This is a genomic window from Nonomuraea sp. LPB2021202275-12-8 (genome assembly GCF_037044575.1).
Classification (GTDB): domain Bacteria; phylum Actinomycetota; class Actinomycetes; order Streptosporangiales; family Streptosporangiaceae; genus Nonomuraea.
The window spans coordinates 1-54329 of sequence record NZ_JBAHWD010000024.1 but is presented as its reverse complement, the minus strand read 5'-3'; the positions used below and the strand labels follow the sequence as shown (position 1 = coordinate 54329).

The 54329-nt window shown below is 68.4% G+C and carries 67 protein-coding genes (1 of these 67 running past the window's edge); 11 read left to right on the top strand and 56 right to left on the bottom strand.

Translation table 11 applies throughout. The annotated features are described in order from the left end of the window. Positions 1–117: the beginning of a co-chaperone GroES gene (groES, locus tag V5E28_RS33525; protein WP_043623565.1), read on the bottom strand. It extends 195 nt beyond the left edge of the window; 117 of the gene's 312 nt are visible here — the first part of the coding sequence; its start codon is at positions 115–117; its stop codon lies beyond the left edge, outside the window. Between the two features lie 411 nt (positions 118–528). Here groES and V5E28_RS33520 point away from each other — a divergent pair, with 411 nt between their 5' ends. Further along, the gene (locus V5E28_RS33520; protein ID WP_336212954.1) at positions 529–1767 is read left to right on the top strand and encodes a class I SAM-dependent methyltransferase; all 1239 of its coding nucleotides are present in this window, start codon (positions 529–531) and stop codon (positions 1765–1767) included. A gap of 189 nt (positions 1768–1956) precedes the next feature. Then, complete coding sequence (locus tag V5E28_RS33515) at positions 1957–3546, top strand: hypothetical protein (protein WP_336212953.1); 1590 nt, start codon at positions 1957–1959, stop codon at positions 3544–3546. A 6-nt stretch (positions 3547–3552) separates the two neighbouring features. Here V5E28_RS33515 and tsaD read toward each other — a convergent pair whose 3' ends face one another. The 12 genes from tsaD to V5E28_RS33455 all read right to left on the bottom strand — a co-directional run bounded on the left by tsaD (position 3553) and on the right by V5E28_RS33455 (position 14006). Continuing rightward, entirely contained in the window at positions 3553–4584 is a 1032-nt protein-coding gene (tsaD, locus tag V5E28_RS33510) for a tRNA (adenosine(37)-N6)-threonylcarbamoyltransferase complex transferase subunit TsaD (RefSeq protein ID WP_336212952.1), read from the bottom strand. Further along, positions 4577–5008 carry a ribosomal protein S18-alanine N-acetyltransferase gene (rimI, locus tag V5E28_RS33505; RefSeq protein WP_336213086.1) on the bottom strand — a complete coding sequence of 144 codons (432 nt, stop codon included), beginning with the start codon at positions 5006–5008 and terminating at the stop codon, positions 4577–4579. Before rimI ends, tsaD begins: the two co-directional genes overlap by 8 nt. An 11-nt stretch (positions 5009–5019) precedes the next feature. Continuing rightward, the gene (tsaB, locus tag V5E28_RS33500) at positions 5020–5664 is read right to left on the bottom strand and encodes a tRNA (adenosine(37)-N6)-threonylcarbamoyltransferase complex dimerization subunit type 1 TsaB (protein WP_336212949.1); all 645 of its coding nucleotides are present in this window, start codon (positions 5662–5664) and stop codon (positions 5020–5022) included. A gap of 27 nt (positions 5665–5691) precedes the next feature. Further along, positions 5692–6621, bottom strand: a complete 930-nt coding sequence (locus V5E28_RS33495) for an aminoglycoside phosphotransferase family protein (RefSeq protein WP_336212947.1) — start codon at positions 6619–6621, stop codon at positions 5692–5694. 33 nt (positions 6622–6654) lie between these two features. Further along, positions 6655–7188, bottom strand: coding sequence for a class F sortase (locus V5E28_RS33490; protein WP_336212946.1), 534 nt, complete (start codon positions 7186–7188; stop codon positions 6655–6657). Between the two features lie 2 nt (positions 7189–7190). Further along, positions 7191–7853, bottom strand: coding sequence for a hypothetical protein (locus V5E28_RS33485; protein ID WP_336212945.1), 663 nt, complete (start codon positions 7851–7853; stop codon positions 7191–7193). 207 nt (positions 7854–8060) lie between these two features. Then, a complete protein-coding gene (gene tsaE, locus V5E28_RS33480; protein WP_336212943.1) occupies positions 8061–8540 on the bottom strand; it encodes a tRNA (adenosine(37)-N6)-threonylcarbamoyltransferase complex ATPase subunit type 1 TsaE in 480 nt (159 codons plus the stop codon). Then, the gene (locus V5E28_RS33475) at positions 8540–9589 is read right to left on the bottom strand and encodes an alpha/beta fold hydrolase (protein WP_336212942.1); all 1050 of its coding nucleotides are present in this window, start codon (positions 9587–9589) and stop codon (positions 8540–8542) included. Before V5E28_RS33475 ends, tsaE begins: the two co-directional genes overlap by 1 nt. After that, complete coding sequence (alr, locus tag V5E28_RS33470) at positions 9586–10716, bottom strand: alanine racemase (protein WP_336213084.1); 1131 nt, start codon at positions 10714–10716, stop codon at positions 9586–9588. Before alr ends, V5E28_RS33475 begins: the two co-directional genes overlap by 4 nt. 14 nt (positions 10717–10730) lie before the next feature. Then, entirely contained in the window at positions 10731–12212 is a 1482-nt protein-coding gene (locus V5E28_RS33465) for an NAD(P)H-hydrate dehydratase (protein ID WP_336213083.1), read from the bottom strand. 10 nt (positions 12213–12222) lie between these two features. Continuing rightward, the gene (locus V5E28_RS33460) at positions 12223–12573 is read right to left on the bottom strand and encodes a holo-ACP synthase (protein WP_336212941.1); all 351 of its coding nucleotides are present in this window, start codon (positions 12571–12573) and stop codon (positions 12223–12225) included. A 17-nt stretch (positions 12574–12590) separates the two neighbouring features. Further along, the gene (locus V5E28_RS33455; protein WP_336212939.1) at positions 12591–14006 is read right to left on the bottom strand and encodes a PhoX family protein; all 1416 of its coding nucleotides are present in this window, start codon (positions 14004–14006) and stop codon (positions 12591–12593) included. A gap of 189 nt (positions 14007–14195) precedes the next feature. On the opposite strand from V5E28_RS33455, the gene coaA reads away from it, so the two are divergent. Beyond that, positions 14196–15113 carry a type I pantothenate kinase gene (gene coaA / locus V5E28_RS33450; RefSeq protein ID WP_336212937.1) on the top strand — a complete coding sequence of 306 codons (918 nt, stop codon included), beginning with the start codon at positions 14196–14198 and terminating at the stop codon, positions 15111–15113. Here the strand turns inward: coaA and V5E28_RS33445 are convergent. Continuing rightward, on the bottom strand, positions 15085–15234 hold the full coding sequence (locus tag V5E28_RS33445) for a hypothetical protein (protein WP_336212936.1): 150 nt from the start codon (positions 15232–15234) through the stop codon (positions 15085–15087). The two genes, coaA and V5E28_RS33445, sit on opposite strands and share 29 nt — an antisense overlap. 61 nt (positions 15235–15295) lie before the next feature. Here V5E28_RS33445 and V5E28_RS33440 point away from each other — a divergent pair, with 61 nt between their 5' ends. Genes V5E28_RS33440 through V5E28_RS33420 form a run of 5 tightly spaced genes read left to right on the top strand, consistent with a single transcriptional unit; the run spans position 15296 to position 19644 of the window. Further along, a complete protein-coding gene (locus tag V5E28_RS33440) occupies positions 15296–16222 on the top strand; it encodes a DUF389 domain-containing protein (protein WP_336212935.1) in 927 nt (308 codons plus the stop codon). 39 nt (positions 16223–16261) lie between these two features. Next, on the top strand, positions 16262–17170 hold the full coding sequence (locus V5E28_RS33435) for an ABC transporter ATP-binding protein (protein ID WP_336212934.1): 909 nt from the start codon (positions 16262–16264) through the stop codon (positions 17168–17170). Then, positions 17163–18017: an ABC transporter permease gene (locus V5E28_RS33430; protein ID WP_336212932.1), complete on the top strand. Its 855-nt coding sequence runs from the start codon at positions 17163–17165 to the stop codon at positions 18015–18017. The genes V5E28_RS33435 and V5E28_RS33430 overlap by 8 nt, the downstream gene beginning before the upstream one ends. After that, a complete protein-coding gene (locus V5E28_RS33425; protein ID WP_336212931.1) occupies positions 18014–18928 on the top strand; it encodes an ABC transporter ATP-binding protein in 915 nt (304 codons plus the stop codon). The genes V5E28_RS33430 and V5E28_RS33425 overlap by 4 nt, the downstream gene beginning before the upstream one ends. Next, positions 18928–19644 (top strand): ABC transporter permease subunit, encoded by a 717-nt coding sequence (locus V5E28_RS33420; protein ID WP_336212929.1) that lies wholly within the window; start codon positions 18928–18930, stop codon positions 19642–19644. Before V5E28_RS33425 ends, V5E28_RS33420 begins: the two co-directional genes overlap by 1 nt. A 43-nt stretch (positions 19645–19687) precedes the next feature. Here the strand turns inward: V5E28_RS33420 and glmM are convergent, their stop codons facing one another. From glmM to rplM, 3 genes are read right to left on the bottom strand one after another with little or no spacing between them, the layout of a single operon-like run. Beyond that, a complete protein-coding gene (gene glmM / locus V5E28_RS33415; RefSeq protein WP_336212927.1) occupies positions 19688–21046 on the bottom strand; it encodes a phosphoglucosamine mutase in 1359 nt (452 codons plus the stop codon). A gap of 1 nt (position 21047) precedes the next feature. After that, positions 21048–21569, bottom strand: coding sequence for a 30S ribosomal protein S9 (rpsI, locus tag V5E28_RS33410; RefSeq protein WP_336212925.1), 522 nt, complete (start codon positions 21567–21569; stop codon positions 21048–21050). Between the two features lie 28 nt (positions 21570–21597). Further along, entirely contained in the window at positions 21598–22041 is a 444-nt protein-coding gene (gene rplM, locus V5E28_RS33405) for a 50S ribosomal protein L13 (protein WP_189126367.1), read from the bottom strand. A gap of 310 nt (positions 22042–22351) precedes the next feature. On the opposite strand from rplM, the gene V5E28_RS33400 reads away from it, so the two are divergent. From V5E28_RS33400 to V5E28_RS33390, 3 genes are all read left to right on the top strand, one after another. After that, the gene (locus tag V5E28_RS33400; RefSeq protein ID WP_336212922.1) at positions 22352–23098 is read left to right on the top strand and encodes a CAP domain-containing protein; all 747 of its coding nucleotides are present in this window, start codon (positions 22352–22354) and stop codon (positions 23096–23098) included. Between the two features lie 23 nt (positions 23099–23121). Then, complete coding sequence (locus V5E28_RS33395; protein WP_336212920.1) at positions 23122–24108, top strand: hypothetical protein; 987 nt, start codon at positions 23122–23124, stop codon at positions 24106–24108. A 102-nt stretch (positions 24109–24210) separates the two neighbouring features. Beyond that, entirely contained in the window at positions 24211–26232 is a 2022-nt protein-coding gene (locus V5E28_RS33390) for a hypothetical protein (RefSeq protein ID WP_336212918.1), read from the top strand. On the opposite strand, the gene truA is transcribed toward V5E28_RS33390, so the two are convergent. The 39 genes from truA to V5E28_RS33195 form a co-directional block, all read right to left on the bottom strand. After that, positions 26197–27084, bottom strand: a complete 888-nt coding sequence (gene truA / locus V5E28_RS33385) for a tRNA pseudouridine(38-40) synthase TruA (protein WP_336213080.1) — start codon at positions 27082–27084, stop codon at positions 26197–26199. The two genes, V5E28_RS33390 and truA, sit on opposite strands and share 36 nt — an antisense overlap. A 117-nt stretch (positions 27085–27201) precedes the next feature. After that, the gene (gene rplQ, locus V5E28_RS33380) at positions 27202–27765 is read right to left on the bottom strand and encodes a 50S ribosomal protein L17 (protein ID WP_336212916.1); all 564 of its coding nucleotides are present in this window, start codon (positions 27763–27765) and stop codon (positions 27202–27204) included. A gap of 147 nt (positions 27766–27912) precedes the next feature. After that, positions 27913–28929 carry a DNA-directed RNA polymerase subunit alpha gene (locus tag V5E28_RS33375; protein ID WP_138670590.1) on the bottom strand — a complete coding sequence of 339 codons (1017 nt, stop codon included), beginning with the start codon at positions 28927–28929 and terminating at the stop codon, positions 27913–27915. Between the two features lie 102 nt (positions 28930–29031). Next, a complete protein-coding gene (rpsD, locus tag V5E28_RS33370; protein WP_189126374.1) occupies positions 29032–29658 on the bottom strand; it encodes a 30S ribosomal protein S4 in 627 nt (208 codons plus the stop codon). Between the two features lie 20 nt (positions 29659–29678). After that, the gene (gene rpsK, locus V5E28_RS33365; RefSeq protein ID WP_020542285.1) at positions 29679–30083 is read right to left on the bottom strand and encodes a 30S ribosomal protein S11; all 405 of its coding nucleotides are present in this window, start codon (positions 30081–30083) and stop codon (positions 29679–29681) included. Between the two features lie 45 nt (positions 30084–30128). Beyond that, positions 30129–30509 carry a 30S ribosomal protein S13 gene (rpsM, locus tag V5E28_RS33360; protein WP_336212910.1) on the bottom strand — a complete coding sequence of 127 codons (381 nt, stop codon included), beginning with the start codon at positions 30507–30509 and terminating at the stop codon, positions 30129–30131. Between the two features lie 215 nt (positions 30510–30724). Continuing rightward, positions 30725–30838, bottom strand: coding sequence for a 50S ribosomal protein L36 (gene rpmJ / locus V5E28_RS33355; RefSeq protein ID WP_003956441.1), 114 nt, complete (start codon positions 30836–30838; stop codon positions 30725–30727). A gap of 24 nt (positions 30839–30862) precedes the next feature. After that, positions 30863–31084, bottom strand: coding sequence for a translation initiation factor IF-1 (gene infA / locus V5E28_RS33350; RefSeq protein ID WP_012887858.1), 222 nt, complete (start codon positions 31082–31084; stop codon positions 30863–30865). A gap of 339 nt (positions 31085–31423) precedes the next feature. Beyond that, on the bottom strand, positions 31424–31840 hold the full coding sequence (locus tag V5E28_RS33345; protein WP_336212902.1) for a hypothetical protein: 417 nt from the start codon (positions 31838–31840) through the stop codon (positions 31424–31426). Positions 31841–31947: 107 nt separating this feature from the next. Further along, positions 31948–32379 carry a DUF1707 SHOCT-like domain-containing protein gene (locus V5E28_RS33340; protein WP_336212900.1) on the bottom strand — a complete coding sequence of 144 codons (432 nt, stop codon included), beginning with the start codon at positions 32377–32379 and terminating at the stop codon, positions 31948–31950. 19 nt (positions 32380–32398) lie between these two features. After that, entirely contained in the window at positions 32399–33202 is an 804-nt protein-coding gene (gene map / locus V5E28_RS33335; RefSeq protein ID WP_336212898.1) for a type I methionyl aminopeptidase, read from the bottom strand. A gap of 109 nt (positions 33203–33311) precedes the next feature. Next, positions 33312–33962, bottom strand: a complete 651-nt coding sequence (locus V5E28_RS33330) for an adenylate kinase (protein ID WP_336212896.1) — start codon at positions 33960–33962, stop codon at positions 33312–33314. Then, positions 33962–35272, bottom strand: coding sequence for a preprotein translocase subunit SecY (secY, locus tag V5E28_RS33325; protein WP_336212895.1), 1311 nt, complete (start codon positions 35270–35272; stop codon positions 33962–33964). Before secY ends, V5E28_RS33330 begins: the two co-directional genes overlap by 1 nt. Before the next feature lie 168 nt (positions 35273–35440). Next, a complete protein-coding gene (gene rplO / locus V5E28_RS33320) occupies positions 35441–35896 on the bottom strand; it encodes a 50S ribosomal protein L15 (protein ID WP_336212893.1) in 456 nt (151 codons plus the stop codon). A 2-nt stretch (positions 35897–35898) separates the two neighbouring features. After that, the gene (gene rpmD / locus V5E28_RS33315; protein ID WP_080043226.1) at positions 35899–36081 is read right to left on the bottom strand and encodes a 50S ribosomal protein L30; all 183 of its coding nucleotides are present in this window, start codon (positions 36079–36081) and stop codon (positions 35899–35901) included. A 2-nt stretch (positions 36082–36083) separates the two neighbouring features. Then, on the bottom strand, positions 36084–36713 hold the full coding sequence (gene rpsE, locus V5E28_RS33310) for a 30S ribosomal protein S5 (RefSeq protein WP_336212892.1): 630 nt from the start codon (positions 36711–36713) through the stop codon (positions 36084–36086). A 27-nt stretch (positions 36714–36740) separates the two neighbouring features. After that, complete coding sequence (gene rplR / locus V5E28_RS33305) at positions 36741–37124, bottom strand: 50S ribosomal protein L18 (RefSeq protein ID WP_336212890.1); 384 nt, start codon at positions 37122–37124, stop codon at positions 36741–36743. 2 nt (positions 37125–37126) lie between these two features. Beyond that, the gene (gene rplF, locus V5E28_RS33300; protein WP_336212889.1) at positions 37127–37669 is read right to left on the bottom strand and encodes a 50S ribosomal protein L6; all 543 of its coding nucleotides are present in this window, start codon (positions 37667–37669) and stop codon (positions 37127–37129) included. Positions 37670–37685: 16 nt separating this feature from the next. Continuing rightward, the gene (gene rpsH, locus V5E28_RS33295) at positions 37686–38084 is read right to left on the bottom strand and encodes a 30S ribosomal protein S8 (RefSeq protein ID WP_336212887.1); all 399 of its coding nucleotides are present in this window, start codon (positions 38082–38084) and stop codon (positions 37686–37688) included. Positions 38085–38279: 195 nt separating this feature from the next. Beyond that, positions 38280–38465: a type Z 30S ribosomal protein S14 gene (locus V5E28_RS33290; protein ID WP_327108828.1), complete on the bottom strand. Its 186-nt coding sequence runs from the start codon at positions 38463–38465 to the stop codon at positions 38280–38282. 1 nt (position 38466) lies between these two features. Further along, the gene (rplE, locus tag V5E28_RS33285) at positions 38467–39042 is read right to left on the bottom strand and encodes a 50S ribosomal protein L5 (RefSeq protein ID WP_336212885.1); all 576 of its coding nucleotides are present in this window, start codon (positions 39040–39042) and stop codon (positions 38467–38469) included. Then, a complete protein-coding gene (gene rplX / locus V5E28_RS33280) occupies positions 39042–39350 on the bottom strand; it encodes a 50S ribosomal protein L24 (RefSeq protein ID WP_442945907.1) in 309 nt (102 codons plus the stop codon). Before rplX ends, rplE begins: the two co-directional genes overlap by 1 nt. Next, entirely contained in the window at positions 39350–39721 is a 372-nt protein-coding gene (rplN, locus tag V5E28_RS33275; RefSeq protein ID WP_026214151.1) for a 50S ribosomal protein L14, read from the bottom strand. The genes rplX and rplN overlap by 1 nt, the downstream gene beginning before the upstream one ends. Positions 39722–39959: 238 nt before the next feature. Then, complete coding sequence (gene rpsQ, locus V5E28_RS33270; protein ID WP_336212883.1) at positions 39960–40253, bottom strand: 30S ribosomal protein S17; 294 nt, start codon at positions 40251–40253, stop codon at positions 39960–39962. Further along, positions 40246–40482 (bottom strand): 50S ribosomal protein L29, encoded by a 237-nt coding sequence (rpmC, locus tag V5E28_RS33265; protein WP_336212882.1) that lies wholly within the window; start codon positions 40480–40482, stop codon positions 40246–40248. The genes rpsQ and rpmC overlap by 8 nt, the downstream gene beginning before the upstream one ends. After that, positions 40482–40901 (bottom strand): 50S ribosomal protein L16, encoded by a 420-nt coding sequence (gene rplP, locus V5E28_RS33260; protein ID WP_336212881.1) that lies wholly within the window; start codon positions 40899–40901, stop codon positions 40482–40484. The genes rpmC and rplP overlap by 1 nt, the downstream gene beginning before the upstream one ends. 2 nt (positions 40902–40903) lie before the next feature. Further along, positions 40904–41755, bottom strand: coding sequence for a 30S ribosomal protein S3 (gene rpsC / locus V5E28_RS33255; protein WP_336212879.1), 852 nt, complete (start codon positions 41753–41755; stop codon positions 40904–40906). Next, positions 41755–42108: a 50S ribosomal protein L22 gene (gene rplV, locus V5E28_RS33250; RefSeq protein ID WP_189141238.1), complete on the bottom strand. Its 354-nt coding sequence runs from the start codon at positions 42106–42108 to the stop codon at positions 41755–41757. Before rplV ends, rpsC begins: the two co-directional genes overlap by 1 nt. A 29-nt stretch (positions 42109–42137) precedes the next feature. Next, positions 42138–42416 (bottom strand): 30S ribosomal protein S19, encoded by a 279-nt coding sequence (rpsS, locus tag V5E28_RS33245; RefSeq protein WP_336212875.1) that lies wholly within the window; start codon positions 42414–42416, stop codon positions 42138–42140. 11 nt (positions 42417–42427) lie between these two features. Further along, the gene (gene rplB, locus V5E28_RS33240) at positions 42428–43264 is read right to left on the bottom strand and encodes a 50S ribosomal protein L2 (protein WP_336212874.1); all 837 of its coding nucleotides are present in this window, start codon (positions 43262–43264) and stop codon (positions 42428–42430) included. A gap of 104 nt (positions 43265–43368) precedes the next feature. Continuing rightward, positions 43369–43671: a 50S ribosomal protein L23 gene (rplW, locus tag V5E28_RS33235; protein WP_221519391.1), complete on the bottom strand. Its 303-nt coding sequence runs from the start codon at positions 43669–43671 to the stop codon at positions 43369–43371. Then, on the bottom strand, positions 43671–44333 hold the full coding sequence (gene rplD, locus V5E28_RS33230; RefSeq protein ID WP_336212872.1) for a 50S ribosomal protein L4: 663 nt from the start codon (positions 44331–44333) through the stop codon (positions 43671–43673). Before rplD ends, rplW begins: the two co-directional genes overlap by 1 nt. Then, positions 44330–44983 carry a 50S ribosomal protein L3 gene (rplC, locus tag V5E28_RS33225; RefSeq protein ID WP_336212870.1) on the bottom strand — a complete coding sequence of 218 codons (654 nt, stop codon included), beginning with the start codon at positions 44981–44983 and terminating at the stop codon, positions 44330–44332. Before rplC ends, rplD begins: the two co-directional genes overlap by 4 nt. Positions 44984–44997: 14 nt before the next feature. Beyond that, positions 44998–45306, bottom strand: a complete 309-nt coding sequence (rpsJ, locus tag V5E28_RS33220) for a 30S ribosomal protein S10 (RefSeq protein ID WP_012887830.1) — start codon at positions 45304–45306, stop codon at positions 44998–45000. Positions 45307–45581: 275 nt separating this feature from the next. Then, complete coding sequence (gene tuf / locus V5E28_RS33215; RefSeq protein ID WP_327108822.1) at positions 45582–46775, bottom strand: elongation factor Tu; 1194 nt, start codon at positions 46773–46775, stop codon at positions 45582–45584. 111 nt (positions 46776–46886) lie between these two features. Beyond that, positions 46887–48935, bottom strand: a complete 2049-nt coding sequence (gene fusA / locus V5E28_RS33210; RefSeq protein ID WP_442945909.1) for an elongation factor G — start codon at positions 48933–48935, stop codon at positions 46887–46889. Positions 48936–49024: 89 nt separating this feature from the next. Beyond that, complete coding sequence (gene rpsG / locus V5E28_RS33205; protein WP_138670613.1) at positions 49025–49495, bottom strand: 30S ribosomal protein S7; 471 nt, start codon at positions 49493–49495, stop codon at positions 49025–49027. Between the two features lie 2 nt (positions 49496–49497). Beyond that, complete coding sequence (rpsL, locus tag V5E28_RS33200; protein WP_336212852.1) at positions 49498–49872, bottom strand: 30S ribosomal protein S12; 375 nt, start codon at positions 49870–49872, stop codon at positions 49498–49500. Positions 49873–50424: 552 nt separating this feature from the next. Beyond that, the gene (locus V5E28_RS33195) at positions 50425–54300 is read right to left on the bottom strand and encodes a DNA-directed RNA polymerase subunit beta' (protein ID WP_336212851.1); all 3876 of its coding nucleotides are present in this window, start codon (positions 54298–54300) and stop codon (positions 50425–50427) included. Positions 54301–54329 lie beyond the last annotated feature (29 nt).

The following is a 54329-nucleotide window of genomic DNA, read 5'->3' as shown; positions in this document are numbered from 1 at the left end:
CTCCTTGGCGGTGTCTGGAATGACCAGGCCGGAAGCGGTGGTCTGCTCTGCCTCAAGCGGCTGAACCACAATGCGGTCGCCGAGCGGCTTAACGGGAACCTTGGTGGCGGTCGTCACGATCGGACCTCCCCTTCAGATTTGAATGATCTAGAAGAGGCGACCAGCGGGGCCTGCCGTCGCGGGTGCCAGACCTGCCTCGTCGCACGTTGGCACTCTCAAGGGGAGAGTGCCAACAGGAAACATATGCAAGAGGGGCTTGACAGTCAACACGAACGCGTCTGCTGTGAGCGATCAGGCAGTGATGAGACGTCCCCCGAGGTAGCCCCAGGATGCAGATGCACCTGGAGTCCCAGCCTAGGGCCATCGGCGCGGGGTCTCTCCGGCGGCCGCGCCAGCACGCCGCCGTAAGTGGGAAGAGCTTTCTTTACGGCGCGGCGGGAGCACCACGACCCGCCGTGCCGCGCCCCAGCCGGATGGCGGCCTACCACCTGGCCGGGCGATCGGCCAGGGGCGCTAACGTCGTACACCGTGGACCTGGACGCCTTCCTGGAGCTGTTGACGCCGCGCGGCCTGCGGGCGCTCGGCGAGGCCGAGGAGCTCGCGGGCGCCGACCCGGTGGCCGCCGCCACGAGGATGCGCAGGACCTACGACGCCGGCCTCACCTCGGCCGCGCTCACCCAGGCGGGACTCAGGGAACGGGCCCGGGCCAAGTTCGGCGCGGACGCCGGCCGGATGTACTTCACCCCACACGGGCTGGAGCAGGCGACCCGCGCCGAGGTCGCCGAGCACCGCGCCCGCCGCCTGGCAGCGCGGCCAGGCCTCCGGGTGGCCGATGCGTGCTGCGGCATCGGCGGTGACCTCGTGGCGCTGGCCCGCGCCGGCTGCACCGTGGACGCCGTGGACACCGATCCGCTGACCGTCGCCGTCGCCAGGGCCAACGCCGAGGCGCTCGGCCTCGCCGACCTGGTCACGGTCAGGCGGGCGGACGCCGCCACGGTGCGGCCACAGGACTACGACGTGCTGTTCGCCGACCCGGCGCGGCGCACGTCCAGGGGCAGGACGTTCGACCCCATGGCCTACTCCCCGCCGTGGCCGGTGGTGCTGGACCTGGTGTCCAGGGCGCGGCGGGCCTGCCTCAAGGTCGCCCCCGGGATCCCGTACGAGTTCATCCCCGAGGGCGCCGAGGCCGAGTGGGTCTCGTACAAGGGCGAGGTGAAGGAGGCCACCCTCTGGACCGGCCGGACACCACGGCAGGACGTCGGCGAAGCGGACGCGAGCGGGCCGGCGGGCGGCGGGACGGATGGCGACGGGCGGATCGGCAGGCGGGCCACGCTGCTGCCCGGCCCGCACACTCTCGCCGCCACCGGCGTGCGGGCGTCCACGGGCCCGGTCGGGCGCTACGTGTACGAGCCCGACGGGGCCGCCGTCAGGGCGCATCTCGTCGGCGAGGTGGCCGAGATGGTGCACGGCCGGCTGCCCGATCCGATGATCGCCTACATCTCCGGCGACGAGCCGGTCGACACCCCCTGGGCCGCGCGCTACGAGGTGGACGAGGTGCTGCCGTTCTCGCTCAAGCGGCTCCGCGCCGCACTCCGCGAGCGGCGAATCGGAAATGTCACCATTAAAAAGCGCGGCTCGGCAGTGGACATCGAACGCCTCCGCAGCGACCTCCGACTTTCCGGCGACAAATCCGCCGTAATAATCCTGACCAGGATTATGGACAAGCCGTCGATCCTCATCTGCCACCCACCCCACCTGCATGAATGACAAAGTCGGGCGATCCATCTATAAGCACGACGTTTTCCTTCGCCCCTGACGGACCTTGATCGAAAGGCTAAGGTGGCGGGCGGGAGTTCTCCCCCTATTGCGGTGAGCCGTGTTCTCCTTCTTCCATTTGCAAACCGGACCTATCCCACCGCTACGCGGCAGACCGTCGACGAGCGAAGGAGCCTTTCGGTGGATCATTCGAACCACACCACCCTTTTGCAGGCAGGCGGCCAGACCGCCATCTCCGACAGGATGCGGGAGCTGCTGGCGCGCGCCGCCCAGGATCACGTGTACGAGCAGCGCACGCAGGGAGCCGTCCTCGACGAGATCCGCCAGCGGCTTGAGGGCATGGAGTGGCTCCTTCGCGAGGTGCGCGAGCGCGAGCTCGGCGGCCTCAGCGGCACCCTTGAGACGGTGAGCGGGCGCCTCGACGACATCGCGGCCAAACCGCCGATGTGGGCCGAGGGGCTGGCCCAGCACGTGGAGGCGGTCCGCGACCACGTCGACGCCGTCGGCGAGCAGATCGGCGACGTGGACTCCCGGGTGGAGTCGGTCAACCAGCGCGTGCACCCGGTCCTGGAGCTGCCGAAGCTGCGTGCCGACCTCGGCACCGTGTGCGAGGGCGTCGAGGAGACGCTCAGCCGGCTGCAGTCAGTGCTCGACGTCACCGACGGCATGACCAAGCGGATGGGGGACTTCACCACCAAGCTGGCCCAGGTCAGCGCCGGCATGGAGGTCGCCGCCGGCCGTTTCAACCGGATCGACAAGTCGCTGGCCGAGCTCAACGCCCGCACCGACCGCGTCGAGGGGGTCGTGCTGGATCTGTCGGACGGCTTCGACGAGCGGCTGGCCGCCACCGCCCAGCAGCTCACCACCTCGATAGACCAGGTGAACGTCAAGGTCGACGCCGTCGAGCAGCGTCTCGGCGGCCGGCTGGACGACACCGAGAAGTCCCTCACCTCCAGGCTCGACGACTCCGAGCAGCGCCTCGCAGGCCGTGTGCACGACCTCACCGGCCGCTTCGACGGCGTCGACAGCCGGGCGGACCGGATCGACGGCCGGCTCGTCGCCATCGACTCGCGCCTGGCCAGCGTCGACAGCCGCTTCGAGACCGCCGGGGAGTCGCTGACCGGCATCGGCGCCCGCCTGGAGGACCTCGACGGCAGGGTGGGAGTCGTGGACTCGCGGCTGAACGGGTTCGACACCCGCCTCACGACCGTGGACGGCCGCCTCACCACCGTGCACGGCGAGCTGAGCGGCCACGACGGGCGCTTCGACACGCTCGACGAGCACCTGGTCGCCGCCGACCGCCGCCTGACGGAGGCCGCCGCCCGCGACGACGACCGCTTCAACGACCTCGACACCAACCTGAAGTCGCTCGACGAGCGGCTGGTGGCGGCCGAGGAGCACCTGATCACCCGCGTCGACGGCCTCGACGCCCATCTGACGGGCCTCACCACGCGCTCCGAGCAGGCCGGGGAGACTCTGGAGTCCGTCGGCCGCCACCTGAGCCGGCTCCCCGAGACGCTGGCCATCGACGAGCGCCTCGGCGAGCTGCTCGAGTCTCACCAGGCCGACCAGGTGGAGCGCCTGTCCTCGGCGGCGGCCGCGCTCACCGAGATCGTCAGCTCCCGTCCCGACCGCGAGGAACTGGCCGAGACGGTCTCGGGCATCGTCGAGCCCGCCACGGCCGACCTCAACAAGCGCCTCGGCGCCCTTGAGGAGACCATGCTGGCCCTGGCCGAGGCCCTCCTGCGCCCCACCCGCGGCAAGGAGTGACGACGCCTACACGTGGACGGTCGTGACCGGCAGGGAGGAATCTGCCGGGATCTCCAGCGTGGACGGGGTGACTCCGGCCGCCACCAGGTCGGAACCCAGCGCGGCGACCATGGCGCCGTTGTCGGTGCACAGCCCGGGACGGGGGACGCGCAGCCGTACGCCGGCCGCGTCGCACCGTTCCTGGGCCAGGGCGCGCAGCCGCGAGTTGGCCGCCACGCCGCCGCCGATCAGCAGGTCGCCCACCTCGTACTTGCGGCACGCCTGCAGCGCCTTGCGGGTCAGCACGTCCACCACGGCCTCCTGGAACGAGGCCGCCACGTCGGGCACGTGAATGCGCTCCCCCGCCGACTCGCGGGCCTCCACCCAGCGGGCGACGGCGGTCTTGAGCCCGGAGAAGGAGAAGTCGAGCGTGCCGTCGTCCATCTTGCCCCGGGGGAACGCGATGGCGGTGCCGGAGCCCGAGGTGGCAGCCCTGTCGATGTGCGGACCGCCGGGGAACGGCAGCCCGAGCACCCGTGCCACCTTGTCGAACGCCTCCCCCGCCGCGTCGTCCACGGTCGAGCCGAGCGAGATCACGTCCTCGGCCACATCGGGCACCAGCAGCAGCGAGGAGTGACCGCCGGACACCAGCATGGCGATGCACGGCTTGGGCAGCGGCCCGTGCTCCAGCTGGTCGACGGCGACGTGCGCGGCCAGGTGGTTGACGCCGTAGAGGGGGACGCCGAGGCCGAGCGCGTAGGACTTGGCCGCGGCCACGCCGACCAGCAGCGCTCCGGCCAGCCCCGGCCCGGCGGTCACCGCGATCGCGTCGATGTCGGAGAACTTCAGCCCGGCCGCGGTCAGCGCCGCCTCGACGGTGGGCGTCATCGCCTCCAGGTGGGCTCGCGAGGCCACCTCGGGCACCACGCCGCCGAAGCGGGCGTGCTCGTCCATGCTGGAGGCGATCGTGTTGGCCAGCAGGGTGTGCCCGCGGACGATGCCGATGCCGGTCTCGTCGCAGGACGTCTCGATGCCCAGGACCAGTGGTGCGTCAGCCATCCAGCTTCCTTCTCATCATGATCGCGTCGGTGCCGTCGTCGTAGTAGCGGCGGCGGGTGCCGATCTCCTCGAACCCGAAGTGCGCGTAGACGCCTCTGGCCACCGGGTTGTCCTCCCGCACCTCCAGGAAGATCTCCCGTGCGCCCCTCGTGTGCGCCTCCCGCAGCAGCTCGGTCAGCATGGCGCCGCCGATGCCGGTGCCGCGGTGGGACTCCAGCACGGCGATGGTCTGCACGTCGGCCTGGTCGGCCGCGACGGCGAGCCCGGCGTAGGCGATGATCTCGTCCTCGACGACCGCCACCACGTAGTGCCTGGTGCGTGGCTGGTCGGCGAGCTCGCCCCGCATCATGCCCTCGCTCCACGCGTCGTGCGGGAACGTCGCCCGCTCGATCGCCATGACCGCGGGCAGGTCGGCCCCGGTCATCTGCCGCAGCTTCACGCCGTCACCCTCTTGGGCGCACCCGGCGCCACGGCGTCGGGGCGGCGCAGGTAGATGGGCCGGGGCTGGTCGAGCGGCGTCCCCGCCGCGATGCGCTCGGCCGCGAGCGCGGCCAGGAAGCCCGCGTACGGGTAGGCCGGCGCGTGTGAACGCCCGAATGCCTCCGGGTAGAGCTCCGGCCCCGCGCCGGCCACCGGCAGGCCCTCGACGGGCACGTCGGCGGGCCGATCGACCGAGGGGCCGTCGAGCCTGGTGCGCCGGTCGGCGTAGCGGGCCCAGAACACCTCCTTGCGCCGCGCGTCGGTGGCGACCAGGAACGGCTCTTCCAGACCGCTGCCGTAGGCGACGGCGTCGAGGGTGCAGATGCCGTAGGCCGGCACGCCGAGCGTGGTGGCCAGGCCCTGCGCGGTCATCAGCCCGACACGCAGGCCGGTGTAGGGGCCGGGGCCGCTGCCGGCGACCACGGCTGTGACGTCGCGCAGCGACGCGCCCGCCTCCGCCAGCACGCGCTCGACGGTGGGCACCAGCAGCTCACCGTGGCGCCGGGCGTCGAGCGTGGTGGATTCGGAGAGCACTCGATCCCCGTCGTGGAGCGCGGCGGTGACGGCGGGAGTCGCGGTATCGAAAGCCAGGACCAGCACGACTGAATAGCCTACCCGCAGGGCAGGTCAGGCCCAGCCGGTCCGCTGTTTCAGCCACTCCAGCGCCACCACGCCCTGCGCCCGCTGGAACGCCCGGACCGTCGGCAGCCCAGGCGGGTCCGGCAGCCGGCCGTGCCTGACCAGATAGCCGGTGAAGGCGGCGACCACCTTCGTGACCCGCGGATCGGGGTCGGTGAAGAGCTCGTGCGGCGGCGGGCCGCCCTGCATGCCGACGGACGGCAGCATGGCCACCAGGTCGAACCACGCCGCGCCCACGCAGGCCCACGGCCAGTCCACGACGTGGACGCGGTCCCCGGCGAGCAGGACGTTGTCGGCCCGCACGTCGCCGTGGACGAGCGTGTCGCCCGCCGCCGCCTCGGCCCAGCCCGACTCCAGCCCGGCCAGCTCGTCGAGGTGGCGCAGTGCCCACGGGTCCAGGCCGGCGGTGTCCTCGCCGCGCAGGTCGTGCCAGCCGCGGAAGGAGGGGCCGAACACCTCGGCGATCGGCGGCGCGTCGACCGGGGACGGCGTGAGCTGGGTGGACATCCGCCCGACCGCCTCGATCACCAGGTCCAGCTCGTCGCGGCGCCACGGCATCGCCGGGTGGCGGCCCTCGATGTCCTCGAACGCCAGGACCACCCAGCCGTCGACCTCGAACGTGCTGAGCAGCCGGGGAGCCGGGACCGAGCCGGGAAGGGCCGCGGCGATCCTGGCCTCGGCGCGGTAGATGCGGACGGAGTCGGGGTTCGGCTCCGGGCCGACGGCCTTGACGAAGGCCCGGCTCCCGTTGGCGGCGCGCAGTCGCACGGCCGCCGCCGGGGAGAAGCCGCCCAGCTGTGTGACCGCCTCGGTCACGGGCGCGCCGAGGAGGTCCTCGATCGCGGCGCGCGCGCCAGGGTGCACCTCGGACCAGGGGACTCGGGCGCCGGACGCGGGCGGGTTGGTGTCCACGCTCATGCTCTCCATGATCCCGCGGGGCGCAAGCGCTTTTCAGGCGCGGGAGGCGTACACGATGATGTTGTCGAGATACTCGCCCGCGGCGTGGTCGAACCTGCCGCCGCACGTCACCAGCTTGAGGCCGTCGTCCACGTACACCCGCCTGAGCGGGAAATCGTCCTTGTGGACCTGCTCGACGGCGTCGACCTTGTACCGGACGACCTTGCCGTCGCTGCGCTCGACCTTGACGATCTCGCCCTTGCGCACGTGCCTGAGCTTGTAGAACACGGCGGGGGCGGTCTTGGTGTCGACATGCCCGACGATCACCGAGGCGCCCTTCTCGCCCGGCACGGCGCTGCCGGTGTACCAGCCGGCCACCTTGGGCTTCTCGTAGGGGGGCAGCTCGACCTCGCCGTCCTTGAGCCCGAGCTTCATCAGCGGCGCCTCGACCTCGATCGAGGGGATGTCGATGCTCTTGGGCACGACCGAGGCCGCCGGCTCGGGGGTGGACTGCATGCCCTTGCCGAAGGCGACCAGCAGCAGCCCGGTGACGGCTCCGGCGAGCACCACCCGCCCGGGACGCGCCATCGCTAGGACCGGCTGCGGCGCTTGACCGCCACCCCGATCCCGACGACCATCGCCAGGCCGAGCGCCAGGCCCACGCCGCCGAGCGGGATCGAGGAGCCCTCGTCGACGTCCTTGCCGAAGGTGCCGCCGCCGCCTGCCCTGGGCGCCCTGGTGGGCACGTCGCTGGGCAGCGGCTCGGCCCTGGTGACCCTCAGGGTCGCCTTGCCGATGTGGTTGGTGCCGTCGCACTTGACGTCCACGGCGTACGAGCCGCGCCTGACGGTGCCGGAGACCTGGGCCTGGCCGCGCACCCAGGGGCCGGTGGGCGAGCCGGTGGCGGTCGGGGTGGACGTCGCCGACGTGGCGGGGGTGAGCGCGACGCCGGCGATGAAGGCTCTGGAGGTGGCGGTGCCGGTGAGGGCGGGGCCGCCGGAGGGCTCGGGGCAGTTGGCCAGGATCCACACGGTCGAGGTCTCACCGGCGGTGACGCTGTCGGGGTTGAGCTGGACCGAGATGGCCTGCCGGGTGACGGTCGGCCGCGCCGTGGCCGTGGTGGTCGCCGTGGTGGTGGCCGTCGCCGTGGCGGTGGCCGTGGTGGTCGCCGTGGTGGTGGCCGTCCCTGTCGGCGTCTGGGAGGCTGTCGGTGGTGTCTGTGCCTCTGCTGTACATCCGACGAGACCGATCATGACGATGGCTCCCGCGTACGCGACTCGCCTGACCCTGAGCACCGCCGCACCCCACTCCGCCGTCTTTCACCAAGCATCCATCAAATCTGTGGATGCCGCCCCTCCTGATACCCAGAATTTCTGGGCCAACCCTTACCAATGATCATGTTTCATGGCATCGGCGAGTTACGTCAAGGGTGACAGGGTGACAGGGTGATGACCGCAGTTTTACTCTTCTGCCGTTTCAGACGGCGTGTCGCCCAGATTCACGCCGGACCATCGGGGACCGACGCCTCGCAGCGTCACCGTCCGCGCCTCGTCGCCGGCCTCGCGGTCGATGTGGATTTCCAGCCGCTCTTCGGACAGGCCCTCGACCAGACCCTCGCCCCACTCGACCACGGTCACCGAATCCTCCAGCGAGGCGTCGAGGTCGAGATCGTCCACCTCCAGGTCGCCGCCGAGCCGGTAGGCGTCGACGTGGACGAGCGGGGGGCCGCCGCACAGCGACGGATGCACCCTGGCGATCACGAAGGTGGGCGAGGTGATCGGGCCGCGCACCTTGAGCCCCTCGCCGACGCCCTGCACGAGCGTGGTCTTGCCGGCTCCGAGCGGTCCGGACAGGACCAGCAGGTCGCCCGGCCTGAGCAGGCCCGCCAGGCGGGTGCCGTAGGCGCGCATCTCCTCGGCGGTGGGCAGGTGCTCGGCCACTACAGGCCCACCCGCTTGATCAGGTCGCGCAACGCGTCGTTGACCATCCCCGGGCGCTCCAGCTGGATCAGGTGGGAGGTGTCGGGCACCTCGGTGAGCTGCGCCTTGGGCAGCGCCTCGGCCATCGCCCTGCTGTGCTCGGGCGGTGTCAGCCAGTCCTTGTCGCCCACCACGATGGCCGTCGGCACCGGGTCGAGCACGTGCAGCGCCGACAGCTTGTCGTGGTTCATCAGCGCCGGGTAGAAGTCGGCGACCACCTCGGTCGGCGTCGCTCTGATCATCGACTCGGCGAAGTCGACCAGGGTCGGGCTGATGTTGCGCGAGTCGCCGAAGCCCATGTGGCGGGTGATCAGGAAGGCGATGTCGCTGCCCACGTGGCGGGTGCGGTCGACCAGCGCACCCCTGCGGCCCAGCATCGACACCGTCGCCGGGGCCAGCTTGTGCACGACCTTCGAGGCCAGCGCCGGCAGTCCGAGGGTCAGCTCGGCCAGCTTGCCGGCCGAGGTCGCGATGAGCGCGACGCCGCGGATCTTGTCGCCGAACAGCTCGGGATGGCGGTCGGCGAGCGCCATGACGGTCATGCCGCCCATGGAGTGGCCGACGAGCACGCACGGCCCCGGCACGAACTGCTCGATCACCTCGGCCAGGTCTTCGCCGAGCCGGTCGATCGTGCTGTCGTCGGCCGCGCCGCGCTGCGAGCGGCCGTGGGAGCGCTGGTCCCACAGCACCATGCGGTAGTTGTCGCGCAGGTCCCTGCGCTGGTAGTGCCAGGACTCCAGGTTGAGGCAGTAGCCGTGGCAGAAGACGATCGTGAGCGGCGCGTCGTCGGGGCCGTCCACCTCGATGTGCAGGGCCTTGCCGTCGGAGGTGGTCAGCGTGTGCTCGCTGCCGCCCAGCTCGCCGAACGGCTCGTTCGCCTCCAGGTCGGGCCGCAGCCTGATCCTGCCCACCGCGTAGCGCTTGGCCAGCGCCGCCGCCGCCACTCCGGCGGAGGCGGCACCGACGATCGCGCCGGCGATCCCTACCTTGCGGCGTGTTGTGGTCGTCATGTCCCCCATCCTTCGTAAACCCGCGGCACCCGCGATCCGATCCTGGTCACGATCTCATGCGTGATCGTGCCGAGGGTATCGGCCCACTCCTGAGCGGTCGGCTCGCCCTGCGTGCCCGGTCCGAACAGGATGACCTCGTCGCCTGCGCGCAGTGGGTCGTCCCCCATGTCGATCATGAACTGGTCCATGCAGACCCGGCCCGTCACCGGCCTGCGGCGGCCGCCCGCCAGCACCTCGGCCCGCCCCGTCGCGTGCCTGAGAATGCCGTCCGCGTACCCGAGCGGAACGAGACCAAGCGTGGTTTCGCGATCTGTGACATGAAGGTGCCCATAGGACACGCCCGCGCCCTCGGGGATCCGCTTGGCCAGTGCGATCCGCGCCGCGAGGGTCATCGCCGGCCTGAGTCCGAAGTCGCCCAGCTCGGGAATCGGGCTGAGCCCGTAGGCGGCGATGCCGCACCTGACGAGGTCGTAGCGGGTCCTGGGCAGGCTCACGGTCGCGGCGGAGTTGGCCAGGTGCCTGATCACGTGGGATCCGGCCGCCCCGGCCTGCTCTGCCAGCTTCAGTGCCGTCTCGAACATGTCGATCTGCGAGTCGATCGACGGGTGCCCGGGGATGTCGGCGCAGGCGAAATGGGACCAGATGCCGGCGATCTCGACGGCCCCTTCGGCCTGCAGTTCCAGCGCCCGGCGCAGCAGGCCGGGCCAGGTGGCGAGCGGTGCGCCGCCCCTGCTCATGCCGGTGTCGGCCTCCAGGTGCGTGCGGGCGGTGCGCCCGGTGCGCCGCGCGGCGGCGGCGATCTCGTCGAGCAGCCGCTCGTCGGCGGCCGACAGCTCGATGTCCGCCTGGAGCGCCTCGTCGAGCGGCTCCTGCGGGGTGATGAGCCATGACAGCACCGGCGCGGTGATCCCGCTCGCGCGCAGCTCCAGGGCCTCCCTGATGAAGGCGGTGCCGAGCATGCCCGCGCCGCCGCTCAGCACGGCCTCGGACGCCGGCACCAGCCCGTGCCCGTAGGCGTCGGCCTTGACGGCGGCCATCAGCTCGGCGCCTCCGGCATGCTCCTTGAGCAGCGCCACGTTGTGCCTGATCGCGGCCAGGTCGACCCGCGCCTGCGCGGGCGTCGCCATCGGGTAGTCCATACCTACCAGTCTGTCAGCTCACTCAGATGGTCGAGCGCGATTTCGCCGCTCAGCGCCCGGATGGCAGCGGGGATCGCCTCGGCCACCTCGGCCGCGGTGAGCGGGGCGCCACTGGCCGCGATCCGCCCGGCCAGCCCGTGCAGGTAGGCGCCGCACGATCCGGCGTCGTAGCAGCTCAGCCCCTGGGCGAGCAGCGAGCCCGCGACCCCGGACAGCACGTCTCCGGTGCCGCCCGCCGCCAGCCACGCGGTGCCGGTCCCGTTGACCCGCACCGGCCTGCCCTCCTCGGCCACGACCGTGGTGGACCCCTTGAGCAGCACGGTGACGCCGAGCTCCGCCGCGGCCCCGCGGGCGTGCTCCAGCCTGCCCGCCTCGATCTCCTCGCGCCCGGCTCCGGTCAGCCGCGCCAGCTCGCCCGCGTGCGGGGTGATCAGGACCGGGCTGGTACGGCGCAGCAGCGCGGGATCCTTGGCCACCAGGTTGAGGCCGTCGGCGTCGACCAGGACGGGCACGTCCGTGGCCAGCACCCGGGCGACCAGCTCGCGGGCCCAGCGGCCGGTGCCGAGCCCGGGGCCCAGCACCCACGCCTGCACGCGGCCGACCCCGTCGATCGACGGCTCGTCCAGCTCGGTGATGACCGCCTCGGGCCAGCGCGCCCGCACCTGCGCCGCGGGACGGCCCGGACCGGCGTAACGCACCATGCCCGCCCCGGCGCGCAACGCGCCGCCCACGGAGAGCACGGCGGCACCGGTGTACTGATCGCTGCCGGCGGCGATGCCCACCACGCCCCTGCGGTACTTGTCCGACTCGCCGCCCGGCCGGGGCAGCCGCGCGGCGACGCCGGCCCTGGTCAGCGCGGTGACGTCCGGCTCGGGCAGGTGAGGCGCGAGCCCGATGTCCACCAGCTCGACCGTGCCCGCGAAGGCGGCGCCGGGATCGACGAGCAGGCCGGTCTTGCGCGCCCCCATCGTCACGGTGAGCTGAGCCCGCACCGCCGCGCCCGCCACCCGCCCGGTGCCTGCGTCGACTCCGCTGGGCACGTCCACGGCGACCACCGGGCCCGGCGCGGCGTTGGCGGCCTCGGCGAGCCGGGCGTGGGGCTCGCGCAGCGCGCCGGACGCGCCGATCCCGACCAGCCCGTCGACGACGAGGTCGGCGGTGGCGAGGGCGTCCTGGCCGGCGACCAGCCCGCCGGCGTCCTTGAGCGCGCGCAGCCCAGCCTGGTGCGTCTTCGACCCGGCGAGCACGGCCTCGACCCTGGCCCCGCGCCGGGCCAGCAGGGCTCCCGCGTAGAGGGCGTCGCCGCCGTTGTCGCCGCTGCCGACGAGGAGGACGACGCGGCTGCCGTACACCTTCCCGAGCAGGGCGGCGCAGGCGGCGGCGAGCCCGGAGGCGGCGCGTTGCATCAGCGTGCCCTCGGGCAGGCGTGCCATCAGCGCCTGTTCGGCGGCCCTGATCTGGTCGGCGGAGTAGGCGGTGAGCATCTTCGTCACGCTATCCCTCGGCGATCACGTAGGCCATCGCGACGCCGCCGTCATGGCTGAGTGAGACGTGCCACCGCTTCACCCCGAGCTCGTAGGCGACCTCGGCGACCTTGCCGGTGACGCGCAGCTCAGGCTTTCCGCTCTCGTCGCAGCGCACCTCGGCCTCCAGGTGCCCGAGCCCCTTCGGCGCGCCCAGGGCCTTGGCGACGGCCTCCTTGGCGGCGAACCTGGCGGCCAGCGAGTGCGTCGCGAGTGGCCGCTCGATCTCGGTGAACAGCCTCTCGCGCAGAGCCGGCGTCCGCTCCAGCGCGGCCCGGAACCGCGCGATGTCGACGACGTCCACGCCGATGCCCAGGATCATCTTCCCAGGCTAACCAGCTAGAAGGCGCCTCGCTGCCAGGGTCCCCAGATGGCGAAGGACCTGCCCTGCCGGGACTGGATGTTCACGTAGAGGGTGTGGCCGCCGGGGCCGAAGGTGGAGCCGGCGAACTCCGCTCCCGCGTCGCCCGGCAGCGGGGCCAGGCGGCAGAAGTCGAAGATGTCGCCGGAGCGCGTGAGTCCGCGCAGGTAGTTGTCGCCGTCGCCGTCCTCGCACAGCACCAGCGTCCCGCGGGCGCTGACGGTCACGTTGTCCGGCAGGTCCAGCGTGGCCGCGCGGGGCGACTGGTAGGCGAGCTTGAGCCGGCCGCTCCACGTCTCGTACGCCCACACCTGACCCCGGCCCTTGCCGAACCCGTCGGGCGCCGTTTCCCCTGACGCGGTGTCCCCGCCCTGGGTGGAGACGAAGTAGACGGTGCCCTGGTGATAGACGGCGCCTTCGAGCCTGGAGAAGATCGCGCCGCCCGCGGCCCGGCCCTGCTTGCCGACCGCCTGCACGGCCTCGTCGTTCGACGGCCTGCCGGTGAAGGACGGGTCGGGCTCGTCGATGTCCACCCATTCGGTGGCGAAGGCCGTGCCCACCGGATGGCCCACGGACAGGTCGGCGCGCTGCCTGCCCTTGACGGCCAGCATCTGGAGCTTGCCGCCGTCGAGCAGGCGTCCCGCCTTCATGGGGTGCTTCGGCGGGACGTAGCGGTAGAAACCAGAGGGGAAGGCGAAGTTGTCCTCGGTCAGGTAGAGGGTGCCCGTCGCCGGGTCGAAGGCCACGGACTCGTGCGCGAACCTGCCGGCGGACCTGATCGGCTTGGCGTTCGAGGCGCCCTTGAGCGGCACCTCGAAGATGTAGCCGTGCTTCTTGGTGAGCTTGGAGTTGTCGCCGCCGGAGAAGTCGTCGCCCACGTCGGGCCCGTTGACGGTCTCCTCGCAGCTCACCCAGGCGCCCCACGGCATGGGACCGCCCGAGCAGTTCATCATGGTCCCGTTCAGCGACGGCCGGCTCTTGATCACTTCGCCGTGGCGGCTCACCTGCAGCGTCGCGGTGCCGCCTCCGGCCATGGGGTCGTAGGCCCTGCCCTTGTCGCCGAACGCCCCGACCGGGCCGTTGACCTCGTGGTTGCGCACCAGGATCACGCTGCCGCGCGGCCCGGCGAACGCGGCCATCCCGTCGTGGCGTCCCGGGACGGCGCTGCCGTCGGAGAACTTCTCGCCCGCCGCGTTGAACGACCTGTACCTGAATCCCTCCGGCAGGTGCAGCCGGACCTCGCCGTCACGCTGGTCCCGCACCGGCAGCAGCCGCCCGTATCCGGGCACCGGCCTGGCGCCTCCCCGCGCTCCCGCGCAGGCGACCCCCGCGAACGGCCCGGCGACTCCGGCGGCCACCACGGCCGCGCGGGTGAGAAAGCGACGACGGTCCACGTGACCTCCAGGGGGCGCTGCCTACCGGAACAGTATCCGCAGTCATCCCGGCATACCGACGATTCGGGCAGACGCCCCCTGTTCCCCGAACTGAGTATCGGTAATCCCCCGTTTTTGTCCACAGCCTGTGGATATCTCCGTCCACCCCCGCCCGGCGCCCGGTTTGGGACCCGTCGCTACGCTGCCAAGGTGAACAACGGCTACGTTGAACTGAGCAGGGAGCAGTGGAGCGAACTCCGCAAGAACACGCCCTTGACTCTCACGGCGGAAGAGCTCGAAGAGCTGCGAGGCGTCGACGACCCCATCGACCTCACCGAGGTCACCGACATCTACCTGCCGCTGACGCGGCTGCTGAACCTGCACTTCACCGGTTCCAAGCAGCGCAGCAGCGTGCTCAGCGCGTTCCTCGGCCATCCCGAGCAGCGCGTTCCGTACATTCTGGGCATCGCGGGCAGCGTCGCGGTCGGCAAGTCCACGACCGCGCGACTGCTGCACACCCTGCTGGCCAGGTGGCCCGAGCATCCGCACGTGGAGCTGATCACGACCGACAGCTTCCTCTACCCCAACGCGGTGCTGGAGTCCAAGGGGATCATGCACCGGAAGGGCTTCCCGGAGAGCTATGACCGCAGGGCGCTGGTGAGGTTCGTGGCCGAGGCGAAGGCGGGCGCGCCCGAGGTGCGGGCGCCGGTCTACAGTCACCTCGAGTACGACATCGTCCCCGGCGCAGCACAGATCGTGAAAAGTCCGGACATTTTGATCATCGAAGGGCTCAACGTCCTCCAGCCGGCCCCGCCCACCTCGCTGGCGGTCAACGACTACTTCGACTTCTCGATCTACGTGGACGCCAAGGTCGAGAACATCCGCAACTGGTACGTGGACCGCTTCCACAAGCTCCGCCGCACCGCGTTCGAGGACCCCAAGTCCTACTTCCGCCACATCGCCGAGCTGTCCTACGAAGAGGCGACCGCCTTCGCGGTCAACATCTGGCGCGACATCAACGAGCGCAACCTGATCGACAACATCGCCCCCACCCGCGGCCGCGCCGCCCTCGTCATGCACAAGGGCTCCGACCACTCCGTCAGGCGGGTACGGCTTCGCCGAACCTGAAAACCTCTTCGAACAGGTAGGTCGCGAACCTGCCGGCACACCCCTGATCGTCGATGCCGGCGAACCAGCAGTCCTCACCGTCATCGTGGCACCTGTACATCTGCATGAACGGCAGCTTCACGGACCAGAGTCAATGAAGATTCAACGTCCGATCGACGGCCCCGTTCGGTGACAATGACCGGATGCTCCATCTGCGACTGATCAGCCCGAGCGACCGCACCGGCGAGGTGCTGGCGGTGCTGGACACCTGCCCAGGAGTCACCAACATCGCCGTCCTCGCCGGCGCGGCCCGCGAGCCACAGGGCGACCTGATCCTCTGCGACATCGCCAGGGAGTCGGCCAACGACGTCCTGGCGCGGCTCGAGTGGCTGGCGGAAGTGGGCTCGATCGCCGCCCAGGAGCTCGACCTGGCGCTGTCCAGGGTCGCGGAGAAGGCCGAGGAGGAGGTCTCCGGCGAGCCGGACGACGCGGTGGTCTGGGCGGAGCTCGCGCAGGACGCGCAGGCCGATTCCCGCGTCAGCTGGGCGTACCTGGTGTTCATGACGATCGCCACGCTGCTCGCCGGCATCGGCGTGTTGCAGAACTCGACCATCCTGACCATCGGCGGGATGGTGCTCGGCCCGGAGTTCGGCGCGGTCTCGGCCGTCTGCTTCGGCCTGCTGTTCGGCCCGCGGCACCTGGTCGTCGGCGCGATCAGGACCCTGGTCGTGGGATTCGCCCTGGCGATCGCGGTGACGTTCGCCGTCGCGCTGATCATGTACCGGCTCGGCTGGATCACCACCGCGAACCTGCGGACCCACGGTGAGCTGTCCTTCATCGTCACGCCCGACCGCTGGTCGTTCATCGTCGCCCTGCTGGCGGGCGTGGCGGGGGTGCTGTCGATCACGGCGGGCAAGTCCTCCGCCCTGATCGGGGTGTTCATCTCGGTCACCACGGTCCCCGCGGCCGGCTACGCCGGCGTCGCGCTGGCGCTCGGTGTGTGGCCACAGGTCGCGGGCGGTGTCTCCCAGCTCTTCCTGAACATCGCGGGGATGGTCATCTCCGGCACCCTCACCCTGTGGGTCCAGCGCAGATTCTGGCCTCAGGTAGGACACCGTTCATCCCTTTGACCGAGGCCGTGCCCACGTCCCTGCGGGTAGGGTCCGGGCATGCACATCCTCGCCACCGAGGGGCTGACCAAACGCTTCCCCACCGTCACGGCGCTCGACCGGCTCACGATCACCGTCGGATCCGGCGTCACCGGCCTCGTCGGGGCGAACGGCGCGGGCAAGTCGACGCTGATCAAGATCCTGCTCGGCCTGCTGCCGGCGTCCGAGGGCACCGCCAAGGTGCTCGACCTGGACGTGGCCACGCAGGGGTCGCAGATCCGCAGGTTCGTCGGCTACATGCCCGAGCACGAGTGCCTGCCCCCTGACGTGTCCGCCACCGAGCTCGTCGTCCACCTGGCCCGGATGTCCGGACTGCCGCGCACGGCGGCCCGCGAGCGCGCCGCCGACGTGCTGCGCCACGTCGGCCTGGCCGAGGAGCGCTACCGCGCGATCGGCGGCTACTCCACCGGCATGAAGCAGCGCGTCAAGCTGGCCCAGTCGCTCGTGCACGACCCCAAGCTGATCTTCCTCGACGAGCCGACCAACGGGCTCGACCCGCGCGGCCGCGACGAGATGCTGACGCTGATCAGGCGCATCGGCACCGAGTTCGGCATCAGCGTGCTCGTCACCTCGCACCTGCTCGGCGAGCTGGAGCGCGTCTGCGACCACGTCATCGTCATCGACGCCGGGCGGCTGCTGCGCTCCTCGGCCATCGCCGAGTTCACCCACGCCACGCAGACCGTCACGGTGGAGGTGGAGGAGGGTGCGCAGCCGCTCGCGGAGCGCCTGACCTCGCTCGGCCAGACCGTCACCCCGCACGGCCGCCTGCTGGTGGTCAAGGTCCTCGGTCCTGAGACGTTCGACGCCGTCCGCGATGCCGCCGCCGACCTGGACCTCGCCCTGATCCGCCTGGAGCAGGGCCGCCACCGCATCGAGGACGTCTTCAGGGAGGAGGCGGCCAATGTCTGAGATCTACGACATCGGCTACCGCCACTACGACGGCCCGCGCCTCGGCCGCGGCCAGGCGACACTGGCTCTGGCCGTGCACAGCCTGCGCGGGATCTTCGGCCTGGGCCGCACCGCGCGCAGCAAGATCATGCCGTTCGCCCTGGCGACCATCATGCTGCTGCCGGCCATCGTGTCGATCGCGCTGATGGCGCTGGTCCAGGAGCGCGGACTGCCCTACAGCGGTTTCGCCGTCATCATGCAGGCGGTCGTGGCGATCTTCCTGGCCTCCCAGGCGCCCACAGTCGTCGCCCCCGACCTGCGCTTCAAGGTGCTGCCGCTCTACCTGTCGCGGCCCATCGCGATCGGCGAGTACGTCGGCGCCAAGGTCGCGGCGATGACCGTGGCGCTGTTCCTGCTGGTCGCGGCGCCCCTCACGCTCATCTACGTGGGTGAGCTGCTGATCGACCTCGAAGGGCCGCCGCTGACCGGGGAGTTCTTCGGCGCGCTGGCCATGGCCCTGGTCCTGGCGCTGCTGCTGTCCACCTTCGGCCTGGCGATCGCCTCGCTCACGCCCAGGCGCGGCCTCGGCGTCGCCTCCGTCATCGCCGCCTACCTGCTGTGCTCCGCGGCGGTCCCGGTCATCTACGGCACGCTGTCGATGTCGGGCTACGACGCGGCGGCGCGGTGGGCGTGGCTCGCCAACCCGTTCTGGCTGGTCGACGCCGTTCAGGCCGCGCTGTTCGGCACCCCCTCGCACGCCGACGGCGACTATCCCGGGGGGCCCGTCCCCGCCGTCCTGGTGGTGGCGCTCATCGCCGCCGCCCTGGCAGTCCTGTCGCTGCGCTACCGAAAGGCTGCCTCGCGGTGAAGATCGAGCTCTCTCAGGTCTCGCGCTGGTACGGCAACGTCGTGGCGGTCAACGATGTCACGATGACGATCGGGCCCGGCGTCACCGGCCTGCTCGGTCCCAACGGCGCCGGCAAGTCGACGCTCCTGCACATGATGGCCGGCTTCCTGGCGCCCTCCGGCGGCACGGTCACGCTCGACGGCACCCAGGTGTGGAAGAACCATCAGATCTACCGAAATATCGGCTTAGTCCCGGAACGGGAGGGCGTGTATGGCTTCCTGACCGGCTGGCAGTTCGTCCTGTCGGCGGCCAGGCTCCACGGCCTGCCCGATCCGGTCGAGGCCGCCCGCAAGGCTCTGGCGACGGTCGAGATGGAAGAGCCCAAGGACCGGCGCGTCGAGACCTACTCCAAGGGCATGCGCCAGCGCGTCAAGGTCGCCGCCGCGCTCGTCCACGACCCGCCGGTGCTCCTGCTGGACGAGCCCTTCAACGGCATGGACCCCCGCCAGCGCATGCACCTGATGGACCTGATCCGCGCCATGGGCACCGGGGGCAAGACGATCCTGTTCAGCTCGCACATCCTCGAAGAGGTCGAGCGCGTCGCCCAGCAGATCGAGGTCCTGGTGGCCGGCAGGCACGCGGCCTCGGGCAACTTCCGCGAGATCCGCCGCCTGATGACGGACCGGCCGCACCTGTTCAAGATCCGGTCCAGCGACGACCGCAAGCTGGCCGCCGCCCTCATCCTCGACAGCTCGGCAGGTGGCGTCACGCTGGGTCCCGACGGCCTTGAGGTCCAGGCCGCCGAGTTCCGCCGGTTCGCCCAGCTACTCCCCCGCGTCGCCCGGGCCGAGGGCGTCCGGCTGCACCAGGTGTCCCCCGCCGACGAGGACCTGGAGAGCGTCTTCGCCTACCTGATAACCAGGAGCACCTGATGAACACCGTGGTCGCCGGCATCACCTACCGGGCGCTGCTGGGCAGGCGCAGGATCATCCTGCTGCTCCTGCTGCCGCTCGGCCTGATCGGCCTGGCCATCCTGCTCCGCCTCGTGGGCAGCACCGATCAGCGTTCGGCCCTGCTGCTGATGGAGAACTTCGCCATCGCCACCATGCTCCCGCTGCTCGGGCTCATCGCGGGCACCGGCGTCATCGCCCCCGAGATCGACGACGGCACCATCATCCACCTGCTGTCCAAGCCGATCTCCCGGCCGGTCATCGCCGGGACTAAGTTCCTGGTGGCGGCGTCGGTCCTGGCCCTGTTCGCCGCCGTTCCCACCTACGTCGCGGCCTGGCTTCTGGTCCGCAACGAGGACGGCATCGCCGCGGGCTTCACCGTCGGGGTCCTGGTGGCGGGCATCGCCTACGCTGCCGTCTTCCTGCTGCTCGGCGTCATCACCCGGCACGCCGTCGCCATCGGCGTCATCTACGCCCTGGTCTGGGAGACCCTCGTCGGCGGCTTCATCAAGGGCGCCCAGAAGTTCTCCATCCAGCAGTGGGGGCAGGCGATCGCCGACCAGATCTCCGATTCGCCGTTCCTGACGACGGAGGTCACCCTCGGCTTCGCCGTACCGGCACTGATCATCGTCACGGTCGGCTCGCTCTTCTGGGCCGGCCTGCGGCTACGCGCCTTCTCCCTCACCGGCGACGAGTGACCGCACTCCGGGTGCGGGGAACCCCCCGCACCCGGAGTGGACGTCAGACGCAGGCGACCCGGACCACTTCCGCGAGGCGCTCGGCGACCTTGGTGGCCTGGTCCTCCGAGGAGGCCTCCACCATGACGCGGATCATCGGCTCGGTGCCGCTCGGCCTGATGAGGACCCGGCCCGTCTCTCCGAGCTCCGCCTCGGCCTCCGCGACCGCGACCGTGAGCTCGTCCGCGGCGGACTTGCCCCGATCCACGTCCTTGACGTTGATCAGGATCTGCGGCAGCGGCGTCATGATCGACGCCAGCTCCCTGAGTGACCTGCCCGAGTTCGCCACCACCGAGAGCAGGTGGAGGGAGGTGAGCAGGCCGTCGCCCGTGGTGGCGTGGTCGAGCATGATGACGTGCCCCGACTGCTCGCCGCCCAGGTTGTAGCCCTCGGACTTCATCCGCTCCAGCACGTAGCGGTCGCCCACGGCGGTCTCGATCACGTTGATGCCCGCCTCGCGCATCGCCAGTTTGAAGCCCAGGTTGGACATCACGGTCGCGACCACGGTGTCCTTGGCCAGGCTGCCCTTGGCGTGCATGTCGGCCGCGAGGATGGCCATGATCTGGTCACCGTCGACGATGGCGCCGGTGTGGTCGACCGCCAGGCAGCGGTCGGCGTCGCCGTCGTAGGCGATGCCCATGTCGGCGCCCCGTGAGACGACCACCTGCTGGAGCTTGTCCAGATGGGTGGAGCCGTAGCCGGCGTTGATGTTGAGGCCGTCGGGCCTGGCCCCGATCGCCTCCACCCTGGACCCCGCACGCAGCAGCGCCTCGGGCGCGACCATGTGCGCGGCGCCGTGGGCGCAGTCGACCACGACGTTCAGCCCGTCGAGCTGCCCGTTCACGGTCGTCAGGACATGCGAGATGTAGCGGTCGGCCTCGCCGTAGGCGTCACGCACCCGGCCGACGGCCGAGCCGACCGGCCTGCTCCAGTCCTCGCCGATCCGCCGCTCGATCTCGTCCTCGACCGCGTCGGACAGCTTGAAGCCACCCCTGGCCAGGAACTTGATGCCGTTGTCCGGCGCGGCGTTGTGCGAGGCCGACAGCATGACGCCGAGATCGGCGCCAAGCGCGGCCGTGAGGTGGGCGACGGCGGGAGTGGGCAGCACGCCGAGGCGCAGCACATCCACTCCGGACGACGCGAGGCCGGCGACCACAGCGGCCTCGAGAAACTCTCCCGAGGCACGCGGGTCCCGGCCTACGACCGCTACCGGCCTCTGCCTTCGGCCTGAGCCGGTAGCGGCGAACACGCCTGCATCGCCGAGGACGTGAGCCGCCGCGACCGAAAGGGCCATGGCGATCTCGGCCGTGAGGTCGCGACCCGCGACCCCACGCACCCCGTCGGTGCCGAAAAGCCGCGCCAACTTAGCGCTTGCTGTACTGCGGAGCCTTACGGGCCTTCTTGAGGCCGTACTTCTTCCGCTCCGTGGCGCGGGCGTCACGGGTGAGGAAGCCGGCCTTCTTCAGCGGCGCACGGTTGGTCTCGACGTCCAGAGCCGTCAGCGCACGGGACAGGCCCATGCGCAGCGCGCCGGCCTGACCGGTCACGCCGCCACCGTCGATGCGCGCGATGACGTCGAACGCCTCTTCGGCGCCGAGCACCACGAAGGGCTCGTTGACGATCTGCTGGTGGACCTTGTTCGGGAAGTAGACGTCCAGCGAACGACCGTTGATCGTCCACTTGCCGGTGCCGGGGACGATGCGCACGCGGGCGATCGCCTCCTTGCGGCGACCGGTGCCGTACGAGTTGCCCGTCGTGATGGGCTTACGCACGGGAGCGTCAGCGCTTGCGGTGGATTCGGTGGTGTACTCGGAAGGGAACTCCTCGGTGGAGAACTCCTCCACCTCGGCCTCGACGGCCGTCTCGACACCGGTGGGCTCAGCCACGGTTCTCCTCTAACTCTTTCTCGGACTACTACTGGGCGATCTGGGTGATCTCGAACGGCACCGGCTGCTGGGCCTGGTGCGGGTGCTCGGAACCCGCGTAGACCTTCAGCTTCTTGGCCATCTTCCGGCCGAGGGAGTTCTTGGGCAGCATGCCCTTGACGGCCTTCTCGACGGCCTTGTCCGGCCGCTTCTCCATGAGCTCGCCGTAGCTCACGGAACGCAGACCACCCGGGTAGCCCGAGTGGCGGTAGGCCTTCTTCTGCTCCAGCTTGTTGCCGGTGAGCGCGATCTTGTCCGCGTTGATGACGATGACGAAGTCACCGGTGTCGACGTGGTTGGCGAAGATCGGCTTGTGCTTGCCGCGGAGCAGGATCGCGACGTGGCTGGCCAGCCGGCCCAGCACGACATCGGTCGCGTCGATGACGTACCACTGACGCTGGACGTCGGCGGGCTTCGGTGAGTACGTGCGCACGGTCGTAGCCTTCTTATGCTCGCGTCTTCGGCGCGCTGCCGGATGCGGCAGCGCTGGGGTCGGTCGGTGCGGGCACACGACGGCCCGGACCTTCCGTCTCCTCAAGTGATGGGAGATGACGCCGGACGCGCCGCGCATCGGTCACGCTGGACCTATGCACACAACGAACGATTAGGTTACCCGCCCTTGCGGACGCTGGTCAAAAGACCGGTAACCCTGGCTGAGTCTACCTGACCACAGAACGGTTCGATTTCAGTTCCCTGGCCCCCCTTCTTTACCACGACCCGACATCCCTATCGTTGGTGGCGGTATGTGGCAGAGTTTTCACACCCGGCACACCCAGCGGAGCGCACGGCGCCGGAACCACCTGGGTCTGCTGGCCTGCCTCATGGCGGCGCTGTTCACCGGAGTTCTGCTCGGCCGCATGGCCGGGGACCCGGTGCCCGCCGGCCACATCTACCTCAACGAGGCCACGCCCTCCCCCACGGCGAAGGCCGCCGCCCCCGCCAGGAAGAAGGCGCAGCCGCTGGCCGAACGGGTGCCCAGGCAGACGAGCTCGATCGCCCCGCGCACCAGGACCAGCGTCAAGCCGACCAGGACCTCCACCGACCAGATCCCCGGCTACACCGCCGAGGACCCCATCCGCACGCTCGGCGACGAACAGCAGGTCAAGAACATGCCGGGCGCGGCGTCCGAGGTCGTCCGCCTCACCAACGCCGCCCGGGCCAGGCGGGGATGCGGTCCGCTCAGGACTGACGGACGGCTGAGCAGGGCCGCCCGCGCGCACTCGGTGGAGATGGCCCGCTCAGGCCAGTTCACCCACGAGTCGCCCGACGGCTCGACGCCGTGGCACCGGATGGAGCGCGCCGGCTACTACGCGGGCGCCGCCGAGAACATCGGCCGCGGCTATCTGTCCGCCGACGAGGCTCTGAGCGGCTGGCTCGACAGTCCCGACCACCGCCGGAACATCCTCAACTGCGAGTTCAAGGCCATCGGCGTCGGCGTCGTGTCCGGCCCGGACGGTCCTTGGTGGACCCAGGACTTCGGACGTTCGTGACCAGCGCACGGTAATGTCTGCGCATGGGTTTTCCCAAGGAACGTGAAAACGGCACGGAGAGCACCCCCCGCCGTTCGCGCAAGGAGCGCAGGGCGGCCGAGGAGGACGCCGGCTCCTTCGCCGGAGCCTTCACCCCGGCCGACAACGCGCCGGCCACGCCCACGCCCACGCCCACGCCCGGCGCGCCCCCCTACGGCCTCGCACCGGGCCCGGCCTCCGGCCCCCGGACCGAGGCCAAGGCGGACGAGCGCACGGAGACCGGGCCGACCAGCAAGATGTGGAGCCCCTACGACGAGGGCAGCCGCTCTCGCGGCCCGCTCTGGGTGACGCTCGGCGGCCTCGTGGTGCTGGGCCTCCTCGGCGCCGGCCTCGCGGTGATGTGGAACGCCGACGATCCGTCGGCCACCGGCACGGACGCGGCCCGCCGCACCTCCGCGCCGCTCCCGTCGGCGCCTCCCGGCAAGTTCGGCTACGCCGCCGACCGCAGCACGGACCCCGACCCGCTCACGGTCAAGGAGCTGTTCAAGGCCAAGAAGCTCACCGTGTCGGGTCGCGCCTACCAGATGACCATCACCAGCAAGGACAAGAAGTGCGCCGACGGCGTCCTCGGCGAGAAGATCGCCAAGGAGCTCAAGGCCGGCAAGTGCACCCAGATGATGCGGGCCAGCTTCCGCGACAAGTCCGGCAAGGTGATCGGCACGGTCGGCGTGGCCAATCTCAAGACGAGCAAGAGCGCCGCCAAGGTCGCCAAGGCCTCCGGCAAGGCCGACTACGTCAAGCCTCTGGCGGGCAAGGACGAGGTCACCAAGTTCCTCGGCTCGGGCAGCGGCGGCGCGAAGGTGTGGACGCACGGCCACTACGCCGTTCTGGTCTGGTTCCAGAACAAGGACGGGATCAAGCCTGACAAGAACGGATCGAAGCGGCTCTTCCAGGCGGCCGACGACATCACCAAGGCGACGGTCTTCAAGGCGCTCGACGCCCGGACGCTGACGGGCACTCGCGCGGCCTGATATCGCCCTTCCAGTTGAATAAGCCCGCAAACAGGACGATCGATCCGGCCGGGAACGCCCATACCGCCGGAACGATCTAGCGACTCTCGCTAGGCTCCCCTTATGCGTGGCCAGGGACCCGGGTCTGAGCACGAGCGTAGGGAAACCGACGACTCGGCGGCACCTTCGACGCCGCCACCGAGCTTCGGCCAGCGGCCGTCCGGCGAGCGGCGCGTCCCACAGTCATACCCCGAGCCACCCTCCGTCGAAGAGGCGGAGGGGTGGCTGTCGGTCGAGGGCGAGTCCCGATCGGCGGACGCGCGGCCACGGCATGAGGACGACTCCCCTCCCGCCGAGGCATGGCTTTCGGTCGAGGACGAGCCACGCACTCCGGAGGGCGAGACCCGCCCGGCCGTCGCCTGGCCGCCCGCGCAGGGCGGCTCCCACGCCGCTGCCTGGCCGCCCGCCGGAGCCGAAGGCCGTCCACCCGCCTGGCCGCCGGCCGAGAGCGAAGTCCCCGCTGCCGCGGCATGGTCTCCGACCGGCGGTGGGGACCTTCCCGCGCTGCCGGCCTTCCCAGGCGCGCAGCCGTGGGAGGTGCGGGAGGGCGACGCCGCGCCGTATGACTGGTTCGCCGGGCCGGAGGGCGCGGACGAGCCGCCGGTGACGGGCACGGATCTCGACGCGACCGCCGGCCCCGAAGCGGCCTGGCCCGCGGAGCCCGTGGTCCCCGGCGCGCCCCGGTGGGAGCCGCCACCGGCGTTCACGGCAGCCGCGGCGGGCATGCAGGTGTGGCCGGCGCCCGTCTCCGACCCGCCCGCCATGCCGCCCTGGCCGGCCGCGACCGGCGAGCTGGAGCCCGAGAGCGACGAGGCCGCCCACGGCGCCACGCCTGACGCCGGTCCGGCACAGACCGGCCCTTCCACCGCACCGCCCCCGTTCGACCCGAACGCCACGAACCCGCACCCGGTGCTCCCGCCTTCCGCATCCCGGCCGCCGGGCCCGCCCGCCTACAGCACCGGAGAGACCATCGCGGCGTTCAGCGCCCCGGTGCCGGCCGACACGGAGGAGACCGCGCCCCCCGCGGGCGCCAGGAAGTCCCTGCCGCCCGCGGGCAGGGTCACGCCGACACCGGGCCCCAAGCTGCCCCCTTCGCCGCTGTTCGACCCCAAGCACAATGCCGACGCCGGCAACCTGGCCGAGCCCGGCGACATCCCGGTCTGGCCGCCCACCCCGCCCGAGCAGGACCCCCCACAGCAGGACAAGCTGCCCGAGCTCCCGTTCAGCCCGGAAGTCTGGGGCCACAAGCCCGCACTCGCGCTGCCTCCCGGCGGCGCCACTCCCACCGAACCCCCGCCGCAGGCCGCCGGCACGCTCCTGCCGGGCGCGTTCAGGCAGCCGCCGTTCGCTCCGCTGCCGGTCAAGCAGCCGGGCAAGAGCAAGCGAGCGCTGTTCGCCACGCTGGGCGTGCTGGTGCTGGCGGGCGTCGCGACAGGTGGCTTCTTCGCTGTCAGGTCGGTCGGCACGCCCGAGGCCGCGCCTCCCGTCACTCCTCCGGCGGCGACCCCCACCGCCGCCCCCGCCGTCACCACCCCTGCCGAGCCGGTCGGCACCTCCCTGCTCAACTCCGAGATCACCGACCCGAAGAAGCTGTCGCTGACGGAGGCGTTCCCCAAGAAGAAGGTGAGCGCGGCGGGCGCCGTGTTCACCAGGGTCAAGTCCGACGTCGCGGCGAGCTGCGAGGAGGCGGCCTCCGGCCCGTTCGCAGAGGCGCTGCGCGAGCAGAAGTGCAGCCGCGTCGTGCGCGCCACGTACGTCGACGCCAAGCGCCGCTGGGCCGTGACGACCGGCATCGCCGTACTCCCGAGCAAGGACGCCGCCCTGCGCGCCGACGAGGCCAAGAACCTCAGCCGCAACCTCTGGTTCCGCGGCCTGCCCGGATCGCCGGGGACGGGCGGCGACCGCGTGCACATCGCGGGCGGCTACGCGGCCGGCCTGGTCTGGGGCCGCTACATCGTGTTCAGCTACGCCACCCACGCCGACGGCCACACCCCGGCCGCCAAGGAGAAGACGCTCATCAAGGTCAGCAGCGCCTTCCGCGACCAGACGTCACTGGTCCTCGAGCGCCGCATCACCGAGGACTGACAGGGTCCGGACCCGCCGGGTGGCGCTCGCTCGCGCCGCGAGCTCGGCCACCGGCGGATAACTCACCTCTTCCAGGCACAGGCCGTGCGCGGGCGCCACATGCACCCCCGAGTCCCGTACGGCCTTCGCCAGCACCTGCCCCGGCCACTCGACCGGCCGCCGCCCGTCACCCGCGGCCAGCAGGGAGCCGACCAGGGCCCGCACCATCGAATGGCAGAACGCGTCGGCCACCACGGTGGCGACAAGCACCCCGCTCTCCTCCCGCACCCAGTCGAGCCGCTGCAGCTCCCTGATCGTGGTGGCGCCCTCGCGCTTCTTGCAGAACGCCGCGAAGTCATGCTCGCCCAGCAGCCGGGCGGCGGCCGCGTTGAGCGCGCCCAGATCGAGCGGCCGGTTGTGCCAGACGACCTCCTGCCGGCGCAGCGGGTCGACGCCTCCCACGGCGTCGCTCACCCGGTACGCGTAGCGCCGGGACATGGCCGAGAACCGGGCGTCGAAGCCCTCAGGAGCCACCGAGACCCGGAAGACACGTACATCCGGGGCCAGGACTCCCCCCAGCCTCCGCACGAGCGCAGAGAGCCGCTCATCCACGCTCAGCTGCCCGGGCCGGTTCCCGTCGAGCTCGGCGAGCGCTTCGTCCACGAGATCGACGTGCGCCACCTGGCCCCGGGCGTGCACGCCCGCGTCCGTACGCCCCGCCACCGTGAGCACGGGCGGCTCGGCGAGCCGCAGGATCCTGCCGAGCGCCTGCTCGATCTCCCCCTGAACCGTACGGAGGCCGGGCTGCCTGGCCCACCCGGAGAACCCGCTCCCGTCATAGCCGAGGTCGAGTCGGAGCCGTACCACGATCATCCTCCAGAAAGTCACCGGACTCAACGGACGCTACCGCGCACCAAGCCCCCATCCATACGAAAAGGGCCCGGCCCCCCGTGGAGGGGGTCCGGGCCCGATTCTGGTGGCCTGAACGGATCAGGCCTCGTCCTTCTTCGCCTCGGCGGCGGGAGTCTCCTCAGCGGGAGCCTCCGCGGCCTCGGTCTCCTTGGCCTCCGCGGCCTCGGTGTCCTTGGTGTCCTTGGCCTCGGCTGCCTCGGTCTCCTCGGCGGCCGGAGCCTTCTCCTCGGTCGCCGGAGCGGTCTCCGCGGCCGGGGTGGTGCGGGAGACGCTGACCGGGTTCAGGGGCTCGGACACCAGCTCGATGACCGCCATGGGGGCGTTGTCGCCCTTACGCGCACCGATCTTGGTGATCCGGGTGTAGCCGCCCGGACGCTCGGCGAACGTCGGCGCGATCTCCGTGAAGAGGTGGTGGACGACGCCCTTGTCCTTGACGACGGTGAGCACCTGGCGACGGTTGTGGATGTCGCCCTTCTTCGCCTTGGTGATCAGGCGCTCCGCAAGCGGGCGGAGGCGCTTGGCCTTCGTCACCGTGGTGCGGATCTTGCCGTGACGGAACAGGTCCGTGGCGAGGTTCGCCAGGATCAGCCGCTCGTGCGCCGGGCTGCCGCCAAGACGCGCGCCCTTGGTGGGCTTGGGCATTGCTCTCTCCTTGTGAGTTCACCCGCCCCGGCCGTACCAGGTACCGGAGTCGGGCCGGCCGCGTCAGGCGACGCGGCCGTCAGTGTCCCCGCGCCGGGCGGGCAGGCCGCCCGGCGAGGGGTCGTGAGGGCCGGAGCCCTCGCGGGGTCAGTACTGCTCGGTCTCGACGTACGCGCTGTCGTCGTCGTCGTAACCGCCACCGGCCACCGCGCTCGGGTCGAACCCGGGCGGGGAGTCCTTGAGGGCCAGCGTCATCTCGTGGAGCTTCTGCTTGACCTCTTCGATGGACTTGGCGCCGAAGTTCCTTATGTCGAGCAGGTCCTGCTCGCTGCGGGCGACGAGCTCACCCACGGTGTGGATGCCCTCGCGCTTGAGGCAGTTGTAGGAGCGGACCGTGAGGTTGAGCTCCTCGATCGGCAGCGCCAGGTCGGCGGCCAGAGCCGCGTCGGTCGGCGACGGGCCGATGTCGATGCCCTCGGCCTCGACGTTGAGCTCGCGGGCCAGGCCGAAGAGCTCGACGAGGGTCTTACCGGCGGAGGCCACCGCGTCGCGGGGCTTCATGGCCGGCTTGGTCTCGACGTCGAGGATCAGACGGTCGAAGTCGGTACGCTGCTCGACTCGGGTCGCCTCGACCTTGTAGGTGACCTTGAGCACCGGGGAGTAGATGGAGTCGATCGGGATGCGACCGATCTCCTGGCCCGGCTGCTTGTTCTGAGCGGCGGAGACGTAACCGCGGCCGCGCTCGACGGTCAGCTCCATCTCGAGCTTCGCCTTGCCGTTGAGCGTGGCGATGCGCAGCTCGGGGTTGTGCACCTCGACACCGGCGGGCGGCGCGATGTCGGCGGCGGTGACCTCACCCGGCCCCTGCTTGCGCAGGTACATCACGACCGGCTCGTCGTGCTCGGAGGAGACGACGAGCTCCTTGAGGTTGAGGATGATGTCGGTGACGTCTTCCTTGACCCCGGGAACGGTCGAGAACTCGTGCAGCACGCCCTCGATCCGGATGCTCGTCACGGCCGCGCCCGGAATGGACGACAGCAGCGTGCGGCGGAGCGAGTTGCCGATGGTGTAGCCGAAACCCGGCTCCAGCGGCTCGATGACGAACCGGGAGCGCGTGTCGTCGATCGACTCTTCGAGAAGAGTCGGGCGCTGAGCGATCAGCATGAGTGGGTTCCCCTTTTTCGTGTGGCGCCCGCTATATGACGCCACTCCGATAAACAGCCTAGTTCGCGTACGGAATCCGTACGCGAACTAGGTGACGAGCGACTACTTGGAGTAGTACTCGACGATGAGCTGCTCCTGGACCTGGGTGTCGATCTGCTGGCGAACCGGCAGCTGGTGAACCAGGACGCGGAGCTTCTCGGGCACGACGCCCAGCCACGCCGGGACCGTGCGGTCACCGGCGGTGGCGCGGGCCACCTCGTAAGGCAGGAGGTTGCGCTTGGTCTCGCGGACCTCGATGATGTCGTGCTCGCGAACGCGGTAGGACGGGATGTCGACCTTCTTGCCGTTCACGGTGATGTGACCGTGGCGGACCTGCTGGCGAGCGGCGTCACGCGACTGGGCGAACCCGGCACGGTAGACGACGTTGTCGAGGCGGCTCTCCAGGATCTGGAGCAGGACCTCGCCCGACTTTCCGCTCTTGCCCGCGGCTTCCTCGTAGTAGTTGCGGAACTGCTTCTCGAGGACGCCGTAGATGCGGCGGGTCTTCTGCTTCTCGCGAAGCTGAAGCTGGTACTCGGACTCCTTGGGACGTCCGCGGCCGTGCTCACCCGGAGGGTAAGGACGGATCTCGATGGGGCACTTGGCGGATTCGCACTTGCTGCCCTTGAGGAAGAGCTTGGTCTTCTCGCGACGGCAGAGCTTGCAGTCCGCGCCCGTGTAACGAGCCATTTCTCAATATCTCCTGGGAATCAGACGCGGCGGCGCTTCGGCGGACGGCAGCCGTTGTGCGGGACCGGCGTGACGTCCTGGATCGAACCCACCTCGAGGCCGGTGGCCTGAAGGGAGCGGATCGCGGTCTCCCGGCCGGAGCCAGGACCCTTGACGAACACGTCGACCTTGCGCATGCCGTGCTCCATGGCGCGGCGAGCGGCGTTCTCGGCGGCCATCTGAGCGGCGAACGGGGTGGACTTACGGGAGCCCTTGAAACCCACGTGGCCGGCGCTGGCCCAGGAGATCACGTTCCCGTTCGGGTCGGTGATCGAGACGATCGTGTTGTTGAACGTGCTCTTGATGTGGGCGTGCCCGTGAGCGACGTTCTTCTTTTCCTTGCGGCGCACCTTCTTGGGCGCACCCTGACGGCTCTTAGGAGGCATTGCTTGCCTTAACTCCTGAGGTGTTCGGTCTCGCGGCTGCGGAGACTACTTCTTACCGGGCTTCTTCTTGCCGGCCACGGTCTTCTTCTTGCCCTTACGGGTGCGCGCGTTGGTCTGGGTGCGCTGACCGTGGACAGGCAGACCCTTGCGGTGCCTGATGCCCTGGTAACAACCGATTTCGATCTTGCGACGAATGTCGGCCTGAACCTCACGGCGCAGGTCACCCTCGATCTTGAAGTTCGACTCGATGTAGTCACGCATCGGGACGAGCTCGGTGTCGGAGAGCTGGTGCACACGCAGGTCGCCGCTGACACCGGTGGCCTGGAGGATCTCCTGGGCGCGGGTGCGGCCGATTCCGTAGATGTAGGTGAGAGCGATCTCCAGCCGCTTGTCGCGGGGGAGGTCGACGCCAACCAGGCGAGCCATGGTCGGGCATTCTCCTTCTTTGTGGCGGAGGTCTTGCGCGCCACTTCCCCTCCCCATGCCCGGGGTGAGGGCCCCGGCCTCCGACCGGGGGTCTCCCGAGTGGTCCGTGCCGCCAAGGCACGCCTGCTCGGGTGTAGCACGCGATTACAGTCTCAGGCTCCTCATGCGTCGAGCCCGCTCCCTGCTGGGGCGGACTCGGAGAAGCCTTGCGGCGACTAGCCCTGACGCTGCTTGTGGCGCAGGTTGTCGCAGATCACCATGACGCGACCGTGCCGGCGAATCACCTTGCACTTGTCGCAGATCTTCTTAACGCTCGGCTTTACCTTCATTGTCCTTCGGTTTCCTCAGACGTCTTACTTGTATCGGTAGACGATCCGCCCACGACTCAGGTCATAGGGGCTCAGTTCAACGACTACCCGGTCGTCAGGAAGAATCCGGATGTAGTGCATCCGCATCCGTCCGCTGATGTGGGCCAGGACCTTATGGCCGTTATCGAGCTGCACCCGGAACATAGCGTTCGGGAGCGACTCAACCACAGTGCCCTCGATCTCGATGGCGCCGTCTTTCTTGGCCAAAATCCCTCGCGTTTCACTGATCGGTCGTCTGAGGCTCCGGTTCACTAAGCAGCCGCGACCCCACGCTTCGAAGAGAGCGGCGACCGGCAAGGTCGCCGACGCGTGATAGTCATAGTGAGCCGACTAAGGAGTGTACGACACCTGAGCCTAGAACGCGAAACGCGTGCCAGGTGTCCTGACACAACCATGCCCTAGTCTACCGGAACACTTTCCCGCCTCACGCCATCTCCGCCGCCAGGCGGGGCGTTTCCTATACGGCACGGCCGGAAGGCACCAGCCTACCCCGGCACGGCGGAAGGCCCGCCGGGTGACCGGCGGGCCTTCGTGGACTGCTGGTGATCAGTAGATCCGGTGGACGGAGCCGCAGTACGAGTGCTTGCCGCCCCAGCAGGTGTAGGTGTAGAGCTTCTTGATGTTCTTCTTGTACCAGGTCGAGTCCGAGGAGCCGTTCCATCTGTAGTAGTGGCTGTCGGTCTTGCCGTTCTTGTACTCGTAACGGAACCAGACGTAGCCGCGCTTCGAGGTGAACTCCTTGCCGTACCAGTGGGTGTAGAGCTTGCCGTTGGACTTCCAGGTCTTCCCGTAGGTGTAGGCCTTCTTGTTGCTGGAGTAGTACTTGCCCCAGTTGCCGGCCGAGGTGGCCTGCGTGGCGACCTGGGTGGAGCCGGCGGTGGCCGCCTGGGCGGCGGGAGCGACGGCGAGACCGGTGAGGGCCATCGAACCGGCGAGGGCGGTGGCTGCTAGGACCTTGCGCATTCGGTGCCTCCGTGAGTGGTGTTCTCTCAACACCGCTTACGTTAGGAACACAGGCGATTCCATACTGTGGAGGAATACGCAAAGCGCACTAGTGCACAGATAGGCGCCTATTTCCTATGCGGCGGCCCGCTGCCGAAAATGGTGCTGACCAGCAGAATCGCGCCCCACGGGCCCATGACCCACAGCGGCCAGGGATAGACGAAGTCGCCGGTTGTGAGGCTGACGATCAGCCAGATCACCCAGTTGATCGCGCTCGCCGCGGCCCACGCGCTCCACGCGGCCTTCATACCCGGATGCATGCCCGAAGGCCTGGCGAGCGGTAACGGCGCCACCTTGGCGGGACGGTTGCGCAGGTCCACATCCGGGAGGTCGGCCGTCAGCCGGGCGAGCTCGCCGTAGGTCTTGCTCTTGTAGAGCTGTTCGAGCCGCTCGTTGAACTCGTCCATCGTGATGCGGCCCTCGGCGGTGTGTTCGCGCAGCACCGCCGCCACCTTGTCGCGATCGACGTCCGAGGCACGCATTTCGGGGCTCTGCGCCATACCACCACTCCTGGCTCGTTTACGGCTGCGCCAGGCGCTCTTTGCCGCCATCCAGGGCGGTTAGCACCCAAGGACCATTATGTGTCACGGCGACGCTGTGCTCGAAGTGTGCGGACGCCTTACCGTCGATCGTTACGACGGTCCAGTCGTCGGCCAGCACCCGCGTGCGCTCGGTACCGAGGTTGACCATGGGCTCGATGGCCAGGCACATGCCCGGCTCCAGCACCGGGCCCCTGCCCGCCTTGCCGTGGTTGGCGATCCACGGGTCCATGTGCATCTCCGTGCCGATGCCGTGGCCTCCGTACTCCTGCGGGATGCCGTAGCGGCCCTGGGACCTGACGTAACGCTCGATCTCGTAGCCGATGTCCGAAAGGTGACGGCCGACGGTGAGCGCCCTGATGCCGCACCACATCGCCTCTTCGGTGATCCGCATCAGCTCGGTCAGCTTGGGATCCACCTCGCCCACCCCGATGGTGACCGCGGAGTCGCCGTGCCAGCCGTCGAGGATGGCGCCGCAGTCGATGGAGATGACGTCACCCTCGCGAAGCTTGCGGGCGTTCGTCGGGATGCCGTGCACCACCTCGTGGTTCACCGAGGCGCAGATGGTCGCGGGAAAGCCCTGATAGCCCTTGAACGACGGGATCGCGCCCTCGTCCCTGATCGCCTTCTCGGCGATGACGTCGAGGTCCAGCGGCGTCATACCGGGCTCCACCGACCGCCTCAGCAGATCGAGCGTGCGCCCGACCACCAGTCCGGCCCCGCGCATCTTCTCGAGCTGCTCGGGCGTCTTGATCTGAATTCCATGCCTGTTTCTCTTGAACACGTACGGCACCCCCAGGGACTTCAACGGGCAGACGTGGGAGCTCAATTCCCCCACAATAGCCGCGAGGTGGCACGGGAACCCGTGCCACCTCCGCAGTCGATCGTCACAACTAACCTATGAAGGGCCGTATGGCATCCATGGCCCGCTGCGTAACCTCTTCGACCGGGCCGGTCGCATCGACCCCGACGAGGATGCCCTCGTCGGCGTAGTAGGCGATCAGCGGCGACGTCTGCTCCTGGTAGACCTCCAGGCGGTGCCTGACGGTGTCTTCCTTGTCGTCGTCGCGCTGGAACAGCGCGCCGCCGCAGGCGTCGCACTTGTCGTCCTGCTTGTCGTCGAACTCGACGTGCCAGATGCGCCCGCACTGGCTGCACGTGCGCCGGCCCGCCAGCCGCCTGACCACCTCGTCGTCATCGACGACGAGCTCCAGGACCAGATCGAGGCCCTGTCCCCAGTCGGCGAGCATCTTCTTGAGAATCTCCGCCTGGGGCACGTTGCGCGGGAAGCCGTCGAGCAGGAAACCGTCCTGCGCGTCGTCCTCGGAGAGGCGGTCGCGGACCATGGCGATGGTGACCTCGTCGGGCACCAGGTCGCCACGGTCCATGTACGTCTTGGCGAGCTTGCCGAGCTCCGTGCCGCCAGAGACGTTGGCACGGAAGATGTCACCTGTCGAGATCTTCGGGATTGACAGGTTCGATGCGATGTATTGGGCCTGTGTCCCTTTACCCGCTCCAGGGGGCCCGACCAGAACGAGACGCACTACCGCAGGAAACCTTCGTAGTTACGCTGCTGCAGCTGGCTCTCGATCTGCTTGACCGTGTCCAGGCCGACACCAACCATGATCAGAATGCTCGTCCCTCCGAACGGGAAGTTCTGGCTCGCACCGGCCACCGCTAGCGCGACGATCGGGACCATGGAGATCAGACCCAGATAGAGCGCGCCGGGCGCGGTCAGACGGGTGAGCACGAAGTTCAGGTATTCAGCCGTCGGCCGACCCGGGCGGATGCCCGGAATGAACCCACCGTACTTCTTCATGTTGTCAGCCACTTCAGTGGGGTTGAAAGTGATGGACACGTAGAAGTACGTGAAGAAGACGATCAGCAGGAAGAAGGTGGCCATGTAGATGGGCGTGTCACCCGTGGCCAGGTTCTGTGAGATCCACTGCACGACCGGGTTCGGGTTCTCGGCGTTGGCGAACAGCGAGGTCACGAGCTGCGGAAGGTAGAGCAGCGAAGAGGCGAAGATGACCGGGATGATGCCGGCCTGGTTGACCTTCAGCGGGATGTAGGTGGACGTGCCGCCGTACATCCTGCGCCCGACCATCCGCTTGGCGTACTGGACCGGGATGCGGCGCTGCGCCTGCTCGACGAAGACCACGGCCGCGATCATGAAGATGCCGACCACCAGGACCACGGCGAAGGTGAACTTGTTCGCCTGGAAGATGTTGGCGAGCTCGGAGGGGAAGATCGAGACGACGGAGGTGAAGATCAGGATCGACATGCCGTTGCCGACGCCCCGGTCGGTGATCAGCTCACCCAGCCACATGATCACGGACGTGCCCGCGGTCATGATGACGACCATCGTGACGATCTGGAAGACGTTGTCGGGGTCGAGCAGCACGTCCTGCTGGCAGTTCGGGAAGAGCTGGCCGGAGCGCGCCAGCGCGATGAACGCCGTCGACTGCAGGATACCGAGGCCGATGGTCAGATAACGCGTATACTGCGTGATCTTGGCCTGCCCGGCCTGACCCTCCTTCTTGAGCGCCTCAAGGCGTGGAATCACGACGACGAGCAGCTGCAGAATGATGCTCGCGGTGATGTAAGGCATGATGCCCAGCGCAAACACCGACAGCTTCAGAAGCGCGCCGCCGCTGAACAGCTGCACCATTCCGTAGATGTTGCCGGTGTCGCCGGTACGGGCCTGGTCGAAACAGGCCGCCAGGTTCTGGACGTGAACGCCCGGAGTCGGAAGAACCGAGCCGAGACGGAACAGCGCGATGATGCCCAGAGTGAAGAGCAACTTCTTGCGCAGGTCCGGTGTCCGGAACGCCCGGGTAAACGCGGTCAGCACGGTCCCTCCTGCGCGCCTATAAGGCGGTGTGAGTATGCGATGGTGCGGGGATCTGCCATCTGAAGTCTCAGGTCAGTCGAGCAGGACAGAATCCTGCTGTCTCGCGAACTCTAACGCACTACGGGCGTGGGGGCCCATTGTCAGAACCCCCACGCCTCGTAATGGCTCTTACAGCTCGGTAACGGAACCACCCGCAGCGGCGATCTTCTCCTTCGCGGCGGACGAGAAGGCGTGAGCCTGCACGTTCACCGCGACCGAGATGTCGCCGGTGCCGAGCACCTTCACCGGCTGGTTCTTGCGGACAGCGCCCTTGGCGACCAGCGTCTCGACGGTGACATCGCCACCGTCGGGGAACAGCTCGCCGAGCCTGTCCAGATTGACGACCTGGTAGGTCGTCTTGAACATGGCGTTGGAGAAGCCCTTGAGCTTCGGCAGACGCCTCTGCAGCGGCACCTGGCCACCCTCGAAACCGAGGGGGACCGTCGTGCGGGCGCGGCTGCCCTTGGTGCCGCGACCGGCGGTCTTGCCCTTGGACGCCTCGCCACGACCCTTGCGGATCTTGGCCTTGTTGGCGCCAGGAGCAGGACGCAGGTCGTGAATCTTGAGCGGAGCCTTGTCAGTCATGACTAGTCGACCTCTTCCACCTCGACGAGGTGCGTCACCACGGAGACCATGCCACGAATCTCGGGCCGGTCCTCCTTGACGACGACGTCGCCGATTCGCTTCAGGCCAAGCGAACGCAGCGAGTCACGCTGGTTCTGCTTGCCACCGATCTTCGAGCGAACCTGAGTGATCTTCAGGCGTGCCATGACTAGCTCACCGCCCTGGAGGCCGCCGCTTCGGCGATGCCCTCGCGCTGAGCCTTCAGCATCCTGGCCGGCGCGACGTCCTCGATCGGCAGGCCACGCCGGGCGGCGATCTCCTCGGGGCGGGAAAGCCCCTTCAGAGCCGCCACGGTGGCGTGCACGATGTTGATCGGGTTGTCCGAGCCGAGCGACTTGGACAGCACGTCGTGGATGCCCGCGCACTCCAGGACCGCACGCACCGGGCCACCGGCGATGACGCCGGTACCGGCCGAGGCGGGGCGCAGGAAGACGACACCGGCCGCCTCCTCACCCTGCACGATGTGCGGGATGGTGCCCTGGATCCGAGGCACCTTGAAGAAGTGCTTCTTCGCCTCTTCGACACCCTTGGCGATGGCCGCGGGGACTTCCTTGGCCTTGCCGTATCCGACACCGACCATGCCGTTGCCGTCACCGACGACAACCAGGGCGGTGAAGCTGAAGCGACGACCACCCTTCACGACCTTGGCCACTCGGTTGATCTTCACTACGCGCTCGATGTACGAGACGCCCTTGTCGGCGGCGCCACCGCGGCGATCGTCACGACGGTCCCGCCGCTCGCCACCGGTGCCGCCACCGCGACGCGGAGCTGCAGCCATCAGTGGTTCCTCATCTCAGTTGCCATATCAGAACTCGAGCCCGCCTTCGCGAGCGCTGTCCGCCAGAGCCGCGATGCGCCCGGCGTAGCGGTTGCCACCACGGTCGAAGACGACAGCGGTGATCCCGGCTTCCTTGGCCCGCTGAGCGAGGAGCTCGCCGACCTTCTTGGCCTTCTCGGTCTTGTCCACCTCGAGCGTGCGCAGCGAGGAGTCCATGGTGGACGCGCTCACCAGAGTGTGGCCGACGGAGTCGTCCACGATCTGCACGAACATGTGGCGGGTCGAACGGTTGACGACCAGACGCGGACGCTGGGCCGTACCGACGACGTTCTTGCGGACGCGGCGGTGACGGCGGGCCCGCGAGACGGTGCGGGCAGCCGTGTGCTTGCCGAACGCAGTCTTCGGAGCCATGCCTACTTACCAGCCTTTCCGACCTTGCGGCGGATCTGTTCGCCCTGGTAACGCACGCCCTTGCCCTTGTACGGGTCAGGCTTGCGCAACTTGCGGATGTTGGCCGCGACCTCGCCGACCTTCTGCTTGTCGATGCCGTCCACATGGAACAGGGTCGGCTTCTCGACGCGGAAGGTGACGCCCTCGGGAGCGTCGACGATGACCGGGTGACTGAAGCCCAGTGCGAACTCCAGCTGCGTCGGGCCCTTGGCCTGAACGCGGTAACCGACTCCGACGATCTCCAGGGTCTTGGAGTAACCCTGCGTGACGCCCTGCACCATGTTGGCGATCAGCGTCCTGGAGAGCCCGTGCAGCGCACGGACCTTGTTCTCGTCGTTGGGACGAGTCACTGCGATGGCGCCGTCATCGTCGCGGTCCACCGCGATGGGCTCGGCGACCTTGTGAGAAAGCGTGCCCTTCGGGCCCTTGACCTGGACATCCCGGCCGTCGATCGTGATGTCTACGCCGCTCGGCACAGGGATGGGCAGCCGTCCGATTCTCGACATGCTGTGTTCCTCCCCTCTACCAGACGTAGGCGAGGACTTCCCCGCCTACACCACGCTTGCCGGCCTGCTTGTCGGTCATGAGACCGGCGGACGTCGAGATGACCGCGACGCCCAGCCCTCCCAGGACTCGAGGCAGGTTGTCCTTCTTCGCATAGACCCGCAGTCCGGGCTTCGACACCCGGCGCAGGCCAGAGAGCGACCGCTCACGGGTCGGTCCGAACTTGAGCTCCACCACGAGGTTCTTGCCAACCTTGGCGTCTTCGACGGTCCAAGACTGGATGTAACCCTCCTGCTGGAGGATCTCGGCGATGTGCGCCTTGATCTTCGAGTACGGCATCGACACGCTTTCGTGGTACGCCGAATTCGCATTGCGCAGACGTGTGAGCATGTCTGCGATCGGGTCGGTCATCGTCATGGCCAGTGGCCTTCCTCGCCGCGGTTTCCAGTCGGCCAAGTTTCAGCACCTGACACTGCTGCCAGGCACTGCTCTGCCGGTGGACCTTCGGCGCGGTCGTGGGTGCTCTCTACGAGAGCCCCCTGGTTTTGACATTTACGGATATGTACGGCCAGCAGCCGCCATGGGGGCGACACGCGCCGCCCCCAAGGGTAACTACCAGCTGGACTTGGTGATGCCAGGCAGCTCGCCCCGGTGCGCCATCTCGCGGAAGCACACGCGGCACAGGCCGAACTTCCTGTAGACGGCGCGGGGACGCCCGCAGCGGGTGCAGCGGGTGTAAGCCCGGACGTCGAACTTCGGCTTGCGCGCCGCCTTGGCGATCAGCGACTTCTTCGCCATGTCAGGCCTCCTTGAACGGGAAGCCGAGAAGCTTGAGCAGCGCCCGGCCCTGGTCGTCGTTCTTCGCGGTGGTCACGATCGTGATGTCCATGCCCCGCGGCCGGTCGACCTTGTCCTGGTCCACCTCGTGGAACATGACCTGCTCGGTCAGGCCGAACGTGTAGTTTCCGTTGCCGTCGAACTGCTTCGGCGACAGGCCACGGAAGTCCCTGATGCGCGGCAGTGCCAGCGACAGCAGCCTGTCGAGGAACTCCCACATGCGGTCACCGCGGAGAGTGACGTGCGCGCCGATCGGCATGCCCTCACGCAGCTTGAACTGCGCGATGGACTTGCGGGCCCGGACGACAGCCGGCTTCTGGCCGGTGATCACGGTGAGGTCGCGAACAGCGCCCTCGATGAGCTTCGAGTCGCGAGCCGCCTCGCCGACACCCATGTTGACCTTGATCTTCACCAGGCCGGGGATCTGCATGACGTTCTCGATGCCGAAGTCCTCGCGAAGCTGAGCCGCGATCTCCTCGCGGTACTTCGTCTTGAGGCGCGGCGTCTGACGCTCGGTCTCAGTGGTCGTGGCAGTCATCAGCTGTCCTCACCCGTCTCGTCGGCCTTGTCGGCCTTCTTGTCGGCGGGCTTTTCGGCGGGCTTGTCTTCCTTGAGCTTCTTCACGTTGCTCACGTGAATGGGAGCCTCCATGGTCTGCACGCCGCCGGTCTTGGCGCCGCGCGGACCCTGGTGGGTCTCCTTCTGGTGCTTGGTGATCATGTTGACGCCCTCGACGACCACGCGGTCCTCGCGCGGGAAGGTGGCGATCACATGCCCCTTGGCACCCTTGTTCTTGCCGGCGATGACCTGGACCAGGTCGCCCTTCTTAACATGCAGCTTCGGCATTACAGCACCTCCGGAGCGAGCGAGATGATGCGCATGAACTTCTTGTCGCGCAGCTCGCGGCCCACCGGGCCGAAGATACGAGTGCCACGAGGGTCGCCGCTGTCCTTGATGATGACGGCGGCGTTCTCGTCGAAGCGGATGTAGGAGCCGTCGGGCCGGCGGCGCTCCTTGACCGTGCGGACGATGACGGCCTTGACCACATCGCCCTTCTTGACGCCCGTGCTGCCGGGCAGCGCGTCCTTGACTGTGGCGACGATGACGTCGCCGATACCGGCGTAGCGTCGGCCCGAGCCACCGAGAACGCGGATGCAGAGAATCTCCTTGGCACCCGTGTTGTCGGCGACCTTGAGCCGCGACTCCTGCTGGATCACGTTTTTAACTCCTGTTAGTCGCGCCGGTTCTCAATCGCTGAGCCTGGCGGAACCCGATGCTGTCTTGTTCCTCCGGCCACAGCGCCACGGACCGCTCCCCCGTACCTTCAGGTCCGGATCAGCAGGCCCGCGGCACCGCACCGCAGGCGACGCGGGAGCCGAGGCTCCCGCGTCCTTGGACGCCGTCATGGGGGCGTATCCACCCCCACGAGGCGCGGTATATCCGAGAGGAGAAGTCTTACTTCGCCTTCTCGAGGATCTCCACGACCCTCCACCGCTTGGTGGCGGAGAGGGGGCGGGTCTCCATCAGAAGCACACGGTCGCCCACGCCACAGGCGTTGGACTCGTCGTGCGCCTTGTACTTGGTCGTACGGCGGATGACCTTGCCGTACAGACGGTGCTTGACGCGGTCCTCGACGACGACGACGACGGTCTTGTCCATCTTGTCGCTGACGACCAGGCCCTCGCGAACCTTGCGGAAGTTACGGGCGTCGGTCTCGGCGCCCGTCTCGGTGGTCTCGGTCTCAGCCATCGCTCGTCTCCTTCTCGACCGTGACGATGCCGAGCTCACGCTCACGCATCACGGTGTAGATACGGGCGATCTCGCGGCGGACGGCCCGCAGCCGCCCGTGGCTCTCCAACTGACCGGTCGCTGCCTGGAAGCGGAGGTTGAACAGCTCCTCCTTGGCCTCCTTGAGCTTCTGGACCAGGGTGTCCTGGTCCTCCACTCGCAGCTCGCCGGCGGTCAGGCTCTTAGCCATCACGCCTCACCCATTTCACGCTTAACGATCTTGCACTTCATCGGGAGCTTGTGGATCGCGCGCTGCAGCGCCTCACGCGCTACAGGCTCCGCCACGCCGGACAGCTCGAACATCACGCGTCCGGGCTTGACGTTGGCGATCCACCACTCCGGAGAACCCTTACCGGAACCCATGCGGGTCTCGGCGGGCTTCTTCGTGAGGGGACGGTCGGGGTAGATGTTGATCCACACCTTGCCGCCGCGGCGGATGTGACGGGTCATCGCGATACGAGCGGACTCGATCTGGCGGTTGGTCACGTAGGAGTGCTCAAGCGCCTGAATGCCGAACTCGCCGAATACGACCCTGGTGCCGCCCTTGGCGGCTCCGCTGCGGTCAGGCCGGTGCTGCTTGCGGTGCTTGACCCTGCGCGGGATCAGCATGGTCAGCTCCCTTCAGCACCCGGCTGCGCAGCCGGGCCGGTCTCGGGGGCGGCCTGCGCGGCCGCCTCAGTCCTGGGGGCACGGTCGCCACGGCCACCACCACGGCGGGCGCCACCACCGGCGCCACCACCGCGACGAGGACGCTCGCCGCCGCCACCCCTACGGTCGTCACGCTCACGACGCTGGCCGGCACGAGCACCGGCGGCAGCCGCCTCGCGCTCGGCGCGGCTCGTCGGAGCCTCGCCCTTGTAGATCCACACCTTCACGCCGATCCGGCCGAAGGTGGTGCGGGCCTCGTAGAAGCCGTAGTCGATGTCAGCGCGGAGCGTGTGCAGCGGCACACGGCCCTCGCGGTAGAACTCCGACCGCGACATCTCAGCGCCGCCCAGACGACCCGAGCACTGCACCCGGATGCCCTTGGCGCCGCTCTTCATGGCCGACTGCATCGCCTTGCGCATGGCGCGGCGGAACGAGACGCGGCTGGAGAGCTGCTCGGCGACACCCTGCGCGACGAGCTGGGCGTCGATCTCGGGGTTCTTCACCTCGAGGATGTTGAGCTGGACCTGCTTCTTGGTCAGCTTCTCCAGGTCGCCGCGGATGCGGTCGGCCTCCGCGCCGCGGCGGCCGATGACGATGCCCGGACGCGCGGTGTGGATGTCGACCTGAACGCGGTCGGTCGTACGCTCGATCTCCACCTTGGAGATACCGGCCCGCTCCATGCCCTTCTGCAGCATGCGACGGATCGACACGTCCTCGGCGACGTACGACTTGTACAGCTTGTCGGCGTACCACCGGCTCTTGAAGTCGGTCGTGATGCCGAGGCGGAACCCGTGCGGGTTAACCTTCTGGCCCACTATCGGGTCCTTCCCTTCGGCTCGCGGGACTCCACGATCACGGTGATGTGGCTCGTCCGCTTGTTGATCCGATAGGCACGACCCTGGGCACGCGGACGGAACCGCTTCAGTGTCGGGCCCTCGTCGACCCACGCGCGGCTCACGACGAGCGTCTGGGGGTCGAGATCGAAATTGTGCTCTGCGTTCGCCATGGCGCTGGAGAGCACCTTGTAGATCGGCTCGCTCGCCGACTGGGGAGCGAACTGCAGCACGGCCTGCGCCTCCGAAGCGGGCAGCCCGCGAATAAGGTCCACCACGCGGCGGGCCTTGAGGGGCGTGACGCGGACGAACCGCGCCTGAGCCCTGGCTTCCATCGCTTACTCCTCTTACTTCTGAAGGCTGTCTATCGCCGGCTGCGGCGGTCTTCCTTGACGTGGCTGCGGAACGTCCGCGTCGGGGCGAACTCTCCGAGCTTGTGACCGATCATCGACTCGGTGACGAACACCGGGACGTGCTTGCGGCCGTCGTGCACGGCGATCGTGTGCCCGAGCATGTCGGGTACGATCATGGAGCGCCGCGACCACGTCTTGATGACGTTTTTGGTGCCCTTCTCGTTCTGCGTTTCCACCTTCTTCTGAAGGTGGTCGTCAACGAAAGGACCCTTCTTAAGGCTACGTGGCATTTCGGCTGCTCCTACCGCTTCTTCCTCTTGCTGCGCCGACGGATGATCAGCCGGTCGCTGGCCTTGCTGGCCTGGCGGGTGCGGCCCTCGGGCTTGCCCTTCGGGTTCACCGGGTGGCGACCGCCGGAGGTCTTGCCTTCACCACCACCATGCGGGTGGTCGACAGGGTTCATCGCGACACCGCGGACGGTCGGGCGCTTGCCCTTCCACCGCATACGGCCGGCCTTGCCCCAGTTGATGTTGGCCTGCTCGGCATTGCCGACCTGACCCACCGACGCGCGGCAGCGCACGTCGACCATGCGCATTTCACCGGACGGCATACGCAGCGTGGCGTACTGGCCTTCCTTGGCGAGCAGCTGGATCTGGGCGCCCGCGGAGCGGCCGAGCTTGGCGCCGCCGCCCGGACGGAGCTCCACCGCGTGGATGAAGGTACCGGTCGGGATGTTGCGCAGCGGCAGGCAGTTGCCCGGCTTGATGTCGGCCGCGGGGCCGTTCTCGATGCGGTCGCCCTGCTTGAGGCCGGTCGGCGCGATGATGTAGCGCTTCTCGCCATCGGCGTAGTGCAGCAGAGCAATATTGGCGGTGCGGTTGGGGTCGTACTCGATGTGAGCGACCTTGGCCGGAATGCCGTCCTTGTCATGCCTACGGAAGTCAATGATCCGGTAGGCGCGCTTGTGACCGCCGCCCTGGTGGCGAGCGGTGACCCGGCCGTGTACGTTGCGGCCGCCCTTGCCATGAAGGGGTGCAAGCAGCGACTTCTCAGGCTCGCTGCGGGTGATCTCGGAGAAGTCCGAGACACTCGAACCGCGGCGACCCGGAGTCGTCGGCTTGTACTTACGGATGCCCATCTTTTTCGTTCATCCTTCGTCGGTTACATGGGTGAGCCCGCCGCACGAGAGTGCGGCGGTCTCCTCCCATCGCAGGCCTTTCGGCCCGCCTACTTCTATGGCTGTTAGCCGATCTGACCGAAGATGTCGATCCGATCGCCCTCCACCAGGCTCACAATCGCGCGCTTGGTGTCGGGACGCTTGCCGAAACCGGTCCGGGTGCGCTTGCGCTTGCCCTGCCGGTTGATCGTGTTCACGCTGGTGACCTTGACCCCGAAGATCTGCTCGACCGCGATCTTGACCTGGGTCTTGTTCGCAGTCTTCTTCACCAGGAACGTGTACTTGTTGTTCTCATCGATGAGGCCGTAGCTCTTCTCAGAGACGACCGGCTTGATGATGACGTCGCGCGGGTCGGCGATCTTCTCCATCAGGCGTCTTCCTTCTCACTCTGATTGGCCGACCCCGCCGACAGCCGAGCCACGACCTGGTCGTACGCCACCTGGGTGAAGACGACATCGTCGTAGCAGAGCACGTCGTAGGTGTTGAGCTGCCCGGAGTCCAGCAGGTGGACCTCGGGAGCGTTACGCAGGCTCAGCCACGTCAGCTCGTCGGCGTCGTCGACCACGACGAGCACGGACTTGGCCTGGGTGATCGCACGCAGCGCCTGGAGAGCGGACTTGGTCTTCGGCGTCTCACCGGAGACCAGGCTGCTCACCACGAACACGCGACCGCCGCGGGCCCTGTCGGAGAGGGCACCGCGCAGGGCGGCGGCCTTCATCTTCTTGGGCGTCCGCTGCGAGTAGTCGCGCGGCACCGGGCCGTGGACGACGCCACCGCCGGCGAACTGCGGCGCACGGGTCGAGCCCTGACGGGCGCGGCCGGTGCCCTTCTGGCGGTACGGCTTCTTGCCGCCGCCCCTGACCTCACCACGGGTCTTGGCCTTGTGCGTGCCCTGCCGACGAGCGGCGAGCTGGGCCACGACCACCTGGTGGATCAGCGGAATGTTGACCTTGGCGCCGAAAATGTCCTCGGGCAGGTCGACGGTACCGGTCTTGGCGCCGCTGGCGTCGAGGACGTCAATGCTGGTCACTTGGCAGCCCCCTTCTTGGCAGCGGTGCGGACGAGGACCAGGCTGCCGTTGGCACCGGGAATCGCACCCTTGATCAGGATGAGACCCTTCTCGGCGTCCACGGCGTGAACCTTGAGGCTCTGCACAGTGGTGCGGACGTTACCCATCCGACCAGCCATGCGCAGACCCTTGAATACGCGGCCCGGGGTGGCGCAGCCACCGATGGAACCCGGCGAGCGGTGCTTGCGCTGAGTACCGTGCGACGCGCCCAGACCCTTGAAGCCGTGACGCTTCATGACACCGGCGAAGCCCTTGCCCTTGCTCTTGCCCGTCACGTCGACGAACTGGCCGGCTTCGAAGGTGTCGGCCAGCAGCTCCTGGCCCAGGTTGTAGTCGCTCGCGTCGTCGGTGCGGATCTCCGCGAAGTAACGGCGCGGGGTGATGTCGTGCTTGCGCAGGTAGTCGCCGAGCGGCTTGTTGACCTTCCGGGGGTCGACCTGCCCGAAGCCGAGCTGGATGGCGGAGTAGCCGTCCTTGTCGGCGGTGCGGACGCGGGTCACCACGCACGGACCGGCCTCGACCACGGTGACCGGAACCATCCGGTTGTCCGCGTCGAAGACCTGGGTCATGCCGAGCTTCTTGCCCAGGACGCCCTTGATCGTCTTAGCCATGTCAGTGCGTTCCCTCAGAGCTTGATCGAAATGTCGACGCCCGCGGGGAGGTCGAGCCGCATGAGCGAGTCAACCGTCTTGGGAGTCGGGTCGATGATGTCAATCAGCCGCTTGTGCGTGCGCATCTCGAAGTGCTCGCGGCTGTCCTTGTACTTGTGCGGCGAGCGGATGACGCAGTACACGTTCTTCTCGGTCGGCAGCGGCACCGGGCCCGCGACCTTCGCGCCAGTCCGCGTCACCGTCTCGACGATCTTCTTGGCCGAGCTATCGATGACCTCGTGGTCATAGGCCTTAAGCCGGATGCGGATCTTCTGTCCCGCCATAGTGGCCTCGGTGTCCTTCGCTGTCGTCTGAAAAAGTATCGTGCGGCCTTTTGCCGCTGTGCGGGTCGAGCCCGCACGACCCCACGAAGCAGACGTATTCGATCTGCCTTTTCTTCCGTGATCCGGCAGTTACTTCGGACACTGTCCGAAGCCACTGCTGGATCACGGCTTTCCCCGTGGAGCCTGCGGGACCGGAGCCGTATGGACTCCTGTCCCTTGTCGTGGCACGGCGGTCGGCCCCTGATGTGAAGGCCGACCGCCGCCCCGCGGTCGAACTACTTGATGATCTTGACGACCCGGCCGGCGCCGACGGTACGGCCACCCTCACGGATCGCGAACTTGAGGCCTTCCTCCATGGCGATGGGCTGGATCAGCTCAACGCGCATTTCGGTGTTGTCGCCCGGCATGACCATCTCGGTGCCCTCGGGGAGGTTCACCACACCGGTCACGTCAGTCGTACGGAAGTAGAACTGCGGGCGGTAGTTGTTGAAGAACGGCGTGTGGCGGCCGCCCTCGTCCTTGGACAGGATGTAGACCTGGCCCTCGAACTCGGTGTGCGGGGTGGTCGTGCCCGGCTTGATGATGCACTGGCCGCGCTCGACCTGCTCGCGCTTGATGCCGCGGAGCAGCAGGGCGGCGTTGTCGCCGGCCTGACCCTCGTCGAGCATCTTGTTGAACATCTCGATGCTGGTGACGGTGGTGGTCGTCTTCTCCGGCTGGATGCCGATGATGTCGACCTGCTCGTTGACCTTGACGATGCCACGCTCGATACGGCCGGTGACGACCGTGCCGCGACCGGTGATCGAGAAAACGTCCTCGACCGGCATGAGGAACGGCTTCTCCGTCTCACGCGGCGGCTCGGGGACGTTCTCGTCCACGGCGTCCATCAGCTCGACGATGGTGTCGGCCCACTTCTGGTCGCCCTCAAGAGCCTTGAGCGCGGAGACGCGGATGACCGGCAGGTCGTCGCCGGGGAACTCCTGAGCCGACAGGAGCTCACGAACCTCGAGCTCGACGAGCTCCAGGATCTCCTCGTCGTCCACCATGTCGGACTTGTTGAGGGCCACGACGATGTAGGGAACGCCGACCTGGCGGGCCAGGAGGACGTGCTCCTTCGTCTGCGGCATCGGGCCGTCGGTGGCGGCGACCACGAGGATCGCGCCGTCCATCTGGGCGGCACCGGTGATCATGTTCTTCACGTAGTCGGCGTGACCGGGGCAGTCCACGTGAGCGTAGTGGCGCTTCTCGGTCTGGTACTCGACGTGCGCGATGGAGATCGTGATACCACGAGCCTTCTCCTCCGGCGCCTTGTCGATCTTGTCGAACGGCGTAGCCGCGTTCAGCTCGGGGTAACGGTCGTGGAGCACCTTGGTGATCGCCGCGGTCAGCGTGGTCTTACCGTGGTCGATATGCCCAATGGTGCCGATGTTCATGTGCGGCTTGTTCCGCTCGAACTTGGCCTTGCCCACTGGTTCTCTCCTTGAGAATCTGACTGACTTTCGTCTGCACACTCGGGCCCGGGTGATCCCGAACCCCTAGGCGGCGGGAGGACCTTTCAGCCGTCCCGCCAGGGACCGGAACTATTCGCCCCGGGCCTTCGCGACGATCTCCTTGGCGATGCCCGGGGGCACCTCCGAGTAGGAGTCGAACTGCATGCTGTAGCTCGCGCGCCCCTGCGTCTTGCTACGCAGGTCGCCCACGTAGCCGAACATCTCAGACAGCGGCACGAGCGCCTCGATGACGCGGGCGCCGGCCCGCTCGTCCATCGACTGGATCTGTCCGCGGCGACCGTTGAGGTCACCGATGACGTCACCCATGTAGTCCTCGGGCGTGGTGACCTCGACGGCCATCATCGGCTCGAGAAGCACAGCGTCAGCCTTGCGCGCGGCCTCCTTGAAGGCCATCGAGCCGGCGATCTTGAAGGCCATCTCCGAGGAGTCGACGTCGTGCGCGGCACCGTCAGTCAGCGTAACCTTCACGCCCACCATCGGGTAGCCGGCCAGCACGCCGAACTCGGCGGCCTCCTGGGCACCCGCGTCGACCGAGGGGATGTACTCCCTCGGGACCCGGCCACCCGTGACCTTGTTCTCGAACTCGTAGCCGTCGTTGCCTTCGCCCAGCGGCTCGAGGTTGATGATCACCCGCGCGAACTGACCGGAGCCACCGGTCTGCTTCTTGTGGGTGTAGTCGATCTTCTCCACCTTGCGGCGGATGGTCTCACGGTAGGCGACCTGGGGACGGCCGACGTTCGCCTCGACCTTGAACTCGCGCCGCATGCGGTCGACGAGGATCTCAAGGTGAAGCTCGCCCATGCCCCAGATAACGGTCTGACCGGTCTCTTCGTCACGACGGACCTGGAAGGACGGGTCCTCCTCGGCCAGTCGCTGGATCGCGATCGACAGCTTCTCCTGGTCGCCCTTGGTCTTGGGCTCGATGGCGACGTTGATGACCGGAGCCGGGAACGTCATCGACTCGAGCACGACCTGGTTCGCCGGGTCGGAGAGCGTGTCACCGGTCGTGGTGTCCTTGAGACCCATGACGGCGACGATCTGTCCGGCGATCGCCGACGGGCGCTCTTCGCGCTTGTTGGCGTGCATCTGGTAGATCTTGCCGATCCGCTCCTTCTTACCCTTCACAGAGTTGATGACCTGTGAACCGGTCTCGAGCGTGCCCGAGTAGATGCGGATGTAGGTGAGCTTGCCCAGGTGCGGGTCGCTCGCGATCTTGAAGGCCAGGGCCGAGAAGGGCTCGGTCGGGTCCGCGTGACGCTCGATCACCTTCTCCTCGTTGCCGACCGCGTGGCCCTTGAAGGCCTTGAGGTCGGTCGGCGCCGGGAGGTAGGCGACGATCGCGTCGAGCAGGGGCTGAACGCCCTTGTTCTTGAACGCGGTGCCGCACAGGACCGGGTTGATGGCGCTGGCCAGCGTCGCGCGGCGGATCGCCGCGACCAGCTGCTCCTCGGTGGGCTCGGTGCCCTCGAGGAAGAGCTCCATCAGCTCGTCGTCGTTCTCGGCGACGGTCTCGATGAGGCGGTCACGCCACTCGCGAGCGGCCTCGGCGTGGTCGGCCGGGAGGTCGACCACGTCGTACATCTCGCCCTTGGCCGCCTCGGCGCTCCACAGGAGGCCCTTCATCGTGATGACGTCGATGACGCCCTTGAAGTCGGCCTCGACGCCCCACGGAAGCTGAATGACCGCCGGAGTGGCGCCCAGCCGGGAGATCATCATGTCGACGCAGCGGTGGAACTCCGCGCCGACCCGGTCCATCTTGTTGACGAAGCAGATCCGGGGGACCTCGTAGCGGTCAGCCTGCCGCCACACCGTCTCTGACTGGGGCTCGACACCCGCGACGCCGTCGAACACGGCGACGGCACCGTCGAGGACGCGGAGCGAACGCTCCACCTCGATGGTGAAGTCGACGTGCCCCGGGGTGTCGATGATGTTGATGGTGTGACCGTTCCACTCGCAGGTCGTCGCGGCGGACGTGATCGTGATGCCGCGCTCCTGCTCCTGCTCCATCCAGTCCATCGTGGCTGCGCCCTCGTGGACTTCACCGATCTTGTAGTTGATGCCGGTGTAGAACAGGATGCGCTCGGTCGTGGTGGTCTTGCCCGCGTCGATATGGGCCATGATCCCGATGTTGCGGACCTTGGCCAGGTCAAGAGCGGTCGTGGTGGCCACTTCTCTCGCGTCCTCGTCGTCTCGTCGAACCCGCCGGGTTACCAGCGGTAGTGGGCGAAGGCCTTGTTGGACTCGGCCATCTTGTGGGTGTCCTCGCGCTTCTTCACGCTCGCCCCGAGGCCGTTGCTGGCGTCGAGGAGCTCGTTCATGAGGCGCTCGGTCATGGTCTTCTCGCGGCGGGCGCGGGAGTACTGCACCAGCCAGCGCAGGGCCAGGGTGGTGCTGCGCGCGGCGCGCACCTCGACCGGCACCTGGTAGGTCGCGCCACCGACGCGACGGCTGCGGACCTCGAGGGTCGGCTTGACGTTGTCAAGCGCGCGCTTGAGGGTGACGACCGGGTCGTTGCCCGTCTTGTCCCTGCAGCCCTCGAGTGCGCCGTAGACGATCGACTGCGCGATGGAGCGCTTGCCGTCCAGAAGCACCTTGTTGATCAGAGCGGTGACCAGCGGCGAACTGTAAACCGGGTCAGACATGAGCTGACGACGGCCAGGAGAACCCTTGCGAGGCATAGTTAGCTCTTCTCCCTCTTCGCACCGTAGTGGCTGCGGCCCTGCTTGCGGTTGCGGACACCCTGGGTGTCCAGCGAGCCGCGGATGATCTTGTAGCGAACACCCGGCAGGTCCTTCACACGACCGCCACGCACGAGCACGATCGAGTGCTCCTGCAGGTTGTGTCCCACACCCGGGATGTAAGCCGTGACCTCGATGCCGTTGGTGAGCCGCACACGGGCCACCTTGCGCAGTGCCGAGTTGGGCTTCTTCGGGGTCGTCGTGTAGACGCGCTGGCACACACCGCGCCGCTGCGGACTCCCCTTGAGGGCAGGAGTCTTGGTCTTGGAGACCTTGTCCTGCCGGCCCTTGCGGACCAACTGCTGAATAGTGGGCACTGCCACTCCGTTTCGTGCCTTGGCCGGTGTTACGTCAATCGTTCAATTCGCAGGTTCTGCCGGTGTCATGACCTGCGAATTGTCCCTTGCTTCCACGCCCCCGCGCTCGGGCGTGTCGCGCTATCCGCACATACACGTCCGCGAGGATTACGAGCCTGGAAGCCGACCTGCGCTCCGTCATGAGCGCACGATCGAGAGCCCGCTAGCAACGGGCACGAAGCTCAAGACTACCTAGGCCCGCGCGACACGTCAAAACGGCGCGGCAAGGCTCTTCAAGCCTTCCCACTCCGGCCCGCGGGACCCCATCCATCAAAGGCCCGGCTGCTGCTCCTCGCCAATGATATAGGTAGCGGCCACCTCTCGCCTCCCATACCAAACAATCATCGGCTTCGCCTGCCCAACGGGGCCTCGGAGAGCCTCCAGTCCACCCAGAATCCCTGACTGTCCTTCCGGCCCCCGGGTTCCCCCCAAGGGGGCGTAACGCCGTACAGAGGGCAAAGGCGAGCGCCCGGGCCCCTCACAGAGGGATCCGGGCGCTCGCCTGTGAACTGCTTACCGGTTGTACTGACCGAAGTCGTACTCCTCCAGCGGCACTGCCTCGCCGCTGCCGGTGCCGAACGTGTAGTCGGCTGCGGAGCCGTCGTAGCCGCCGACCGTGTACATGGCGGCCTTGGCCTCCTCGGTCGGCTCGACCCGGATGTTGCGGTACTGGGGCATACCAGTGCCGGCCGGGATGAGCTTGCCGATGATGACGTTCTCCTTCAGGCCCAGGAGCGAGTCGGACTTGGCGTGGATCGCCGCGTCCGTCAGGACCCTGGTCGTCTCCTGGAAGGAGGCCGCCGACAGCCACGACTCGGTGGCGAGCGACGCCTTCGTGATGCCCATGAGCACCGGACGGCCGGCGGCCGGCGAGCCGCCTTCCGCCACCGTCTCGCGGTTCATCAGCTCGAAGCGCGGACGCTCGACGAGCTCGCCGGGCAGCAGGTCCGTGTCACCGGACTCGAGCACGTTCACGCGCTTGAGCATCTGCCGCACGATGATCTCGATGTGCTTGTCGTGGATCGACACACCCTGGGAGCGGTAGACCTGCTGGACCTCCGCGACCAGGTGCAGCTGCACGGCCCGCGGGCCGAGGATGCGCAGCACCTCGTTGGGGTTGACCGCACCGGCCACGAGCTGCTGGCCGACGGTGACGCGCTGGCCGTCCTGCACGAGCAGGCGCGAACGCATCGACACCGGGTAGGCGATCTCCTCGGAGCCGTCGTCGGGAGTGACGACGAGCTTGCGGGACTTGTCGGTCTCGTCGATGCGGACCCGGCCCTCCGCCTCGGAGATCGGGGCGACACCCTTGGGGATGCGCGCCTCGAAGAGCTCCTGGACTCGGGGCAGACCGTGGGTGATGTCGGCACCCGCCACACCACCGGTGTGGAAGGTACGCATCGTCAGCTGCGTGCCGGGCTCGCCGATCGACTGGGCGGCGATGATGCCGACCGCCTCACCGACGTCCACGAGCTTGCCGGTGGCCAGCGAGCGGCCGTAGCAGGTCGCGCAGACACCGATCTTGGCCTCGCAGACGAGCGCGCTGCGGGTGCGGACGGTCTCGACGCCGGCCTCGACCAGCGCGGTGACGTGGATGTCGTTGATGTCGACACCCGCGGGCACGATGACCTTGCCGTCGACCTCGACGTCCTCGGCCATGATGCGGCCGTGCACGTTGGACTCGGCGTTCTCGGCCTTGCCCAGGTTGCCCGACGCGTCACGCTCACCGACGTGCAGCGGGACCCCACGGTCGGTGCCGCAGTCGATCTCGCGGACGATGACGTCCTGCGCCACGTCCACCAGACGCCGGGTGAGGTAACCCGAGTCGGCGGTACGCAGGGCGGTGTCGGCCAGGCCCTTCCGCTGTCCGTGGGTGGAGATGAAGTACTCCAGCACCGACAGGCCCTCGCGGAACGAGGCCTTGATCGGCCGCGGGATCGTCTCACCCTTGGTGTTGGACACGAGGCCACGGATGCCGGCGATCTGACGCACCTGCATCTTGTTGCCTCGGGCGCCGGAGTTGACCATCATCCAGACCGGGTTGGTCGCCGGGAAGGCGTTGACCATGTCGGTCTCGACGTCGGCCGTGGCGTGGGTCCAGATCTCGATGAGCTCCTGACGGCGCTCCTCGTCGGTGATCAGGCCGCGCTCGTACTCGCGCTGCACCTTGTCGGCGCGGCGCTCGTAGTTCTCCATGATGTCGGCCTTGTTCGGAGGCGCGACGACGTCGTCGATCGAGATCGTGACACCGGAGCGGGTCGCCCAGCGGAAGCCCGCGTCCTTGAGCGCGTCGAGCGAGTTGGCGACCTCGACCTTGGGGTAGGTCTCAGCCAGCTCGTTCACGATCGTGGACAGCTGCTTCTTGCCGACCTGGAAGTTGACGAACGGGTAGGTCGCGGGCAGCGTCTGGTTGAACAGGCACCGCCCGAACGTCGTCTCCAGGCGGATCGGGTCGCCCTGCTCCCAGCCGTCGGGCGCAACCCACTCGCGCGGCGGCAGGACGTCCTTCATCCGGATCTGGATCTTCGCCTGGATCTCCAGCTCGCGGCGGTCGAAGGCCATCTGGGCCTCGGCGATCGAGCCGAAGACCCGGCCCTCGCCCTGGGCGCCTTCCTTGTGCGTGGTCAGCCAGTAGAGGCCGATGACCATGTCCTGGGTGGGCATCGTCACGGGCTTGCCGTCGGCCGGCTTGAGGATGTTGTTGGTCGAGAGCATCAGGATGCGTGCCTCGGCCTGGGCCTCAGCCGACAGCGGCAGGTGCACGGCCATCTGGTCGCCGTCGAAGTCCGCGTTGAAGGCGGTGCAGACGAGCGGGTGGATCTGGATGGCCTTGCCCTCGACGAGCTGCGGCTCGAACGCCTGGATGCCCAGGCGGTGGAGCGTCGGCGCGCGGTTGAGCAGCACCGGGTGCTCGGTGATGACCTCTTCGAGCACGTCCCACACGACGGGCCGGGCGCGCTCGACCATCCGCTTGGCCGACTTGATGTTCTGGGCGTGGTTGAGATCGACCAGCCTCTTCATCACGAACGGCTTGAACAGCTCCAGCGCCATCTGCTTGGGCAGACCGCACTGGTGCAGCTTGAGCTGCGGGCCGACGACGATGACCGAACGGCCGGAGTAGTCGACTCGCTTGCCCAGCAGGTTCTGGCGGAAGCGGCCCTGCTTGCCCTTCAGCATGTCGCTGAGGGACTTGAGCGGGCGGTTGCCGGGACCGGTGACCGGGCGACCACGACGGCCGTTGTCGAACAGCGCGTCGACGGCCTCCTGGAGCATCCGCTTCTCGTTGTTCACGATGATCTCGGGCGCGCCGAGGTCGAGCAGACGCTTGAGCCGGTTGTTGCGGTTGATCACCCGGCGGTAGAGGTCGTTCAGGTCGGAGGTGGCGAAGCGGCCACCGTCGAGCTGAACCATCGGCCGCAGGTCCGGCGGGATGACCGGGATGCAGTCGAGCACCATGCCGCGAGGCGAGTTGGTGGTGTTGAGGAACGCCGAGACGACCTTGAGCCGCTTGAGCGCGCGGGCCTTCTTCTGGCCCTTGCCGCTGCGGATCGTCTCGCGCAGGTTCTCGGCCTCTTCCGCGAGGTCGAAGCTGATCAGACGGTCCTGGATCGCCTGCGCGCCCATGCCGCCCTTGAAGTAGCGGCCGAAGCGGTCGCGCATCTCGCGGTAGAGGAGCTCGTCACCCTCGAGGTCCTGGACCTTGAGGTTCTTGAAGCGGCTCCAGACCTCCTCGAGACGGTCCAGCTCGCGCTGGGCCCGGTCGCGGAGCTGGCGCATCTCGCGCTCAGCGCCCTCACGGACCTTGCGGCGCTGGTCGCCCTTGGCGCCGGCGGCCTCGAGCTCGGCCAGGTCGCTCTCGAGCTTCTTCTGCCTGGCCTCGACGTCGGCGTCACGGCGCTGCTCGATGTGCTGCCGCTCGACGGAGATCTTCGCCTCGAGCGAGGGCAGGTCACGCTCACGCATCTCGGTGTCGACATGCGTGATCATGTACGCCGCGAAGTAGATGACCTTCTCCAGGTCCTTCGGGGCGAGGTCGAGCAGGTAGCCAAGACGCGACGGGACACCCTTGAAGTACCAGATGTGGGTGACCGGCGCGGCCAGCTCGATGTGGCCCATCCGCTCACGACGCACCTTGGCGCGAGTCACCTCGACGCCACAGCGCTCACAGATGATGCCCTTGAACCGGACGCGCTTGTACTTGCCGCAGTAGCACTCCCAGTCGCGGGTCGGGCCGAAGATCTTCTCGCAGAAGAGTCCGTCCTTTTCCGGCTTGAGAGTCCGGTAGTTGATGGTCTCGGGCTTCTTGACCTCACCGTGCGACCACTGACGGATGTCGTCGGCCGTCGCCAGCCCGATCCGAAGCTCGTCGAAGAAGTTGACGTCCAGCATGCTTGCGATCTCCCCCTCAGACTTCTTCC

What these genes read in the sequence shown, in the direction of transcription:
- tsaD (WP_336212952.1), bottom strand. Translation starts at nt 4,584, where the DNA reads ATGGCTGACGCACCACTGGTCCTGGGCATCGAGACGTCCTGCGACGAG.
- rimI (WP_336213086.1), bottom strand. Translation starts at nt 5,008, where the DNA reads ATGACCGGGGCCGACCTGCCCGCGGTCATGGCGATCGAGCGGGCGACG.
- V5E28_RS33495 (WP_336212947.1), bottom strand. Translation starts at nt 6,621, where the DNA reads ATGAGCGTGGACACCAACCCGCCCGCGTCCGGCGCCCGAGTCCCCTGG.
- V5E28_RS33490 (WP_336212946.1), bottom strand. Translation starts at nt 7,188, where the DNA reads ATGGCGCGTCCCGGGCGGGTGGTGCTCGCCGGAGCCGTCACCGGGCTG.
- V5E28_RS33485 (WP_336212945.1), bottom strand. Translation starts at nt 7,853, where the DNA reads ATGATCGGTCTCGTCGGATGTACAGCAGAGGCACAGACACCACCGACA.
- V5E28_RS33475 (WP_336212942.1), bottom strand. Translation starts at nt 9,589, where the DNA reads ATGACGACCACAACACGCCGCAAGGTAGGGATCGCCGGCGCGATCGTC.
- alr (WP_336213084.1), bottom strand. Translation starts at nt 10,716, where the DNA reads ATGGCGACGCCCGCGCAGGCGCGGGTCGACCTGGCCGCGATCAGGCAC.
- V5E28_RS33465 (WP_336213083.1), bottom strand. Translation starts at nt 12,212, where the DNA reads ATGCTCACCGCCTACTCCGCCGACCAGATCAGGGCCGCCGAACAGGCG.
- V5E28_RS33460 (WP_336212941.1), bottom strand. Translation starts at nt 12,573, where the DNA reads ATGATCCTGGGCATCGGCGTGGACGTCGTCGACATCGCGCGGTTCCGG.
- V5E28_RS33440 (WP_336212935.1), top strand. Translation starts at nt 15,296, where the DNA reads ATGCTCCATCTGCGACTGATCAGCCCGAGCGACCGCACCGGCGAGGTG.
- V5E28_RS33435 (WP_336212934.1), top strand. Translation starts at nt 16,262, where the DNA reads ATGCACATCCTCGCCACCGAGGGGCTGACCAAACGCTTCCCCACCGTC.
- V5E28_RS33430 (WP_336212932.1), top strand. Translation starts at nt 17,163, where the DNA reads ATGTCTGAGATCTACGACATCGGCTACCGCCACTACGACGGCCCGCGC.
- V5E28_RS33420 (WP_336212929.1), top strand. Translation starts at nt 18,928, where the DNA reads ATGAACACCGTGGTCGCCGGCATCACCTACCGGGCGCTGCTGGGCAGG.
- V5E28_RS33400 (WP_336212922.1), top strand. Translation starts at nt 22,352, where the DNA reads ATGTGGCAGAGTTTTCACACCCGGCACACCCAGCGGAGCGCACGGCGC.
- V5E28_RS33395 (WP_336212920.1), top strand. Translation starts at nt 23,122, where the DNA reads ATGGGTTTTCCCAAGGAACGTGAAAACGGCACGGAGAGCACCCCCCGC.
- V5E28_RS33390 (WP_336212918.1), top strand. Translation starts at nt 24,211, where the DNA reads ATGCGTGGCCAGGGACCCGGGTCTGAGCACGAGCGTAGGGAAACCGAC.
- truA (WP_336213080.1), bottom strand. Translation starts at nt 27,084, where the DNA reads ATGATCGTGGTACGGCTCCGACTCGACCTCGGCTATGACGGGAGCGGG.
- rplQ (WP_336212916.1), bottom strand. Translation starts at nt 27,765, where the DNA reads ATGCCCAAGCCCACCAAGGGCGCGCGTCTTGGCGGCAGCCCGGCGCAC.
- V5E28_RS33375 (WP_138670590.1), bottom strand. Translation starts at nt 28,929, where the DNA reads ATGCTGATCGCTCAGCGCCCGACTCTTCTCGAAGAGTCGATCGACGAC.
- rpsD (WP_189126374.1), bottom strand. Translation starts at nt 29,658, where the DNA reads ATGGCTCGTTACACGGGCGCGGACTGCAAGCTCTGCCGTCGCGAGAAG.
- rpsK (WP_020542285.1), bottom strand. Translation starts at nt 30,083, where the DNA reads ATGCCTCCTAAGAGCCGTCAGGGTGCGCCCAAGAAGGTGCGCCGCAAG.
- rpsM (WP_336212910.1), bottom strand. Translation starts at nt 30,509, where the DNA reads ATGGCTCGCCTGGTTGGCGTCGACCTCCCCCGCGACAAGCGGCTGGAG.
- rpmJ (WP_003956441.1), bottom strand. Translation starts at nt 30,838, where the DNA reads ATGAAGGTAAAGCCGAGCGTTAAGAAGATCTGCGACAAGTGCAAGGTG.
- V5E28_RS33345 (WP_336212902.1), bottom strand. Translation starts at nt 31,840, where the DNA reads ATGCGCAAGGTCCTAGCAGCCACCGCCCTCGCCGGTTCGATGGCCCTC.
- V5E28_RS33340 (WP_336212900.1), bottom strand. Translation starts at nt 32,379, where the DNA reads ATGGCGCAGAGCCCCGAAATGCGTGCCTCGGACGTCGATCGCGACAAG.
- rplO (WP_336212893.1), bottom strand. Translation starts at nt 35,896, where the DNA reads ATGACTGACAAGGCTCCGCTCAAGATTCACGACCTGCGTCCTGCTCCT.
- rpmD (WP_080043226.1), bottom strand. Translation starts at nt 36,081, where the DNA reads ATGGCACGCCTGAAGATCACTCAGGTTCGCTCGAAGATCGGTGGCAAG.
- rpsE (WP_336212892.1), bottom strand. Translation starts at nt 36,713, where the DNA reads ATGGCTGCAGCTCCGCGTCGCGGTGGCGGCACCGGTGGCGAGCGGCGG.
- rplR (WP_336212890.1), bottom strand. Translation starts at nt 37,124, where the DNA reads ATGGCTCCGAAGACTGCGTTCGGCAAGCACACGGCTGCCCGCACCGTC.
- rplF (WP_336212889.1), bottom strand. Translation starts at nt 37,669, where the DNA reads ATGTCGAGAATCGGACGGCTGCCCATCCCTGTGCCGAGCGGCGTAGAC.
- rpsH (WP_336212887.1), bottom strand. Translation starts at nt 38,084, where the DNA reads ATGACGATGACCGACCCGATCGCAGACATGCTCACACGTCTGCGCAAT.
- V5E28_RS33290 (WP_327108828.1), bottom strand. Translation starts at nt 38,465, where the DNA reads ATGGCGAAGAAGTCGCTGATCGCCAAGGCGGCGCGCAAGCCGAAGTTC.
- rplE (WP_336212885.1), bottom strand. Translation starts at nt 39,042, where the DNA reads ATGACTGCCACGACCACTGAGACCGAGCGTCAGACGCCGCGCCTCAAG.
- rplX (WP_442945907.1), bottom strand. Translation starts at nt 39,350, where the DNA reads ATGCCGAAGCTGCATGTTAAGAAGGGCGACCTGGTCCAGGTCATCGCC.
- rpsQ (WP_336212883.1), bottom strand. Translation starts at nt 40,253, where the DNA reads ATGGCTGAGACCGAGACCACCGAGACGGGCGCCGAGACCGACGCCCGT.
- rpmC (WP_336212882.1), bottom strand. Translation starts at nt 40,482, where the DNA reads ATGGCTAAGAGCCTGACCGCCGGCGAGCTGCGAGTGGAGGACCAGGAC.
- rplP (WP_336212881.1), bottom strand. Translation starts at nt 40,901, where the DNA reads ATGCTGATCCCGCGCAGGGTCAAGCACCGCAAGCAGCACCGGCCTGAC.
- rplV (WP_189141238.1), bottom strand. Translation starts at nt 42,108, where the DNA reads ATGGAAGCCAGGGCTCAGGCGCGGTTCGTCCGCGTCACGCCCCTCAAG.
- rpsS (WP_336212875.1), bottom strand. Translation starts at nt 42,416, where the DNA reads ATGCCACGTAGCCTTAAGAAGGGTCCTTTCGTTGACGACCACCTTCAG.
- rplB (WP_336212874.1), bottom strand. Translation starts at nt 43,264, where the DNA reads ATGGGCATCCGTAAGTACAAGCCGACGACTCCGGGTCGCCGCGGTTCG.
- rplW (WP_221519391.1), bottom strand. Translation starts at nt 43,671, where the DNA reads ATGGAGAAGATCGCCGACCCGCGCGACGTCATCATCAAGCCGGTCGTC.
- rplC (WP_336212870.1), bottom strand. Translation starts at nt 44,983, where the DNA reads ATGGCTAAGACGATCAAGGGCGTCCTGGGCAAGAAGCTCGGCATGACC.
- rpsJ (WP_012887830.1), bottom strand. Translation starts at nt 45,306, where the DNA reads ATGGCGGGACAGAAGATCCGCATCCGGCTTAAGGCCTATGACCACGAG.
- fusA (WP_442945909.1), bottom strand. Translation starts at nt 48,935, where the DNA reads ATGGCCCATATCGACGCGGGCAAGACCACCACGACCGAGCGCATCCTG.
- rpsG (WP_138670613.1), bottom strand. Translation starts at nt 49,495, where the DNA reads ATGCCTCGCAAGGGTTCTCCTGGCCGTCGTCAGCTCATGTCTGACCCG.
- V5E28_RS33195 (WP_336212851.1), bottom strand. Translation starts at nt 54,300, where the DNA reads ATGCTGGACGTCAACTTCTTCGACGAGCTTCGGATCGGGCTGGCGACG.